Source organism: Pseudoalteromonas sp. ND6B, from assembly GCF_000764215.1.
GTDB lineage: Bacteria > Pseudomonadota > Gammaproteobacteria > Enterobacterales > Alteromonadaceae > Pseudoalteromonas > Pseudoalteromonas tetraodonis.
This window is the reverse complement of the sequence record NZ_JQFL01000008.1, coordinates 1-57,671: the sequence shown is the minus strand read 5'-3', so window position 1 is coordinate 57,671 and position 57,671 is coordinate 1. Positions and strand designations below refer to the sequence as shown.

44 protein-coding genes and 1 other annotated feature (1 of these 45 running past the window's edge) are annotated in these 57,671 nt (G+C 40.5%); of the genes, 32 read left to right on the top strand and 12 right to left on the bottom strand.

What is annotated here, in order from left to right; translation table 11 throughout:
• From ND6B_RS16560 to ccoG, 9 genes are all read left to right on the top strand, one after another.
• On the top strand, window positions 1–912 hold the 3' portion of the coding sequence (locus ND6B_RS16560) for a M14 family metallopeptidase (RefSeq protein WP_033102673.1). The gene continues 216 nt to the left of window position 1, outside the view; the window shows 912 of its 1,128 coding nt (coding positions 217–1,128); its start codon lies off the left edge, out of view; the stop codon is at window positions 910–912.
• A 374-nt stretch (window positions 913–1,286) separates the two neighbouring features.
• Entirely contained in the window at window positions 1,287–2,789 is a 1,503-nt protein-coding gene (locus ND6B_RS16565; RefSeq protein WP_033102672.1) for an alanine/glycine:cation symporter family protein, read from the top strand.
• A gap of 123 nt (window positions 2,790–2,912) precedes the next feature.
• Window positions 2,913–3,239 (top strand): hypothetical protein, encoded by a 327-nt coding sequence (locus ND6B_RS16570; protein ID WP_013464606.1) that lies wholly within the window; start codon window positions 2,913–2,915, stop codon window positions 3,237–3,239.
• Between the two features lies 1 nt (window position 3,240).
• Window positions 3,241–3,522, top strand: a complete 282-nt coding sequence (locus tag ND6B_RS16575) for a YeaC family protein (protein WP_013464607.1) — start codon at window positions 3,241–3,243, stop codon at window positions 3,520–3,522.
• Window positions 3,512–6,196 carry a DUF349 domain-containing protein gene (locus ND6B_RS16580; RefSeq protein WP_033102671.1) on the top strand — a complete coding sequence of 895 codons (2,685 nt, stop codon included), beginning with the start codon at window positions 3,512–3,514 and terminating at the stop codon, window positions 6,194–6,196. Before ND6B_RS16575 ends, ND6B_RS16580 begins: the two co-directional genes overlap by 11 nt.
• Window positions 6,197–6,295: 99 nt before the next feature.
• Entirely contained in the window at window positions 6,296–6,850 is a 555-nt protein-coding gene (locus ND6B_RS16585) for a DUF1439 domain-containing protein (RefSeq protein WP_033102670.1), read from the top strand.
• A 64-nt stretch (window positions 6,851–6,914) separates the two neighbouring features.
• The gene (locus ND6B_RS16590; protein WP_033102669.1) at window positions 6,915–8,216 is read left to right on the top strand and encodes an ABC1 kinase family protein; all 1,302 of its coding nucleotides are present in this window, start codon (window positions 6,915–6,917) and stop codon (window positions 8,214–8,216) included.
• A 55-nt stretch (window positions 8,217–8,271) separates the two neighbouring features.
• Window positions 8,272–9,690 (top strand): sigma-54 interaction domain-containing protein, encoded by a 1,419-nt coding sequence (locus ND6B_RS16595; protein ID WP_033102668.1) that lies wholly within the window; start codon window positions 8,272–8,274, stop codon window positions 9,688–9,690.
• A 153-nt stretch (window positions 9,691–9,843) separates the two neighbouring features.
• Window positions 9,844–11,226 (top strand): cytochrome c oxidase accessory protein CcoG, encoded by a 1,383-nt coding sequence (gene ccoG / locus ND6B_RS16600; protein WP_033102667.1) that lies wholly within the window; start codon window positions 9,844–9,846, stop codon window positions 11,224–11,226.
• Between the two features lie 44 nt (window positions 11,227–11,270).
• Here ccoG and ND6B_RS16605 read toward each other — a convergent pair whose 3' ends face one another.
• On the bottom strand, window positions 11,271–11,678 hold the full coding sequence (locus ND6B_RS16605; RefSeq protein ID WP_033102666.1) for a hypothetical protein: 408 nt from the start codon (window positions 11,676–11,678) through the stop codon (window positions 11,271–11,273).
• Window positions 11,679–11,729: 51 nt separating this feature from the next.
• The gene (locus ND6B_RS16610) at window positions 11,730–12,644 is read right to left on the bottom strand and encodes a M14 family metallopeptidase (protein WP_024601173.1); all 915 of its coding nucleotides are present in this window, start codon (window positions 12,642–12,644) and stop codon (window positions 11,730–11,732) included.
• A gap of 331 nt (window positions 12,645–12,975) precedes the next feature.
• Between ND6B_RS16610 and ND6B_RS16615 the strand changes: the two genes are divergently transcribed.
• The 12 genes from ND6B_RS16615 to ND6B_RS16665 all read left to right on the top strand — a co-directional run bounded on the left by ND6B_RS16615 (window position 12,976) and on the right by ND6B_RS16665 (window position 30,138).
• A complete protein-coding gene (locus ND6B_RS16615; protein WP_235420433.1) occupies window positions 12,976–13,215 on the top strand; it encodes an SHOCT domain-containing protein in 240 nt (79 codons plus the stop codon).
• A gap of 55 nt (window positions 13,216–13,270) precedes the next feature.
• Window positions 13,271–14,713, top strand: coding sequence for a F0F1 ATP synthase subunit beta (atpD, locus tag ND6B_RS16620; RefSeq protein WP_081844630.1), 1,443 nt, complete (start codon window positions 13,271–13,273; stop codon window positions 14,711–14,713).
• Window positions 14,714–14,730: 17 nt separating this feature from the next.
• Entirely contained in the window at window positions 14,731–15,135 is a 405-nt protein-coding gene (locus tag ND6B_RS16625) for a F0F1 ATP synthase subunit epsilon (RefSeq protein ID WP_028835814.1), read from the top strand.
• A 9-nt stretch (window positions 15,136–15,144) separates the two neighbouring features.
• Window positions 15,145–15,474 carry an AtpZ/AtpI family protein gene (locus ND6B_RS16630; protein ID WP_033102664.1) on the top strand — a complete coding sequence of 110 codons (330 nt, stop codon included), beginning with the start codon at window positions 15,145–15,147 and terminating at the stop codon, window positions 15,472–15,474.
• 4 nt (window positions 15,475–15,478) lie between these two features.
• Window positions 15,479–15,802, top strand: a complete 324-nt coding sequence (locus ND6B_RS0118955; RefSeq protein WP_051686703.1) for an ATP synthase subunit I — start codon at window positions 15,479–15,481, stop codon at window positions 15,800–15,802.
• Window positions 15,792–16,487, top strand: coding sequence for a F0F1 ATP synthase subunit A (locus tag ND6B_RS16635; RefSeq protein WP_033102663.1), 696 nt, complete (start codon window positions 15,792–15,794; stop codon window positions 16,485–16,487). Before ND6B_RS0118955 ends, ND6B_RS16635 begins: the two co-directional genes overlap by 11 nt.
• Before the next feature lie 44 nt (window positions 16,488–16,531).
• On the top strand, window positions 16,532–16,813 hold the full coding sequence (locus ND6B_RS16640; protein WP_033102680.1) for a F0F1 ATP synthase subunit C: 282 nt from the start codon (window positions 16,532–16,534) through the stop codon (window positions 16,811–16,813).
• 3 nt (window positions 16,814–16,816) lie between these two features.
• Window positions 16,817–17,638: a F0F1 ATP synthase subunit delta gene (locus ND6B_RS16645; protein ID WP_033102662.1), complete on the top strand. Its 822-nt coding sequence runs from the start codon at window positions 16,817–16,819 to the stop codon at window positions 17,636–17,638.
• Window positions 17,622–19,175: an alternate F1F0 ATPase, F1 subunit alpha gene (locus tag ND6B_RS16650; protein ID WP_033102661.1), complete on the top strand. Its 1,554-nt coding sequence runs from the start codon at window positions 17,622–17,624 to the stop codon at window positions 19,173–19,175. The genes ND6B_RS16645 and ND6B_RS16650 overlap by 17 nt, the downstream gene beginning before the upstream one ends.
• Window positions 19,176–19,180: 5 nt before the next feature.
• Window positions 19,181–20,068 (top strand): F0F1 ATP synthase subunit gamma, encoded by an 888-nt coding sequence (locus ND6B_RS16655; protein WP_033102660.1) that lies wholly within the window; start codon window positions 19,181–19,183, stop codon window positions 20,066–20,068.
• Window positions 20,069–20,359: 291 nt separating this feature from the next.
• Window positions 20,360–21,091, top strand: a complete 732-nt coding sequence (locus ND6B_RS16660) for a Crp/Fnr family transcriptional regulator (RefSeq protein WP_028835806.1) — start codon at window positions 20,360–20,362, stop codon at window positions 21,089–21,091.
• 278 nt (window positions 21,092–21,369) lie between these two features.
• Window positions 21,370–30,138, top strand: a complete 8,769-nt coding sequence (locus ND6B_RS16665; protein WP_033102659.1) for a GH36-type glycosyl hydrolase domain-containing protein — start codon at window positions 21,370–21,372, stop codon at window positions 30,136–30,138.
• 159 nt (window positions 30,139–30,297) lie between these two features.
• Here ND6B_RS16665 and ND6B_RS16670 read toward each other — a convergent pair whose 3' ends face one another.
• Together ND6B_RS16670 and ND6B_RS16675 are read right to left on the bottom strand one after the other, a co-directional pair.
• The gene (locus tag ND6B_RS16670; protein ID WP_235420432.1) at window positions 30,298–30,528 is read right to left on the bottom strand and encodes a CsbD family protein; all 231 of its coding nucleotides are present in this window, start codon (window positions 30,526–30,528) and stop codon (window positions 30,298–30,300) included.
• 126 nt (window positions 30,529–30,654) lie between these two features.
• Window positions 30,655–31,182, bottom strand: a complete 528-nt coding sequence (locus ND6B_RS16675; RefSeq protein ID WP_033102658.1) for a helix-turn-helix transcriptional regulator — start codon at window positions 31,180–31,182, stop codon at window positions 30,655–30,657.
• A gap of 183 nt (window positions 31,183–31,365) precedes the next feature.
• On the opposite strand from ND6B_RS16675, the gene ND6B_RS16680 reads away from it, so the two are divergent.
• From ND6B_RS16680 to ND6B_RS19820, 4 genes are all read left to right on the top strand, one after another.
• Window positions 31,366–32,418 carry a hypothetical protein gene (locus ND6B_RS16680; protein WP_235420431.1) on the top strand — a complete coding sequence of 351 codons (1,053 nt, stop codon included), beginning with the start codon at window positions 31,366–31,368 and terminating at the stop codon, window positions 32,416–32,418.
• Window positions 32,419–35,493 carry an efflux RND transporter permease subunit gene (locus ND6B_RS16685; RefSeq protein ID WP_033102656.1) on the top strand — a complete coding sequence of 1,025 codons (3,075 nt, stop codon included), beginning with the start codon at window positions 32,419–32,421 and terminating at the stop codon, window positions 35,491–35,493.
• Window positions 35,486–35,791, top strand: a complete 306-nt coding sequence (locus tag ND6B_RS16690; protein ID WP_013464618.1) for a DUF3240 family protein — start codon at window positions 35,486–35,488, stop codon at window positions 35,789–35,791. Before ND6B_RS16685 ends, ND6B_RS16690 begins: the two co-directional genes overlap by 8 nt.
• A gap of 120 nt (window positions 35,792–35,911) precedes the next feature.
• Window positions 35,912–38,185 carry an EAL domain-containing protein gene (locus tag ND6B_RS19820; protein WP_081844634.1) on the top strand — a complete coding sequence of 758 codons (2,274 nt, stop codon included), beginning with the start codon at window positions 35,912–35,914 and terminating at the stop codon, window positions 38,183–38,185.
• A 117-nt stretch (window positions 38,186–38,302) separates the two neighbouring features.
• On the opposite strand, the gene iadA is transcribed toward ND6B_RS19820, so the two are convergent.
• The 3 genes from iadA to ND6B_RS16705 form a co-directional block, all read right to left on the bottom strand.
• Window positions 38,303–39,469, bottom strand: coding sequence for a beta-aspartyl-peptidase (gene iadA / locus ND6B_RS16695; RefSeq protein WP_013464620.1), 1,167 nt, complete (start codon window positions 39,467–39,469; stop codon window positions 38,303–38,305).
• 12 nt (window positions 39,470–39,481) lie between these two features.
• On the bottom strand, window positions 39,482–40,885 hold the full coding sequence (gene yfcC / locus ND6B_RS16700; protein ID WP_033102655.1) for a putative basic amino acid antiporter YfcC: 1,404 nt from the start codon (window positions 40,883–40,885) through the stop codon (window positions 39,482–39,484).
• A 141-nt stretch (window positions 40,886–41,026) separates the two neighbouring features.
• The gene (locus ND6B_RS16705) at window positions 41,027–43,954 is read right to left on the bottom strand and encodes a TonB-dependent receptor domain-containing protein (RefSeq protein ID WP_033102654.1); all 2,928 of its coding nucleotides are present in this window, start codon (window positions 43,952–43,954) and stop codon (window positions 41,027–41,029) included.
• 350 nt (window positions 43,955–44,304) lie between these two features.
• Between ND6B_RS16705 and ND6B_RS16710 the strand changes: the two genes are divergently transcribed.
• The gene (locus tag ND6B_RS16710; protein ID WP_033102653.1) at window positions 44,305–46,005 is read left to right on the top strand and encodes a cyanophycinase; all 1,701 of its coding nucleotides are present in this window, start codon (window positions 44,305–44,307) and stop codon (window positions 46,003–46,005) included.
• Window positions 46,006–46,095: 90 nt separating this feature from the next.
• On the top strand, window positions 46,096–46,647 hold the full coding sequence (locus ND6B_RS16715; protein WP_024601163.1) for a flavodoxin family protein: 552 nt from the start codon (window positions 46,096–46,098) through the stop codon (window positions 46,645–46,647).
• Window positions 46,648–46,705: 58 nt separating this feature from the next.
• Here the strand turns inward: ND6B_RS16715 and ND6B_RS16720 are convergent, their stop codons facing one another.
• Window positions 46,706–47,299, bottom strand: coding sequence for a hypothetical protein (locus ND6B_RS16720; RefSeq protein WP_033102652.1), 594 nt, complete (start codon window positions 47,297–47,299; stop codon window positions 46,706–46,708).
• A 388-nt stretch (window positions 47,300–47,687) separates the two neighbouring features.
• Between ND6B_RS16720 and ND6B_RS16725 the strand changes: the two genes are divergently transcribed.
• The 3 genes from ND6B_RS16725 (at window position 47,688) to ND6B_RS16735 (ending at window position 50,323) form a co-directional block, all read left to right on the top strand.
• Window positions 47,688–49,181, top strand: coding sequence for an acetyl-CoA hydrolase/transferase family protein (locus ND6B_RS16725; protein WP_013464626.1), 1,494 nt, complete (start codon window positions 47,688–47,690; stop codon window positions 49,179–49,181).
• Window positions 49,182–49,350: 169 nt separating this feature from the next.
• A complete protein-coding gene (locus tag ND6B_RS16730; RefSeq protein ID WP_008114111.1) occupies window positions 49,351–49,599 on the top strand; it encodes a hypothetical protein in 249 nt (82 codons plus the stop codon).
• A 181-nt stretch (window positions 49,600–49,780) separates the two neighbouring features.
• Window positions 49,781–50,323, top strand: coding sequence for a methyltransferase (locus tag ND6B_RS16735; protein WP_033102651.1), 543 nt, complete (start codon window positions 49,781–49,783; stop codon window positions 50,321–50,323).
• Between the two features lie 17 nt (window positions 50,324–50,340).
• Here the strand turns inward: ND6B_RS16735 and ND6B_RS16740 are convergent, their stop codons facing one another.
• Genes ND6B_RS16740 through ND6B_RS16750 form a run of 3 tightly spaced genes read right to left on the bottom strand, consistent with a single transcriptional unit; the run spans window position 50,341 to window position 53,987 of the window.
• Window positions 50,341–52,062 (bottom strand): GGDEF domain-containing response regulator, encoded by a 1,722-nt coding sequence (locus ND6B_RS16740; RefSeq protein WP_235420430.1) that lies wholly within the window; start codon window positions 52,060–52,062, stop codon window positions 50,341–50,343.
• A gap of 24 nt (window positions 52,063–52,086) precedes the next feature.
• Window positions 52,087–52,509 (bottom strand): response regulator, encoded by a 423-nt coding sequence (locus tag ND6B_RS16745; protein ID WP_033102649.1) that lies wholly within the window; start codon window positions 52,507–52,509, stop codon window positions 52,087–52,089.
• Window positions 52,506–53,987, bottom strand: coding sequence for a PAS domain-containing sensor histidine kinase (locus tag ND6B_RS16750; protein ID WP_033102648.1), 1,482 nt, complete (start codon window positions 53,985–53,987; stop codon window positions 52,506–52,508). Before ND6B_RS16750 ends, ND6B_RS16745 begins: the two co-directional genes overlap by 4 nt.
• Before the next feature lie 176 nt (window positions 53,988–54,163).
• Between ND6B_RS16750 and ND6B_RS0118945 the strand changes: the two genes are divergently transcribed.
• On the top strand, window positions 54,164–54,529 hold the full coding sequence (locus tag ND6B_RS0118945; protein WP_235420429.1) for a hypothetical protein: 366 nt from the start codon (window positions 54,164–54,166) through the stop codon (window positions 54,527–54,529).
• A 557-nt stretch (window positions 54,530–55,086) separates the two neighbouring features.
• Window positions 55,087–56,400 (top strand): antiviral reverse transcriptase Drt3a, encoded by a 1,314-nt coding sequence (gene drt3a, locus ND6B_RS16755; protein WP_033102647.1) that lies wholly within the window; start codon window positions 55,087–55,089, stop codon window positions 56,398–56,400.
• A gap of 1 nt (window position 56,401) precedes the next feature.
• Here drt3a and ND6B_RS16760 read toward each other — a convergent pair.
• Window positions 56,402–57,621 (bottom strand): IS3 family transposase gene (locus ND6B_RS16760; protein WP_089368775.1). Its coding sequence is split into 2 segments (ribosomal slippage): window positions 56,402–57,342 and window positions 57,342–57,621, totalling 1,221 coding nucleotides; the frame shifts between segments, so codons are not numbered across the junction.
• Window positions 57,227–57,343 (bottom strand) — a sequence feature (AL1L pseudoknot). Its footprint overlaps the gene before it by 117 nt.
• Window positions 57,622–57,671 lie beyond the last annotated feature (50 nt).

Here is a 57,671-nt window from a genome sequence, read left to right as displayed (position 1 = left end):
GTCGCTTCATACGACCGTCAAACATGGTTCCGTGTACCGTCTTCGTATGAAAATGGCACATTAACATTTGAGCTTGAGCCTGAGTGCAGCAGCGTTTACTTCGCCTACTTTGCACCTTACAGCTACGATCGTCATTTAGACTTATTAGCATGGGCGCAAAGCCAAGAAATTTGCCAACTAGAAACACTAGGTCAAACGCTTGATGGGCGTGACATGAGCGTGCTTAAAATTGGTCAGCCAAGCGCCGATAAAAAAGTAATTTGGATCACTGCTCGTCAACACCCAGGTGAAACAATGGCAGAGTGGTTTGTAGAAGGCTTAGTACACAAGCTACTTAATGATGAAGACCCTCATGCAGCAGCGTTACTATCAAAAGCGGTATTTTATATCGTGCCAAACATGAATCCAGATGGCAGTGCACGCGGTCATCTACGCACTAACGCTAAAGGGGTTAACTTAAACCGTGAATGGCAAACACCCAGCATGGAAAACAGCCCAGAAGTTTACTTAGTGCTTAATAAAATGCGCGAAGCCGGCTTAGACATGCACCTAGACATTCATGGTGATGAAGCCATTCCATATAATTTTGTTGCCGGTAGCGAAGGCATACCAAGCTATGATGCACGCCTAAAAGGCTTAGAGGATAGCTTTAAGGCCGCGCTTTTAACTATTACTCCAGAGTTTCAAGATACGCATGGCTACGATAAAGACGAACCAGGTCAAGCTAACTTAACAGTAGGTTCATCGGCCACAGCAGAAGAATTTAAAGCGCTAACTTACACAGTTGAAATGCCATTTAAAGATAATAATGACTTACCCGATCCAGATTATGGTTGGTCAGATCGTCGTTCATATCAATTTGGACAAGATACTTTAGCAGCCATTGTTAATGTTGTAGACAACTTAAGATAAAACGTTTGTTTCAAAGGGTATCAATAATATTGATACCCTTGTTACTTTTAGCTAAACCAACCGTACCAAAAAATAAGAATCATTTACCCACCACAGCACTAAAACGTTTCAATACACCTTCTCGACAGATTTAATACCATATAGTCTAAATCAATTTGCACTTAGTTAAACGTTGCTCTGGAAGACTTAATATAAATCAACAATAAGTTGCTTTGAAAATTAACTGTTAACAATATTGGGTACTTAAGTTAATATCGATTGAACAATAAGAGAAACGGAAAAGATTAACCCCTTATTTCGTAAAGCTTATGACAGGTATTCTGAGTAGCAGAGTATGGTAATTAATAATAATAAATATAACTGTGAGGATGTTCATGGAAGCTTTTGTAAGCGCCGTTAATGATGTTGTTTGGAGTGATGCACTCATCTATTTATGCCTAGGCGCAGGCTTATTTTACTCCGTACTAACTCGATTTGCTCAAGTTAGACATTTTAAAGAAATGTGTAAGCTATTATTTAGCCCTAACACCTCAGAAAAAGGGATTTCATCTTTTCAAGCCCTTGCTGTCTCATTATCTGGGCGAGTAGGGGTTGGTAATATTGCCGGTGTTGCAGCCGCAATTGGTTTTGGTGGCCCTGGCGCTATTTTCTGGATGTGGGTTGTTGCTTTTTTAGGTGCAAGTACTGCATACGCGGAGTCAACATTAGGTCAAATTTATAAATTAGAAGAAGACGGCCAATACCGCGGTGGTCCAGCCTATTATTTTGACCGTTGCTTAGGGCAAAAATGGCTGGCTGTATTATTTGCTGTGTCGGCAATTATAGCGTGTGGGGTTTTCCTGCCGGGCGTGCAAGCAAATGCTGTGGGCAACGCATTCACTCAAGTATTTGGCGATGGCACTATGGTGTCTACAAGTTTTGGTGACGTAGGCAGTTTTAAACTGGTTGCGTTGGCCATTATTCTAATCGTTTTAGCGATTATTATCTTTGGTGGTATAAAGCGCATTGCTAATTTTACGCAAATTGTAGTGCCATTTATGGCGCTTGGTTACATCGTATTGGCCTTAATTATCGTATTTTTAAATATAGACAAAGTACCAGGCATTTTCTCGCTCATTATTGGTGATGCATTTACAGCCCAAGCAGGTTTTGGCGCTGCAATTGGCTGGGGTGTTAAGCGTGGTATCTATTCTAATGAAGCCGGTCAAGGTACAGGTCCTCATGCGGCGGCGGCGGCAGAAGTTGATCACCCTGCACAGCAAGGTTTAGTGCAAGCTTTTTCTGTTTATGTTGATACGCTTTTTGTATGTACAGCAACGGCATTAATGATTTTAATGACGCAGCAATACAATGTAGTCGGCACTTTGCCAGAAGGGCAATTCATTATACAAAATGTTGATGCGGCAACTGAAGTGGGGTCAGCAGCATTTACCCAAATGGCGTTGTTTAGTGTATTTGGTAGCTTTGGCGAAGCGTTTGTAGGTATCGCTTTATTCTTCTTTGCTTTTACCACCATACTGGCTTATTACTTCATTGCTGAGACGAATATCGCGTACTTAAATCGCTACTTTAAAGGAAGTATTCCGCTTGTAGTGGTAAAACTTATGATTATGTTTATGGTAGCCTACGGCATGGTTAACAGTTCCGGTTATATTTGGACTATTGGCGACATAGGCGTTGGCTTAATGGCGTGGATCAACATATTGGGTATATTAGCCATTTTCTTTGTCGCTAAACCGGCCTTAACATGTTTGAGTGATTATGAAGACCAGAAGAAAAAAGGTGGCCAAATCACATTTGATCCAGTTAAGTTAGGGATTAAAAACGCCACCTTCTGGGAAAAACGTCTTGAAAAGCAATCTAAAGACGCTGAATAAACAGATCCCAATAACCTAATATCATCTATTGGGTTAAATTCAAAAAAGACAAAGAGCAATAAAACAAGTACAATGAAAAGCGCCGAAAGGCGCTTTTTTTATGCGTAGTATGGAGAGAGATGTATGGCGATTATTCGTTGCCCCAAATGTGCAAAATCAATTTCAGATAAACATTCGCAGTGTCCACATTGCCAAAGTAACGTTGCTGAATTAAATGCCGAGCAAGTTCAACAACTTCAACGTGAGCAGCGAATTAAAAAGCAGCAAATGTTTATGAACCACTCCTTTTTAGCGCTGATCTTATTTTTAGGTGGCTTCTTTTGTTTGTACTTCCTACAACCTCAAGAAAAAACACTTCAGTGGTATGCGTATACCTCGGCCATTGGCATTGGCTGTATTTGGTACCTTATTAACCGTATTATTTTAGTGACTCTGAAAAAGAAAAAATGACATGAATATTGACAACCTAGTACAGAATATTACTCCAGAATTATTTGAGCGCTTACAGTATGGCGCGGCAACGGGAAAGTGGCCAGATGGCACGCCTTTATCAGATGAGCAAAAGCAACAAACAGTGCAACTAGTGATGTTGTACCAAGCAAAAGTAGCACAATCAAACGAGCAGTTTACCATTGGTGCAAATGGAGAAATGATCCAAAAAACCAAAGCGCAACTACAAAAAGAATTCAAATCAGATAACGAAATAGCTAGGTTCAGTGAAAATGATCTTTAAACACCTTTTTACACCAAAATGGAAACACCCAAAGCAACAAGTTCGTTTAGATGCGATTGAAAAACTTGATGTGGCACGTGACGTAACAATTTTAAGCACCTTAGCCCTTGAAGACTCATCGGCTGAAATTCGTCGTAAAGCACTGCAAAAAGTAAACGACTTACCACTGTGGTGGAAAGCTTACAAACAAGATCAGGCATTGAAAGATGTTGCTGAACAACAAATCTCATCGGCTGTATTAAACAGTGAAAGTAGCTTGTCGGCGCAGATTAAAAATGAGTACATTGAACGCTTTGCACCGGTTAAAACCCTTGAAAAACTAGCATTTGCTGAAAAAGAACTGCAAGTGAGAGTTAAGCTATTAAAACGCCTAGCTAACCCTAAACTTATTGAAAAAGCCTTTAAAGAAGCAAACGAAGAGCTGCAAAAACAGTTAGTTGATTTAGTCATTACTCAGCAGTTAACTAAAGCACTGTTAAAGCATGCTCAAGGTGAAGCCAAAGTTGCGCTAGAAAGTCATCTTGAAAACGAGCGTTTAGCGCTTGAAATGCCATCACAAGTTGAAAATGCAACCCGTGTTATTTTAGCAAAGCTTAATGCATTGCGTGATAAAAATGACTACGCTATTGTTGACCCACAAGCTGCAGAACTCATGGCGCAGTGGCAAGCACTAGAGTTGAAATGGCTAAGTGAAGAACATGTAAAAACCCTTGATGCTAAATATATATCAATTACCGATAAGCTCGATGCACACATTGCAACTTTAAAAGCGCAACATGAAATAGAGCAGCAACGTTTAGCGCAGCAACAGCGCCAAGTGTTAGCGTTAGCTACGTTAGAAGCATTAAGTGAAGAAATTGAAAATGCATTGCAACTTGGATTAGAAACCCCAGAGCAAATTCAGCAAGATTGGCTTAATGCAAAAGTAGCACAAGCAAAAGACACACTAGATAAAACGCAATTGATGGCTGATCAGCAATCAAAACAAGTGATTAATAAGCTTGAGCAACTATTTTTACAAGTAGCCAAGTTACCTGAGCTAACTACGGCGATCAAAGAATATAAAATTGCCTACAGTACGCTTATTGAAATAAAACCTGCAGAGCAACTTAGCGATTACGATCAACAGTTAACAGCGTTCAATGACACATTTAAAACTGCACGTAGTCACCTAAATGTACTTAGCACTGATTTACAAGCGTCATTCAAAACTCAGCTTAACAGCCATAAAAAGCAATTTTTAGCCGCAATGAGCGAACTCACTAAGCCGCTTGAAAAAACGCAAAGCCAAGCTAAACGCAAGGCACGTGATGTAAAACGTTTAATTGAAGAAGGGCGCTTTAACGTTGCATTTGGTGTATTTAAAGGCTTCGAAGAGTTATTTAATGCCCTAACTGAGAAATACCAACAGCCGCTGGTTAACTTAAAAGCAGACCTAGAAGCGCAATTAGCCGATGCTAAAGATTGGCAAAAATATGCGGCCGCACCAAAACGTGCAGCACTTTTAGAAGAAGTAACAGCGTTAGTTGATGAGCCGTGTAACGATCCACAACAGCGCGCTGATCAAGTTAAAGTACTTCGCAAGCGTTGGAACGAGCTAGGACGCCTTGATACAGAGCAAGAGAAACAACAGGGCAACGAGTTTGATGAAAAAATTGAGCTTTTATTTGCCCCTTGTCGCAGCTACTTCGCTGAGCAAGAAGTGCAACGTGAAGCAGCAAAAGCAGAGCGCGAGCAATTGATTGCTGATATGCATGCACTGCATTTACAAGCAACTGATACGGCTGATTTAGATTGGAAACAACTAGAAAGCAACTATAACCGTTTGCAAAAAGCATGGCGAAGTGTGGGTAAAGTTGATCCGAAAACATACCGCGTGTTGAACGAGCGTTATAAGGCAGAGCAGCAACAGGTTGTAGCGTCACTTAACGCGTTTCATAAAGGCAATGCCGCACTTAAAAATGAGCTCGTTGAGCAAGCACAGCAATTATCACAAAGCGATAATTTAGCAGACGCTTGCCAACAGCTAAAGCAGTTACAGCAACAGTGGCAAACCATAGGGTTTGCAGGCTTAAAAGCTGAAAACGCATTGTGGCAAAAATTCCGTCAGTTTAATGATGCAACTTTCACTAAACGAAGCGAAGAGTTTGAACAGCAAAAGCGCGAACAAAGCGAGTCAGATAAGCTGGCAACAACTGAGCTGAATGAGCTTGAAGCAGCATTAAATAGTGTAGAAGGTAAAGCCCAATTACTTGACTTGCAAACCAAAGTTAAAGGGTATACACAGTTTAAATCGTTAACCCCTAAAGTGTCTGCTTTGTTATCAGCCATAGATGAAAAACTGACAGGCTTAGCGGCTAAAAATGAGCAAGCTAATTTAGATGCTTTATTTGTTGCACTTGAGAACAACGAGCCACTCCCGAGCCAATTTAATGGTGCAGTTAAAACAGCATTGAGCTGTGAGCAGCTGTTAACGCGTATGGAAATACTTGCGAGCGTAAGTTCGCAAAACTCATCGCAAAGAATGGTAGAGCAAGTAGCCATGCTTGATGATAAGCACCGTGGCGAACACGCTGATTTAAATTATTATTTAAAGCAGTTATTAGCACTCAGCGAGGGTTCAGTCACAGCTGACACACTAGCAAGGTTAAAAGTTATTTTTGCTGTAAATTAAGCGCAATCACTTTTATCAACTAAAATGAAAAAGCCGCTATTAAAGCGGCTTTTTATTATGGTTACTTACTGCCTATACGATTAACCAATAGGGTTTTGCATGAAAATTTTTGTTTTTATTTCATTACTATTTTTAACTGCCTGTAACAGTACGCAGGGTATTTCGGTTTATTCATTTACAAATTCAGAGGTTGAGTCGTTACTAAATAAAGAGTTACCTAAATTAAGTGAAAAAGTTAGCCTGATGGGCTTACCTGTGCAGTTTGATGTGAATGATTTAAGCGTTAATATTGGCCCAGATAATAGTGACTATGTCCTACTAGGTGCTGATTCGAGCGCCGAGATTAATGCTTTTGCATTAAAGTACCCAGTGCGCTTAAAGCTGCAAATACAGGGCACCCCTTTTTATGACAGCGAGAAAAAAGCGGTATTTTTACGTAATGTTAAGTTACGCGACTCAAGCATTGATGCCGGTGGCTTTAAAGGTAATTTAGAAGTGCTGGATAACGAGGCCATGGGTGTAATGAATGCCTTTTTAGCCGTTAATCCTGTTTATAAGTTAAATATGAACGATCCTAAAATGGCATTATTAAGTAATTTACCTTTAGATTTAAAAGTAGTAGAAGGCGCTATTAAGCTAGTCCCTCGGTTATAATTTAGATCCAATAGGCGTAATAAAACGTATTAGTTGACCTTATTATTAATAGATTAGGTTAATTATGGCTAATGAGCGATCCGTTCCCACATCTCGACTTTCACGTTTTGCAAAGTTAGGCTCATTAGCCACTGGCGTCGCCACGAATATGTTAGTGGGCGGGGCTAAAAGTGCGCTTTCTGGTAAAGGCTGGGATAATAAAAGCTTATTGCTTCAGCCTAAAAATATTGAAAACCTAGCCACTCAACTCTCACACCTGCGCGGTGCGGCAATGAAGCTTGGGCAGCTGCTTTCAATGGATGCGGGCGACTTATTAACTCCCGAACTTGCTCAATTGCTGTCTTTACTGCGCTCCGATGCTAACCCGATGCCACATAAGCAACTGGTTAGTGTTTTAAAAGAGCAGTGGGGAGAGGATTGGTTATCGCGTTTTTCTCATATTGAGCTCAGGCCGTTTGCGGCGGCGTCCATTGGCCAGGTTCATTTAGCTTTTAAAGAAAATGGCGCGCAGCTGGCAGTTAAAATTCAATACCCTGGAATCGAAAAAAGTGTAGTGAGTGACGTAGATAACGTGATCACTTTACTTACCTTATCGCGGTTATTACCTAAAGAGCTGGATATTAAACCCTTAGTGGCAGAAGCCAAAGCACAGCTATTAGCCGAGGCCGACTACACTCGAGAAGCTGAGTATTTAGCACGTTACAAAAACCTGTTAGCAGATAACGCGCATTTCAAAGTCCCTAGCGTGTATCCCCAGCACAGTACTGCGCAAGTGCTAACTATGGAGTATGTAGATGCCAAGTCTATAGAGGGCATTACATATTTACCACAATCAGAGCGAAGTCGGGTTGCTGAGCAACTGATTGATTTATTTTTTAAAGAAATGTTTGTCTTTAATTTAATCCAAACCGACCCTAACTTTGCAAATTTTCATTACCAACCTGAATCACAAAAAATAGTATTATTTGACTTTGGTGCCACACGAGAAATTACCCCAGCACTAAGTAATGCCTATCTAGCTTTATTTAAAGCTGGTAGTAATAACGATCGTGAGGGGGTGCTCAATGCCGCCACCGATATTGGCTATTTTAAAGATTCGCTCAAAGACAATTACAAAGAAAAAGTGATTGATTTATTTTTAATGGCCTGCGAGCCACTGCGTTATCACGGCGAGTTTGATTTTAAAAACAGCGCGCTTGCTAGCAATATTAAAGATGCTGGCTTGCAGTTAAGTGCACAGTCGCAGCAATGGCATACGCCTCCTGTTGATGCGTTGTTTATTCACCGTAAGCTAGCGGGCTTGTATTTAATTGCAGCACGGCTAGAAGCAAAAATAGATATTAAGGCATTATTTAGCCATTACTAGGTGCTAAAGCAGGAGAGAGTTGGCATAATACTCGCGATATTTCGCGAGGTCTGCAATGATAAAAAACTTTTTAAACGATCCTACTTTATTACTTAATGCGGTAGGTGAGGGCATATACGGATTTGATTTATCTGGTAATGCGGTGTTTGTAAATCCAGCGGCAGAGCGAATGACGGGTTGGACAGCCGATGAATTGCTGGGTAAAAAAATACATCAATATCATCATCACAGTCATGCAGATGGCACGCCTTACCCTGCCGATGAATGCCAAATTTACTGCACCATGTTTGATGGTAAACGCCGCGAGGTTAAAAACGAAGTATTTTGGCGTAAAGATGGCAGCGCCTTTGCTGTTGAATATACCTCAACGCCCGTTTATAAAAATAGCCAGCTTATCGGAGCCGTAGCCGTTTTTCGCGATATATCAGCGCAGCAGCGAACCCAAACCGCGCTCCAAGATGCTTTAGCGCAAGTAAAGCATTTAAGCGAGCAGCTCAAAGATGAAAACGACTACCTTACTGCCGAGCTAAATCAAGATTGGCAAGACTCAGGGCTAGTAGGGCGCAGTGATGTATTTCAACGTATGTTGCAGCAAATACAGTTAGTGAGCGAAACCGACAGTACGGTGTTGATACTTGGTGAAAACGGTACTGGCAAAGAGCTGGTGGCACGTAACTTACATAGATTAAGCAAGCGCAATGAGCAGGCGTTTATAAAAGTTAATTGTGCGGCGTTTACCCCTAGCTTATTAGAATCGGAGTTGTTTGGACACGAACGAGGCTCGTTTACCGGCGCAAGTGAGCGACGTAAAGGGCGTTTTGAACTTGCTGATAAGGGCACTTTATTTTTAGATGAAGTGGCAGAGCTGCCGTTAGAGTCACAAAGTAAATTATTACGAGTATTACAAGAGCGCGAATTTGAGCGAGTAGGGGGCAGCCAAACCCTAAAAGTTGATATTCGTATCATTGCTGCAACCAATCGTAACTTGTGGGAAATGGTACAAGCAGGGCAGTTTAGAATGGACTTATATTATCGTTTAAACGTGTTTCCTATCAAAGTGCCAGCACTAAAAGAGCGAAAAGAAGATATACCTTATTTATGTCAAAACTTAATTGTGCAAATAAACAAGCGGCTAGGTAAGCAATTGCAGGGGTTAAGTAACAAAGCTATTAGGCAACTACAAGCCTATGACTGGCCCGGCAATATCAGAGAGCTGCAAAACGTGTTAGAGAGAGAAGCTATTTTATCTACACAACCCACACTGCAGTTAAGTCAGCCGCTAAAAGCCGGTGATGCGAGTGCTGTTAACCCAACGCTTACACTGGATGAGGCGCAAAGGCAGCATATTATCTCCGTACTGATGTTATGTAACTGGAAAATTGCAGGCGAACAAGGCGCGGCAAATAAGTTGGGCTTACCAGAGAGTACGCTTCGCTCAAAAATGCGAAAATTAGCAGTGCATCGTACTCGTTAACTCGCGATATATCGTGTATTTCGTTAAATATCGCGAATTTTCGCTTTGGTGTTATGTGTATAATCATTTAATATCAATAAGTTAAATTAACTTTCACTGTGGTCTGAAAGTTGCAAAATCGTACTTAATACCCGTCACTATTAAGTAAGTAACATGAAGTTTGATATTAAAGAAGAAGACATGATCATTAAGCCCTACAAAGAAGAAGGGCCAATTTATATACGCGAGCAAAAAGGGTTTTTTCAGCGTATACGCCGTAATTTAGGTTGGTTGCTAATGCTCAGCTTTATCGCCATTCCTTGGATTCAATATAACGGTCAGCAAGCGGTTTTATTGGATGTTGCCACCCAAAAGTTTACTATTTTTGGCCTAACCTTACTACCTCAAGACTTTATGATTCTCGCCATGCTATTTATGGTGGGGGCGTTTGCGTTATTTTTTGTGACCAATTGGCTTGGCCGTGTGTGGTGCGGCTATACTTGCCCGCAAACAATTTGGATGTTGATGTTCTCTTGGGTGGAACAACGTATTGAGGGGACGCGTAACCAGCGTATTAAGCTTGATAAAAGCCCATGGGATATTACCAAGTGGCGTAAAAAAATTACTAAGCACAGTGCATGGCTGGTTATTTCACTCTTAACTGCCACTTCTTTTTTAGCGTATTTTATTCCAGCTAAAACCTTATACCTAGAAATGGTTAATTTTGAATGGTCTGGGATCACCAGTTTTTGGGTGTTTTTATTTGCATTTTGTACCTATGGCAACGCAGGTTTTTTACGAGAAAAAATGTGTACAGTGGCGTGTCCGTATTCGCGCTTTCAATCAGTGATGTTTGATAAAGACACGCTGGTGGTTACTTACGATAGCGAACGAGGTGAAAACCGCGGTCCACGTAAACGTAAAGCCGATCCTAAAGCGCTTAATTTAGGTGACTGTGTAGACTGTAACTTATGTGTTGAAGTATGTCCTGCTGGGATTGATATTCGCAATGGACTGCAATATGAATGTATTAACTGTGGCTTATGTATTGATGCCTGTGACGATACCATGGATAAGTTTGGCTACGAAAAAGGCTTAATTAAATACGCCAGTGAAAAGCAAATGGCGGGGCAAAAAACTAATCCATTTAGGCTCAAGTTAGTGGGCTATGGCGCTTTAACTGCGCTGTTAATTATTTCTATGTTTGCTTGGATGCTACAACGTACGCCTATCGAAGCCTCAGTCCTAAGAGACAGAAACGCACTGTATCGGGTAAATTATGAAGGGTTAGTAGAAAACCCTTATACACTCACCATCATTAACAAAACGCAGCAACCTTTGCATTATTCTATTTCAATTAGTGGGTTAGAAGGTGCGAGCTTGCAAAGTCCTAACGCTGTGTTGGTAGAGCCAGGGTTGATGAAAAGTGTTCCTGTAACGGTTACTGCCGATGGATATGATATACCCACGAAGGTGAGTAAGCTGCAGTTTAAAATTACCGCACAAGAGGACAATAGCATTTCAATTACTAAAGAGAGTCAGTTTTATAAAAACTAGCCCATTTGGTTTTTCGTTGACTATACCTCGGTCGTGTAATTGATTTACTCGGCTGAGGTAAGCTGACTTTTTATAAATGCCTTAGCGCTTGGCAAGTCATCAAACAAGCATTCTTGCAAATGAGCGTCACGGCCTGAGCTGTGCATAATACGTTGTAGTTGCCTTATGGCTATGGGAGAGGTGAGTATAAAGGCACTCATTATGCAATTATTTATCCCCATTGTTTGGCTAACATCGATCATATTTTTTTCAGCGTCAGGGGTGGCGGCCACAACGTCGGGCGAGTGGCTAATATAGCCCCAAGGTTGATGTTTAAACGTTGCAATGGTGTCTAACAGAGCGGCTTTAAAGTGATTTAATAACTCAGGGTTTAAGTTGCCTTTAAATTGCGCAATAACAATATTACCCTCAACATAAAAACTGTAACTGCCGTAATTATTTTTAAATTCCAATAGCCGCTCCTTTGTCTGCACCTTACTATGTGCTGATGAATACCATAACTATTACTTATTAATAATGTAGTCCAACGCCCCCGAAATTGCCGCAACTTGCGCTAATATGCACTCTTCAGGGTTGGCCGTTGCACTATCTGGGTAAACTTCCGTGGTTGTAACGTAGGTTGCATCAGATAACCCCATGCATAAACCTAACTCTTTTGCTGCATAGTTTATTACCCCAAATTGTTCTTGAGGTACACCAATTAATTGTTTATTTTCATCGCTTGGAGCGATGTGTGTGACCTTTTCAACACATTCAATAATAGCTTTTTGAAAAGCAGGCTCTGGTTTGTTGCTGTCAGCGACTAAATAAAAACCGTCTGGAATATTCCAATTAGTATTTACTTTACCTTCGCGCGCTGCAAGTGCAGGGCGAAATTCACTGTTATCTGAATCAGTGGTTTCATGCAAATCGATATGCGCGATTAAATCAGTATTTAAAGATTGCACATAATTCATTACCAATGCAGATTCTTGCGCTGGGCTGCCTTCATAAAAAGAACGGTTTGGATCAATTGCCTCTGGATTCCAGCGGTTTATTGTTTCATAACCCCATGGGCTAATGCAGGGAGTAATCACCAGATTAAATTTCTCTGCGTATTGAGTTGCCAATGTTTTTGCAAACCTTAACGCACCGTGTACTCCGCTGGTTTCGTAGCCATGTACGCCACCAGTGATTAGCACTGTGTGTTTATTTTTATCAAAGTGTTGGGTTTTTAATGCAAACAAAGGGTAACTGTTTTGAGCATAATTAAGTTCACCATATTGCTCTACAATAAGCGTATCTTTTAGCTCATTAATTAGCGTTAATACTTCATCGTTATAGCTACGTTTAATTTTCTGGGCTTCAAGCCATTGGAGTTTATGATTGTTATTCCACTTTTCACCAGGGTTGCCAATAGGGTAGGTACTGTTATTCATAGTAAGCCTTTGCTCTGAATATATTTAATAACTCTAAATGTGCGTTTAAATATAATTGTTCTAATAAAGAAGCAGCTTAACGCTGACTAAAATAGTGCGCAAGTTAATCCGTTGAGTTACAAAATAAATTACTCTTTTCTAAAATCTTCAATCTGCTGTATTACCAGCACAAAAAGGCGAGTTGTTCGTCATTAGTCATCGCTATTTTTTAAAAAACCTCACAAACGTTCGCTAGCGAACAGACGCCGTATTTTTAAGAGCCTACATTATTTATCTATACACTATAGTACGTTGATTTTTATCGTGCTGCATTTCATCCAAGAGGTTACTTATGATGTCACATGGTTATTGGAATGATTGGTACTTTGGTTGGGGTTGGTTTTTATGGTTTGGGATCTTTTTTCTACTTATCTCAACTATTGGCCATTGGGGATATAGCTATCGCTCAAATAAACGCGCTGTTTTACAACAGCATAAAACCGCGTTAGAGATAGTTAAAGAACGCTATGCACAAGGCGATATTGACCATGATGAATACCTGCGTATTAAGGCGGAACTCAGTACCGATTAGCGATACGGTAAATTAGCACACGCAATCTGTTTTTATGTATATGGAGATCGACGCAATGACAGGCTCTTCTGTAAAACACACCGAGCAAAGTAGTACAGAGCTTGCTAATCACCTTGAACAGGGCACCGGTAAAATTGTGTCTGTGCGTGGCAGCGTGATTGATATTCATTTTGAATATCACTTGCCAGCAATTCGTACTCTTTTGCGCTGTGGTAAAGAGAATGAAATTGCCGTTGAGGTATTCTCGCAATTAACCGCTTGGCGAGTACGCGGTATTGCACTGACACCCACACAAGGCTTAGCCCGTGGCATGTCGGTATTAAATACGGGAAAAACACTCACAACACCCGTAGGAAAAAAAACCTTATCGCGGATGTTTGATGTATTTGGTAACCCTATTGATGGTGGCGCGGCTTTGCCAGATGACACCCAATGGCGCAGTGTGCATAACTTACCTCCCGCTTTAGCTGAGCGTTCAACTAAAACAGAAATATTTGAAACGGGTATTAAAATTATTGATGTTTTAATGCCTTTAGAGCGTGGCGGAAAAGCGGGCTTATTTGGTGGTGCTGGCGTTGGTAAAACCGTACTGCTGACTGAAATGATACACAATATGGTCGGTCAGTATAATGGTGTAAGCCTATTTTGTGGGATTGGCGAACGTTGCCGTGAAGGCGAAGAACTCTACCGTGAAATGAAAGAGGCTGGGGTTTTACAAAACATGATTATGGTATTTGGCCAAATGAATGAGCCGCCCGGAGCCCGATTTCGAGTAGGGCATGCGGCGTTAACCATGGCGGAGTACTTTCGTGATGATGAGCATCGCGATGTGTTATTGCTTATGGATAACATATTTAGGTTTATTCAAGCAGGGATGGAAGTTTCAGGACTATTAGGACAGATGCCAGCTCGATTAGGGTATCAACCCACAATGGGGACAGAGCTGTCGCAACTCGAAGAGCGAATAGCAAATACGGGGAGTGGGGCTATTACCTCAATTCAGGCTGTGTATGTCCCCGCAGATGACTTTACTGATCCGGCTGCCGTCCATACTTTTTCTCATTTATCCGCATCTATTGTGTTATCGCGCCAACGTGCAAGTGAAGGGCTGTTCCCCGCAATCGAGCCTTTGCAGTCGAGCTCTAAAATGGCGGCGGTAAGTACCATTGGCAAAAAGCATTATGGCATAGCGCAAAAAATACGGCAGACCTTAGCACAATACGCTGAACTTAAAGACATTATAGCTATGCTCGGAATAGAGCAGCTGTCTGTGGACGATCGCAATATAGTTGATCGTGCTCGTAAACTTGAACGCTTTTTAACCCAGCCTTTTTTTACAACAGAGCAATTTACAGGTGTACCTGGTAAGTCAGTTTCTCTTGACGATGCTCTAGATGGCTGTGAGCGTATTTTAAACGATGAATTTAAAGAGTATCCCGAGAGTGCGCTTTACATGATTGGCAAGATTGATGAAGCACTTAAAAAGGTAAAACACTAAAATTAGAGGTGATCAAAATGTTCTCATCAAGTATGTCATTGAAAATATTGTTGCCATACAAAGTCTTTGCGCAGCATGCTGAGGTTAAACATATTGTCGCCATGACCCGCTACGGTGCCTTTGGCATATTAGCCAACCGGCTTGATTGTGTGATGGCGTTATCGGCGAGCATATTAGAGTGTGAGCTTAATGATACGCAGCATATATACATTGCAATTGATGAAGGCATGTTGGTTAAAACAGGCAACCGTGTGTTTATTTCAGTTCGAAATGCTGTGACTGGTTTGGATTTACATCAGCTACGACGTGCTGTTAATAAACAGTTTTTACAGCAAAACGAACAAGAAAAAATATTAAGCAGGGTTTTGGCAAAAATGGAAAGCCGATTCATTCGCGGATTAACCACGTTTAATCAAAAATAAGGCGCTCGCGTGAACAACAAAAAATGTACCAAAAATAATCGCCCTACATCAACGTTCACTCGGCAAATCAGAAAAGTTGCTATACGTAAAATCAATGTCCAAGATTATGTGTCTAAAACCGTGTGGTCTGGTTTGGGCATGATGGGATTAATTGGTTGGTCGGTGGTTTTGCCTACTATGGTAGGCATTGCAATAGGGCTTTGGATTGATGAACGCTACCCCAGTGAACATTACTGGACACTTATTCTACTCGTGGTTGGCTTATGCATAGGCTGCTTTAATGCTTGGCGTTGGTTAGATAAAGAGAACAAACATATTCATGACCATAAGGATAGCTAACAGCATGATTTATTTAAGCAGTGTCTTGTTTGAATTATTAACGGCGCTTTTAAGTGGCGCATTATTAGGCATCGTTTTTTTTAGTGGATTATGGTGGACCTTAGTCAAATTACCGACAAGTAAATACCCCGTGTTACTTTTTGCATGTAGCTTTGCAATCAGATCAAGCACCGTTGTTTTAGGTATTTACTTAATGTTAGATAGTAGCTGGCTTAGATTAAGTGCACTGCTGCTGGGCTTTATTGCTATTCGAATCATTGCAACGGGTTTTATAGTGCATTTACAGTCTAGCCAACCGGCTAAAAATAATATTCGCTATGCGCCTTAGTCCGGATCAAATCATTTATTGGCAAATGGGCTTTATTAAGCTCAATGCAACGCTTGTGTTTACATGGGCGGTGATGCTGATTTTAGTTATGGGCTCGGTAATCATCACCCGAAAACTATCTATGGGAATGCAGCGCGCTCATTGGCAAAATATAGTAGAAATAGTGGTGCTCGTAATCATAAAACAAATAGAAGAGGTGGGGTTAAAAGATGCGCGTAAATATATCGGCTTTTTAGGCACCTTATTTTTATTTATTGCGATGTCTGCATTATGCACCATTATTCCTGGGTTTGAGCCACCAACTGGGTCTTTATCAAGTACAGTTGCTCTAGCCTTGTTTGTTTTTGTATCGGTGCCGTTTTTTGGGATCCGGCAACGCGGAATACGTAAATACTTTCGTAGTTATATCAAACCAACATTCATTATGCTGCCCTTTAATATTATTAGTGAGGTGTCGCGCACTTTGGCATTAGCCGTTCGTTTATTTGGCAATATGATGAGTGGCGCGATGATCGTTGCTATTTTACTTAGCGTTACGCCTTTGTTATTTCCCATTGTTATGACCGCCTTAGGGTTACTGATGGGCATAGTTCAAGCCTATATCTTTTTTATTTTAGCCAGTGTTTACATTAGTGCGGCAATACGTAAACAGCCTGCTAAAGCACAACCGCCACCCAAAACATGATGTTTAAAAGCGGTGTTTATTTATCAAATAATGAGGATTGTAATATGGATAGTTTAACTTTAATTGCCGTTGTTTCTATTGTAACAGCGGGCTTAACCATTGCCCTTGGGGTTTTAGGTCCTTCTCTTGGTGAAGGTAAAGCCGTTGCGGTTGCTCTTTCTGCACTGGCACAGCAACCTGACGCATCGCCAACAATAACGCGTACCTTATTTGTCGGGTTAGCTATGATTGAGTCAACCGCAATTTACTGTTTTGTGGTCGCGATGATTTTACTGTTTGCCAATCCGTTTTGGAGTTTTGCAATTACTCAAGTCGCTGGGCAATAAGCGATGTTAATTGACTGGTTCACGGTGACCGCACAAGTTATCAACTTTTTGATTCTCATTGCATTACTAAAACGCTTTTTATATCAACCGATCCTCAACGCGCTTGATGCCAGAGAGCAGCATATTGCTAAAGAGCTCAATAATGCCAGTAATAAAAAACAACAAGCAGAAGACATTTTTGATGATTACGTTAATAAAAACACGCTGTTTGAGCAACAACGCACAGAGCGTTTAGCGCAGTTAACGCAAGAGATAAACACGCAGCGCACTGAGCTGTTAACTAAAATGCAAGCGCAAGTTAAAGCGCAGCGTGATAGGCAAACTAACGCGCTTAAAAATGAACAAGCTAACTTAAAGCAAACACTTGTTTTGCGCACTCAACATGAAGTATTTGCTATTGCTCGTAAGGTACTGGCTGAAATAGCCAATGACACATTGGAAACACAAATAACGCGTTTGTTTATTGAGCATTTAATATCATCAGATGAACCTCTATTCGATACTTTCACTGCTTTAGAGCAGCCAATGGTGATTAAAACCGCTTTTGTACTGCCAGCAGAGCAAAAATCACGATTAACTAAAGCACTGAAAGCGCGCTTTAATAATAACTCTCTTGTCATACAATTCGTGGACGACTCTGAGTTACTGTGCGGTATTGAGCTGGCCGCTCAGGGTTATAAAATTGCATGGAGCATAGAAGAGTATCTTAATGCGATGGTTAAAAATATCGAGCAAGGCTTATCCCAAACGACGAGTCATCATAAGCCATCAAATAACGCTGATGTTTCTGCCTCTGAGAAAAAATCAAATGAACCCCATACATAATTGGCTAAATGGCTCGTTTGATGAGGCTTTTGCTGCACTAAAACATGTGCGCCACTCATCCTCTCAAGCACTGCAAATTAATGAAATTGGCACCATTGTGAGTATTGCAACCGGCGTTGCAAAAATTTCAGGCCTACCGAATGTCGGTTTTGAAGAAGTATTACTGTTTCCCAAAGGGATTGTAGGTATTGCTTTTAACATTGACGAGCATAGTGTTGATGCCGTGCTATTAGGCGATTACTGGCACTTAAAAGCCGGTGATGAAGTTAATCGTGCAATGCGTGTGGTTGATGTACCAGTAGGTGAGAGCTTAATTGGTCGTATTATTAATCCTCTTGGTGAGGTTTTAGATGGTAAAGAAAGTTTAGCTGCTGAGCAGCGTTACCCAATAGAGCATCCATCTGCGGCGATTATGGAGCGTGCGCCGGTAACCATGCCATTGCAAACAGGGATTAAAGTAATTGATGCACTTATTCCTATTGGCTTGGGCCAAAGAGAGCTTATTTTAGGAGACCGACAAACCGGTAAAACAGCGATTGCACTCGATACTATTTTGAATCAAAAAGGCCAAAATGTTATTTGCGTTTATTGTGCAATCGGTCAACGAGCGTCGGGGGTTGCCAAAGTGATTGCTCAGCTCAAAAAGCACGATGCGTTAGCGTATACCATCGTCATGGTTACCCAAGGCAATGCACCGCCAGGCCTGGCTTATATTGCCCCATATGCAGCTACGAGTGTGGCTGAGTATTTTATGAATCAAGGACGAGATGTATTAATTGTTTATGATGATTTAACTCATCATGCCCGAGCTTACCGAGAGCTGTCTTTATTATTAGGGCGCCCCCCCGGGCGAGAAGCTTTTCCGGGTGATATTTTTTACATACATTCACGTTTATTAGAGCGCTCTACACATTTGTGTGCCTCTTTAGGAGGGGGGTCATTAACGGCTTTGCCGATCATAGAAACTCAAGAGCAGGATATTTCCGCCTATATCCCTACTAACTTAATATCGATTACGGATGGGCAAATATATTTATCGCCCACGTTATTTGAACTAGGGGTATTGCCCGCCATTGATGTTTCTAAGTCAGTCTCTCGTGTAGGGGCCAAAGCACAAAAAAAAGTATACCAACGTGTGGCGGGCGAGCTAAAACTTGCTTATGCCCAGTTTGAAGAGCTTGAGAACTTTGCGCGTTTTGGCGCTCGTCTTGATGATGATACGCAAAAAATTATTGAACATGGGTTACGCATTCGAGCCTGTTTAATACAAAGTGAATTTACTCATGTGAGCATGCTTGCGCAAGTTGCCATTTTACTGGCATTAAAAAATAATTTATTTGATGCTATTTCTTTAGTGCAGATGGCCAAAGCGCAAATGTTAGTCGCGAACGCGGTCGTGGATTTACCCCATGAGGTGGCTGCTCGCCTAAGCAGTACTGAGTCTATAAAAGACACTGATCTGGCCTTAATAGTAAGCCTTGCCAAAGAGGTGCTGAGTGATTTCAGCGCTACTAAATCTTCACACGAGGATGGGTAACCATTATGAGTGAGAACATGGTTAGTCTTCGCCATAAAATAACCAATGCGGATGACTTAGGTGGAGTTGTTCGCAGCATGAAAACCATGGCGTCATCAAATATTAGTCAGTACGAAAATGCCGTTGCCGCATTAGATGATTATTACCGTACGGTCCTACTGGGTTTAACAGCATGTTTACTAAAACAGCCAAATAATACGACCGACAATAAAGTCCCATGTTTATTAACGGGTGTTATTGTGTTTGGTTCAGATCAAGGGTTGGTTGGCCAATTTAACGATATAATGAGTGAGTTTGTAGTTAAAAAGCTCAAAACGATTCACGGTGAAAAAATACTCTTTACTGTAGGCGAGCGTGTTCAAGCGCGGTTAATTCAGGCAAAGCTTAATGTGAAAAGTAACTTTAGCTTACCAAATACCATTGATACTGTTAGTGTGCTGGTGGGGCAAATATTGATGCAAATAGATGCATTACGCGAACAGGGCGAATTGGGGCATGTTTATGTGTGCCATCATCACCCACAAAAGGGCGCACTTTATCAGCCTGTGTGCGAACAGCTGTTACCCATACAGCAAAGTTGGCAAACAAATTTAGCCAACGTGCACTGGCCAACAAATAACTTACCGCAAACTTTACCTAATCACCAATACACGTTTCGTTGCCTAATTAGAGAGTATCTATTTGTAAGTTTGTACCGCGCCTGCGCTGAATCATTAGCAAGCGAAAACAGTAGCCGGTTAGCCGCAATGCAACGAGCACAAACCAACATAGAAGAATTAAAAGAAAGATTAAGTCAAACCTATAATCGCTTACGTCAATCGAGTATTGATGAAGAGCTATTTGATATTGTCGCCAGTTTTTTAGCACTAAAAAAATCAAATCCTAATGGATAGCCAACGACTAGCTACTTATTAAATATAAAAAGCTTGCAATGTGGTTAAAAAGCGAGCAGCGTTAAAGGAGGGCAATAATGGTTATAAAAGCACTGCTTAATTGACTCGTTTTATTAAACCGAGAAAAGCAGTAAATAGTTTTATGCTGCAATCATAAAGCGAAGATAATACAGCAACTGTGTTGTTACTCGTTTTAAACAAAATTTAAGTGAGCTGTATAACGGTTATTTTACATAACAATACAGTTTGCCCTTAAAGGAGATGCGTTTTGATCTCAAGGAATATAAGATCATGCATGAGCTACCCCATACAACCGACACGTATTTAAAAAATCATTTATTGGCTGCCTTGCCACAAGATGTGCAAGAGAGGATCTTTCCATACATAGAAATAGTCCCGTTACCTTTGGGCAAGGTGTTATACGAGCCTGGAAATAAGCTCGCCCATGTGTATTTTCCTATCGATGCAATTGTATCTTTGTTGTACGTGATGGAAAACGGCTCCTCAGCAGAGATATCCGTAGTGGGTAATGAAGGTGTTATCGGCATTGCATTATTTATGGGAGGCGGGAGTACTTCTAGTCGAGCCATCGTACAAAGTGCTGGCAGTGCTTATCGGCTTAAAGGGTGTCGATTAACTGAAGAATTTAACCGCCATGGTAAATTACTCGATCTTATGCTGCGTTATACTCAATCACTGATCACTCAAATGGCGCAAACAGCAGTATGTAATCGCCATCATTCAATTGATCAGCAGCTTTGTCGTTGGCTGTTACTCTCTTTAGATCGCTTACCTGATAATCACCTAACCATGACCCAAGAACTTATTGCTAACATGTTAGGTGTGCGTCGCGAAGGGGTAACCGAAGCAGCAGGAAAATTACAAAAACTAGGCGTAATTCATTATCAGCGAGGTCATATCACGGTACTTAATAGGAAAAGGCTAGAAGAGCTAAGCTGCGAATGCTATGAAGTAGTAAAAACAGAGACCGACCGTTTACTGCCTTATATGAAAAACCCCTAACTCTCCTTTTTTAAATTCTAATTTATTTAAAGGCCTAACTTTAGTTTAGGCCTTTCGCCGTCTTGGCATCACTCTCCTTAATTTGCATGACTATGTATGCTATCGAACAGACTGTTTGTCACTCAAACCGATAGGATGGAATACGTAAGCTAGCATCTTACTCCTCGATTTACGCTGCTAATCACTCATCAAGCAAGACTGTTTATATGAGCCGATTTTTTTGGCGTAACACATTGTTTTTATAAAAATATCATAAATGCACTCAGGGTAAGAGTATTATGCAATCTATATTGGATTTAATATTTAGGCGTAAAAAGTGTGACCCTCTTTGGAGCAGCACAGATCCAGTTCGAGAAGAATTATTTGGGGTAGAGCGTCTTGAAAAACACGCAACCAGTTTGGCAAAAGCACAGCAAGTTGCCAAGCATGCTCCTAGGGTCATGTGTTTGCGCAAACGGGTTGATGAAAACGCGACTGCTCTATTAAATGCGTATCAAGATAGCGCCGCAGAGATAGCACGAGGCAGTGTTGTCGTGCCTGCTGCAGAATGGTTATTGGATAATTACCACCTTGTAGAGCAGCAAATACGCGAAGTTCGCGACGACTTACCCGCGCATTACTACCGCCAACTTCCTAAACTATTGAACGGCCCATTTAAGGGCTACCCACGTGTGTTTGGTTTAGCTTGGGCTTATGTAGCCCATACCGATAGCTTAGTTGAACAAGAGAGTCTGATCCGCTTTATTCGTGCCTATCAAAAGGTGCAACCATTAACCATTGGTGAATTATGGGCTGTGGCAATCACCCTGCGGATTGTTTTAATTGAAAACCTGCGTAGATTAGCCGATCAAATTTCATTCGGTAGAGCGCAACGAGAAGAAGCTGATCGGCTAACACAAACATTATTAGAGACGCAAAGTACACAAGCAACGTTTCAAGCCGAAATACAAAACCGCTCAACCCAACCCCTCTCATTAGTATTTGCATCACAACTTGCAAAACGGTTACGAGATCAAGACCCAAAAACAACCCCTGCACTTGAATGGTTAACACTGCGTTTGTCAAAGCAGCAGCTAACAATAGACAAAATTGTTAAGCTTGAACAGCAGCGCCAAGGTGCTTCTAACGTCAGTATACGCAATGTGATCACCAGTATGCGTTTGATCTCTGATATTGATTGGGCGGATTTATTTGAAGCGGTGAGTTTAGTTGATCAACAGTTGAATCAAAATACGCTATTTAGTGCCATGGATTTTGCTACGCGCAGCCTTTATCGAAGTGCCGTTGAACAACTTGCACGTGGATGCAACTATGATGAAGTTGAAATTGCTAAACGAGTCATTGAAATGGCTAAACAAAGTGCAGCTACCCCTAGCGATTGTTTAGGCGAAGAGCAACAAATAGAACGTACGCGTATACAAGAGCCCGGTAACTATTTAATCGGAGAAGGCCGGCTAAGCTTTGAAAAATCAATAGACTATAAGCCAACCATACGCTTGTTTATGCGCCGCCTACATCTTCGATTAGGAGTAACCGGTTATATCGCATCAGTGGCAGGGCTTGCACTGGTAATCCTCTCTAGCGTATTTTTATATGCTGAATTTTTAACGCTTAGCACAACACAATTGATTTTATGGTTTGTCATTGGGTTTATTCCGGCAACCGAGGCCGCCACTACCATTGTTAATCGCTTAGTCACGTGGCAATTTGGCTCAATGACACTACCTGCGTTAGCGCTTAAATCGGGTGTGCCAAGCTCACTGCGCACATTAATAGTGATCCCCACCTTGCTAACCAACAAAGCGCAATTACTTGAACAAATAGAGCGCTTAGAAGTGCATTATTTAAGCGGTATTGAGGGTGATGTGAGTTTTGCATTACTCACCGATGGCTTAGATGCCGAGCAACAAAGCCTAGCTAGCGATGAGGTTTTACTCACCTTAGTAAGCAATAAAATAAAGGCGTTAAATGAGCAATACACCAAGGGAGAAAACAGTGCGCGGTTTTTACTGTTACATCGCAAGCGTTTATTTAATGCGCAAGAAAATACATGGATGGGGTGGGAGCGAAAACGTGGCAAGCTTCAAGAGCTAAACCGCTTATTACGCGGGGCAACCGATACTAGTTATATTGCGGTTAATGGCGTACAGCCAAATGTCCCCGAAGGAGTGCGCTATGTGATCACACTCGATGGGGATACCCGATTACCTCGCGAAAGTGCATTAAGGCTAATTGGTAAAATGGCTCACCCATTAAACCGCCCTCGGTTTGATAGCAATAAGCAACGTGTAGTGGCCGGTTACGGTATTTTACAGCCACGGGTGACTCCTTCACTCTCAATTGGTAGCGAAGGGTCTATTTATCAGCGTACATTTTCAGCCCCCGGTGGCATTGACCCATATACGGCGGCGGTATCCGATGTGTATCAAGATTTATTTGGCGAGGGGTCATTTACCGGTAAAGGCATTTACGATGTCGATACCTTTAATGCCACACAGGGTAACCGCGTGGCTGAAAATACCATGCTTAGCCATGATTTATTTGAGGGCATTTTTGCGCGAGCAGGGTTGGTTTCTGATATTGAAGTTGTTGAGGAGTTTCCTGCCCGTTACGATGAAGCGCAAAAACGTCAGCACCGGTGGATACGTGGCGATTGGCAATTATTGCCTTGGATTTTTAGTAAATTTTCCGATAAAAGAGCGGTTAATTATTTAGGACGATTAAAACTTGTTGATAACCTACGTCGCTCACTCGTCGCACCCGCAACGATACTCGCATTTGGATTATGTTGGCTGCTGCCATTCCCTTTAGCTATGATAAGTACCATGTTATTACTTAGCAGTATTGCAATTCCATCATTTATTTTTTGTTTATTTTCAATTATTCCCCATCATTCAGGTATTGATCCACAAAGCCATTTACGCCGATGGTTAGAAGATTTACAACTGGCATTAAACCAAACACTTTTATCTATAGTATTTTTAGCCGATCAGAGTTGGCGAACCATTGATGCAATTATGCGTAGCTTATCGCGTTTATTAATCACCCACAAAAATTGCCTTGAGTGGACCACCGCTGCACATTGCAGCAGTGAGTCACGGCTAGGATTTTGGGGGTTTTATCGCACCATGTTGCCCAGCCTATTAATGGTAACGGTAATTTTGAGTGGAGTACTGATACTTAATCCTGCAATTTGGGTGATAGCGCTGCCTTTTGCTATTACATGGTTTTTGGCGCCTGCAATTGCTTATTGGGTAAGTCGAGCTCCAGCGTTAATACACATTAAAAAATTAAGCGAAAATGAAACCCTATTGCGCCATACCGCGCGACGAACATGGCGTTATTTTGAAACCTTCGTGAGCGTCTCTGACAACATGCTGCCGCCCGATAACTTTCAAGAACAACCAAAAGCGGTTATTGCTCATAGAACCTCGCCGACCAATATTGGGCTTTATTTATTATCGTGTATTGCCGCGCGTGATTTTGGCTGGGCAGGGCTAGTAGAGACAATCGAGCGACTAGAAGCGACCTTTATCACACTGCATAAACTGATTAAACACAAAGGCCATTTGTTTAATTGGTACGATACGCAAACATTAATGCCGCTTTTACCAGAGTATGTTTCATCAGTAGACAGTGGTAATTTGGCTGGGCACTTAATCACCTTGGCCAATAGTTGCGATGAACTAAAAGTAACGCCTGCAAGTGACTATATACGTGCTGGATTACTCGATAATATTCAACTGGCACGCCAAGCACTTATCTCTAATAAACTAATAATGCCAACAGAGCCGCAGGCTTCGCAGGTTGGCGCATTAGCAGACCCTGATCTTAAAACGCAGTTAATGACATTGATTGATGATATAGAAAACGCCATAGTGAGCGCGCAAACCCTCGAGTCAGAGTTACCATCATTAATCACCTTAACTCATCAAGCCACTCATTTAGCCGTTGAGTTATCAGGGCAAATTAAACAGGAAAAACATCACAAAGCTGCAGCTGAAGCACCCATAGATTTATTTTATTGGCTTAACGCTTTAAGTAATCTACTGATGCAGCAACAAATTGATAATGCACTTTGTGAGCAACAAACGAATGAGCTTAATACACGAATAACAACCCTCAGTAATGCAGCCAGAACAATGGCCATGGCCATGGACTTTAGCTTTTTGGTTGACCCGCAGCGAAAGCTACTAGCGATTGGTTTTTCGTTAACTGAAAACTCACTAGAAACCAGCTGTTATGATTTATTAGCCTCAGAAGCACGTTTAGCGAGTTTATTCGCTATTGCCAAAGGCGATATTGCCACCAAACACTGGTTTAGACTGGGGCGTACATCCACGCCAATGGGCAAAGGCTCCGCGCTTATTTCGTGGTCTGGCTCTATGTTTGAATATTTAATGCCTTCGTTAATTATGCGTGCACCAGCGGGTAGTTTATTAGCGCAAACAAACCAATTAATTGTAAAATGCCAGCAAGAGTATGCAGATAAGTTAGGCATTCCTTGGGGTATCTCTGAGTCGGGGTATAACGCACGAGATATTGAATTTACCTATCAATATTCAAATTTTGGCGTACCAGGGCTGGGTTTAAAACGGGGCTTGGCAGATAACACCGTGATTGCACCTTATGCAACCGGGTTAGCTGCCATGGTCAATCCACAAGCGGCAGTTGATAATTTTAAGCGTTTAAATGAGATGGGCGCCTGTGCGCGTTTTGGTTTTTATGAAGCGCTAGATTTTACCCCCTCAAGGTTGCCGTTAGAAAGTACATTCGCGCTAGTTAAAAGCTATATGGCTCATCATCAAGGCATGACCATAGTGTCTATCGCTAATACCTTAAATAACAGCCAATTTAGACAGCGTTTTCATCAAGAGCCAATGATCAAAGCCTGTGAGTTATTATTGCAAGAGCGGGTGCCAAGGGACGTATCAACCAGTCATCCGCGCGCTGAAAAAGTAAACGTATCGTCTTCATTACTTAACTCAAACACGCCCAAAGTGCGGTATTTAAATACTGCAGAACAGGGGCCACCTATGACGCATATTTTATCTAATGGTCATTATAGTGTGATGTTAACGCCAACCGGTGCAGGGTATAGTCATTGGCGCGATACTGCCATTACGCGCTGGCAAGAGGATGTGACTTGTAATAATTACGGCAGTTTTATTTTTTTAAAAGATATTAACAGCGGTAAGTTATGGACGAATGGCGCTCAACCGCTTGGCTGTGAAGGGCATCATACTAGTGCAGAATTTGCAGAAGACCACGCACAATTTATACATCATGATGCATCTTTTACCACCATCACCGACATTTTAGTCTCTGGTGAAGATGACAGCGAAGTGCGGCGTGTATCATTAAATAATAATGGCCATAATGAACGTGATATAGAGTTAACCTCCTATTTTGAATTAGTACTAAGTAGCGCTAAAGCAGATAATGCACACCCGGCATTTAACAAAATGTTTGTGCAAACCGAATATCTAGAACAATACAATGCGTTAATTGCCACCCGACGTACACGCGAAGAACACGAACCTGAAATTTGGGTGGCACATTTTGCTGTTGTTGAGGGCGAAGTGTGTGAGCCAGTGCAATATGAAACCGACAGAGCACTATTTATTGGTCGAGGTAATACATTGGCCGACGCCACGGCACTTACACATCATGGCGCACGGCAAACAGCAAAAAACAGCGCTATAAATGAGTATGAATACGCCAGTAAAGCGTTGTCTAATTCAGTGGGCACTGTGCTTGATCCTATTTTTTCACTGCGTTGTCGCGTACATGTTAAAAGTGGAGACGTTGTTCGCGTTGCATTTTGGACGATGGTCGCTTCTTCTAAAGCGCAGTTAATTGATTTAATTGACCGTCATCATGATCGAAATGCATATGAACGTGCAAAAACGTTAGCCTGGACTCAAGCGCAAGTTCAACTGAGGCATTTTGCTATTAGTGCATCGGAGGCGGCAGATTTTCAGCATTTATCGGCACCGATTTTATATGCAGATTTACGTTTTAGAGCGCCCGAGGCTGTTATTCAGCGAGGGGTCGAGAGTCAATCAATGCTCTGGACTTATTCCGTTTCCGGTGATTTACCAATTGTATTGATGCATATTGATGATGTGCAAGATATCCCGCAGGTTAAACAATTACTGCGTGCTCAAGAATACTGGCGGATGAAATGCCTTCATGTTGATATTGTAATTATTAACGAACATGTAGGTTCCTACAGACAAGAACTACAAACAGTATTAGAAACCGCAGTACGAAGTATTCAGCCCAGTGATAATTTTAACGCAGGCTTTGATACTCAATCAGTACAAGGCACGGTCCATATTTTACGTGCGGATTTAATTACAGTGCAGGCCGCTGAGTTATTAAAATCAATTGCCAGAGTGGTGCTAATTGCGCATCGAGGAACAATCGCCGAACAACTGGCTTTTATTCCCAAGCCTCATGTATGGAATAGGCAAGCTCATCCAGGGTTAAAACTCGCCTCTTCAAGCACTAATGTATCGGGGGAAGTATTACTGACATTATTAAAAAATAGTTTGGAATTTTTTAATGGGATTGGTGGTTTTTCGGATGATGGTCGCCAATATACCATTATTTTAAAATCAGGGTTATCGACCCCTGCGCCGTGGATAAATGTGATTGCTAATGCTCAGTTTGGTTTTCATGTAGCAGCTGAAGGGGGTGGGTATACTTGGTCTGAAAACAGTCGCGAAAACAAATTAACCCCGTGGAGTAACGATCCTGTGTCAAACCCTTCAGGGGAAGCCATATACATTCGTGATGAAGACACCTTTGAGTTATTTACCGCGACAGCATCGCCTTTAAAGCATCATGCTACTAATCAAGACGCTTTTATTACTCACCATGGGTTTGGTTATAGTCGGTTTGAACACCAAGCCGATAAACTGTCCTTATCATTATTACAGTATGTGCCACTGGATGATCCAATAAAAATTTCGCGCTTAACCTTGCACAATAAATCATCGTCGCGACGACGTTTACGTATTACACATTATACCGAATGGGTGCTGGGTATTAACCGAAGTGAGTCTGCGGCATCGATCACCTGTGAGCTTGATGCTAAAACGAACGCTATTTTTATACAAAATCGGTGGAATACAGCGTTTGGCAATCGCGTGGCCTTTACCGATTTAAACGCTATGCAAACCCAGTGGACAAGCGATCGTACTGAGTTTTTAGGGTGTAATGGCAACATGAGTTCGCCTGCGGCACTTCTGTGTAATACGCCGCTATCTAAAAAGTTAGGGGCGGGTCACGACCCCTGTACAGCGCAGCAGTGCGTGATTGAATTAGCACCTGGAGAGTCAAAAGAAATTGTTGCTTTTATTGGTCAATGCGCATCAGCTCAAGAAGCAAGCGAATTGATCAGTCGATATCGCAAAATAGACTTAAATAGCGTATTTGATGAAGTCACCTCACACTGGCATAAAACGTTACACGCTGTGCAAGTTAAAACACCCGATAGAGCAATGGATATCATGCTTAATGGCTGGCTGTTGTATCAAACAATTGCCTGTAGGATGTGGGCGCGGTCTGCTTTTTATCAATCAAGTGGCGCGTATGGATTTCGCGATCAATTACAAGATTCACTGGCACTTACTTTTGCATCGCCCGCACTGAGTCGGGCGCATATTATCCGTGCAGCAGGGCGTCAGTTTATTCAAGGTGATGTACAACATTGGTGGTTACCGCATTCTGGGCAAGGTGTGCGCACGCGTATTAGTGACGATAAAATATGGCTTGCGTATACAACCGCAAAATATGTATTAACCAGTGGCGATAACAGTATTTTAGATGAAAAAATTGCATTTATAGATGGCCCAATACTAACGGATGAACAACATGAAACGTATTTTCAAGCAAAAACATCTGATAGCGCAGCAAGTTTATTTGAGCATTGTATGCGCTCAATCGAGCACGGGATAGCGCAAACAGGTGAGCATGGTTTACCGCTTATTGGCACTGGCGATTGGAATGATGGCATGAACCGAGTGGGGGCAAAAGGCAAAGGCGAAAGCGTGTGGTTAGGCTGGTTCTTGATAAGTACCATTGAGCTATTTTTACCTTTATTAAAAGCGCGAGCGGATGAACCGACAACGTCGCAAAGTTCAACCGCTAATGAATCATCCCCTGTAATCACCAATATGCAGCGTGCAGCTAATTTAGAAGATTATGTTGATACTTTAAAACACAATATTGAAGTACACGCCTGGGATGGGCAATGGTATCGACGAGCTAGTTTTGACGATGGTAGCTGGATTGGGGCAAAACCAAACAAAGAATGCAAAATTGATTCTATTGCGCAGTCATGGGCGGTGTTATCTAAAGCGGCGAATAGTAAGCGTAGCAAAACCGCGATGGCCGCGGTTGATAAGCATTTAACCTTGGATAAAGAGCCGCTGGTTTTATTATTTACACCGCCATTTATAAATAGCCAACCAGACCCTGGCTACATTAAAAGCTACCCTGCGGGGCTTCGTGAAAACGGGGGCCAATATAGCCATGCTGCAATGTGGTTAATATTGGCACATACCCAACTAGGGTATGGCAATAAAGCGCACGATTTGTTTTGTATGCTCAACCCAATTAATTATTCATCTAATAAAGAAAAAGCATACAAATACAAAGTTGAGCCCTACGTGCTTGCAGCCGATGTGTATTCTGTTGCTCCTCATTGTGGGCGAGGCGGGTGGACATGGTATACCGGTGCCGCATCTTGGATGTACAGAGCCGCCATGGAGGGGATTTTAGGAATTTACCGAGAAGGCAGCATTTTGATTGTTAATCCGTGTATTCCAAGTGATTGGAGCGATTTTGAGGCCAAGGTTAATGTTGAAAATACCCAGTATGCAATAACCGTTCATCAAAGTGGGGGGGCTGCTAAAAAAGTTATTAGTGGTGAACTAGATGGCAAATTACTCGCGTTATGCGATGGCCTCATACGCGCGCCGTTAGATCAAAAAGCACATGCGCTAAACGTTGTTATTAAATTGGAAAAAACATAAACGATGGCAAAACTTACATACAGGTTATAAGTGTGGGTTAAATAGCAGGGGAAATGTATGAATAATACCTCTAGCTACTTCATTTAGAGGTATTATAAAAAATATATAGGCTTGTTAAGCAAGATGTTTAACACGTTGTAATGATTAATAATTATTAAATTAATAGTTATCAAAAAAGTACTGCACCTGTTTTTGCGCTTTTTCGCTAGAAATCTGATACCGCTGTTGAATTAAAGCCGCGAGCTTATGATGATGACCATTAATTTTTAAGAGTTCATTTTCAGTGAGTAAACCCCAAGCAAATTTTGCAGTAGCCACTTGATCCTTCCAGCTTTTTTTGTGTTTCAGTGGTGTATGACTAACATGCGTTTGTGGTTGATGTAGCTTCATTGTTATCTTCCCTTAATAATAGCAATTAGCTTGATGTTTAAATCGTGCTAAAGAGCTACTTTTTGTTTGTAAGAGTTTAACAATAAGCACTGCGATATTTATTGTCAGTGCGCTAACGTACGTTGTTTAATTTATGGCCGTACTTTGTGGTTGATAATGGTTTTGTTGCATAAAATCTTCTAAAAACCATGCAGCAAATTCATGTCGGCCTTCTACATCGGCTTTGCTGTAAATGTCGGACGCTTGTTGGCGAACGGTTTTTTCTTTTGTGTTTCTTAGTGCGCTTATTTCTTTAAAGCTTAAGCCTTTAAGTAATAACATCGCGACTTCTTGCTCACTGCGAGTCAATGTCCATTGTGAAAATTGGGTTTGAATAACACCACTGTATTCATGACGCGCATCCATCATTGCCTGTGATATGTTTTTAAGTTCTTTTTTTGAATGCACTAATTCTTGTTTCAGCGCATTAATATTGGCAGTACGCGCACGAATATCGCTAATTAAGTAAATAGCACAGGCTGCAGAAATGACAACGATTAAGCCCTCAGAAAAAATATGCCACTGCGGCACGCCTAAATGTATATCCGTTAGTACATCAAAAAAGTTTAGCACCATTATTATTAACAAGGTGGCTGCTATTAACTTGTCTCTCATTAAAACCTCTATTATCAATGCTTTATAAATACAATGGACAAATGTACCATAGCGTAATTTTCGCTATTTTTGGGTACGTTAAGGCGTTTGCCTGATGATTTAACCGTCTAAAAAAGTCATGGTTGATTCTATAAAATTAATCAAATGTGAACAAACTAAATGCTGTTAAATTTTACAAAAAAAATGCGTCATTTTTTGCGTATTCAATATACGTTATTTTTCTTCTTTACTGTGACTTTATTAACATTTAATCCTGTGTTTGCTTCGCAAAATTTAGCACCTGTAGGGCTTTCTTCACTCAGTGGTTTTGATGTTGAATTTGCGCCGATTCAAAAAACAGAGTTTATTAACGGGCAAAGTTTAATTGGTGAAGTCAATTTCAAACCCGGGGTCAATTATACGGTGCTGTTTGCGTTTGATGTACAGCAGGTTCGTTACTTATACCCTAACGGCAGTATGGTGGAAAAAGGCGCCACTATCGCAAGCGTTGAGGGCAGTGATGTACACCATTTTTTAGATGCCTATCAATCAGCAAAAGATATGCTCGCTATTGCTAAAAGCCATTACGACATAAACCAACAACACTTAAAAAACAAAATAATAAGAAGTTCTGAATGGGTTGAAATCACAAAAAGCTATTTTGAAGCCAAGCTAAATTTTGAACATATGCAACATCAAATGGCATTTTTAAACATTGATGATAATGAAAACGTGACCTTAGTGAGTCCAAAAACGGGCATTTTAAAACTCACTAATGAGTCGGGAAACCGTGTGATGGGTGACACCGCGTTTGATATTATCGATGCAAGTAGTATTCGCGTTAAGATTAAAGTCCCTCTTAGTTTTACCAACACGTTAGCGCATTTCAAGCTGTCAAAGAGTTGCAGCTTAAATATTGAGAGCTATGACAGTATTGCAGATAAATACCATCAAATTGTGTGGGCGTTGCCAAGCTCAAATGAGTGCCAGCTGACACTGGGGCAAACTATCAAAGTCACACCGGTAAATAAATTAACGGGCTTTAAAATAGCAAAGTCAGCGGTGTTTGAATTTGAAGATGTTAATTACATTGCTTTAAAGTCTGGCGATAACCTTGAGTTACTGCCGATTGAGCTCAAAGGTACACAAGGAAAAGACTATGTATTTACTGCTAATAAAAACCTAGATGATCAGCAGGTACTAATAAGCTCGGTAAGTGCGCTACAAGGTATGTTGCTTCACTTAGGGAGAGAGTAAATGTTAAACCAGCTTATTAAGTTTTCACTTACTCAGCGTTTGTTTGTTAGTATTTTTGTTATTGTTGCTATGGCCATTGGTGCTAAATCTTGGTTAAGTATTCCAGTGGATGCTTTTCCAGAAATATCGCCCACCCAAGTTAAAATAGTTTACAAATTACCCGGCATGAACGCCCTTGAAATAGAATCGCAAGTAACACGGGTGATTGAAACCGAATTACTGGGTATTCCGTCACAGCAAATGCTGCGCTCTACCACTAAGTATTCTATTACCGATATTACTATTGACTTTGAAGAGGGCACCGACATTTATTGGGCCCGTCAGCAAGTTAATGAGCGTTTATTAAATATTTTGCCCACCTTGCCCAGTAATATTAGTGGCGGCATGGCGCCAATGAGCACGCCTTTGAGCGAGGTGTTCATGTTTACTATAGAAAGTACTCACTTATCGTTGATTGAAAAAAGAGAGCTTTTAGATTGGCAAATTCGTCCATTACTGCGCACTGTAACCGGCGTTGCAGATGTAAATAGCCTTGGCGGCTTTTCAAAAACCTATGAAATACTTCCCAATACTTTATTGATGCAACAGCATCAAGTCAGCTTTGATGAAATGAAGTTGGCAATCACGCAAACGAATCAAAACGGTGGCATAGGGCGCTTAGAAAAAGGCAACGACACCTTAATTCTGCGCACTGAGGGCAAATACACCGATATAACCGCCATTGAAAATACCGTGATTAAGTCCACTCAAAATAAGGTTATTCGGTTAAGTGATATTGCCACAGTACACGTTGGCAGTTTAACCCGTTATGGCGCAGTCACTAAAAACAGTGAAGAGGCGGTACAAGGGCTTATAATTGCGCTTAAAAATAGTAATACAGCGCAAGTTGTTGCAGATGTAAAAGATAAACTTCGCACCATTGAAGCTTCATTACCGCAAGGCTCAAAAATTAATGTGTTTTACGACCGCTCTAACTTAATAAATACCGCAATTAGCACCATTACCAGCGCACTAGGCCAAGCAATTATTCTAGTAATAGTGTTACTTGCCTTGTTTTTAGGTGATATTCGCTCTTCATTGGTGGTGTCTTTGTCTTTACCTATGTCGGCATTGCTGACGTTTATAATGATGAAGCAGTTTGATTTATCGGCTAATTTAATGAGTTTAGGCGGCTTAGTGATTGCCATTGGTATGCTGGTGGACTCATCGGTAGTTATTGTTGAAAACATAGTGAATCGGCTGGCTAACAATCAGCACCTCCCTCGGCTGCATGTTATTTATCGCGCATGTAAAGAGGTCGCGGCGCCAGTGTTCTCAGGCACAATTATTATAATTATCGTGTTTTCACCGCTATTAATGTTAACAGGGTTAGAAGGCAAGTTATTTACCCCAGTGGCGCTCACTATCGTGTTTGCCATGCTAAGTGCGCTGTTGTTGTCGTTAACGGTTATTCCAATTTTAGCCTCATTGTTATTAAAAAATGAACCCGTAACCCAGCCTAAAATGGTCACGCTATTACAAGGTTTTTATACTAAAACACTTGCCCAAGCAATTAAAAAGCCGGTGGCTATTAGTGTTATATCGGTCGCTGTTTTAGTGCTCAGTGGGGTGTTATTTCAGGGGCTTGGTAAAAGCTTTATGCCCGTTTTAGATGAAGGCGACATTATTGTGCAACTGGAAAAATCGCCGAGTATTTCCTTGCAAGCCTCGCTGGATATCGATAAACAAATTGAAGCCACACTGCTAAAAAACATCCCAGAAATCGTACAAATTGTTGCCCGTACCGGCTCCGATGAACTCGGGCTTGATCCTATGGGGTTAAACGAAACCGATGTGTTTATGGAATTAGCGCCAAAAGATACGTGGCGTTTTGACTCCAAAGCGCGGCTAATCGAGGATATTCGACAAACACTTACGCAATTTCCAGGGGTAAATATTGGCTTTACTCAGCCAATACAAATGCGGGTATCAGAAATGCTCACCGGTGGCACCGGTGATATTTCGATTAAAGTATTCGGTAATGACATTGCGACACTTGCCTCATTAGCTGAAAAAATAACGGCACTTGCCACTAATATTGACGGCGCAAGTGATGTGCAAATGGCGCTTATCGAAGGGGGTAAATATGTAAATATTAAACTTATTCCTGAGGTTGCTAGTCAGTTTGGTTTAACCACCGAAGGATTAAGCGATTATTTAAAGTCGCAATTAGAAGGCTTACAGGTATCGGCACTGCAAGAAGGAAACCGCGTGATCCCAATTGTGTTTAATGCACAAAAAGGCGAAAGTGCAGCACACTTTGAGTTATCGTCAATGAGCGCATTAAAGCAAAAGCTAATTTTAATGCCCGACAACAGCCTACTACCACTTGAAGAGGTGGCTAATATTAGTTTTAAAACGGGGCCATTGTTAATAGAGCGAGAAAAAGCAAAGCGCTTTGCTTCTGTAAGCGTTAATGTGGATAACCGCGATGTGGTTAGTTATGTGAATGAACTGGAAGCTAAAATTAATAGCAGCATAAAATTACCCAGTGGTTTTACCTTGTCGTTTGGTGGCGAATTTGAAAGCCAGCAACGTGCAACACAAAACTTGCTGGTGCTTATTCCGGTGGCATTAATACTGATTTTCATTATTTTATTTACCACGTTTAAATCCTTATCTAAATCAACGCTGATAATTGCTAATATTCCGTTTGCATTAATGGGGGGAGTGATTGCCCTATTCATTAGTAATGAATACCTCTCGGTGCCTGCATCGGTTGGTTTTGTTGCTTTACTTGGCGTAGCGGTACTCAATGGTATTGTGATGATCAGCTACTTTGAGCAAATGAAAATGTTTTCTGCCAATGTAACGCAGCGCATTTTAGATGGGGCAAGCAGACGCCTTCGCCCAGTGTTAATGACAGCCACAACCGCAATGTTTGGTTTACTGCCACTGGTATTTGCCACCGGCCCCGGCGCTGAGATTCAAAAGCCATTGGCGATTGTGGTTATTGGCGGGTTAATTACCTCAACAATTACAACACTTTATTTATTACCTATCTTTTATGGTTGGTTGGAGAAAAAACATGGCTGAACAGTTACTTTTTACCCTAAATGTACCCACAAACATAAAAGATGACGTGGTTGATATATTAATTGGCATAGACTGCATTACCGGCTTTAACTTAAAAAACATTGAAGGCTATAGCAAAGAGCACAGTGAATTTGACATTGCCGAGCAAGTAGAAGGGCATCGCAGCTTTTATCAGTTTGAGGTGCATATATTATTACCTGAACTTGCCATAGTAAAAACGGCGTTAAGCCCTGTTTGTAAGTACACGCCGTTAAAATATTGGGTTACGCCTATAGTTGAAAGCGGGCATATTGTTTAGCTTTTTGTATTAGGTTTATTTTATAAGCTACTTCAATTGGATTGATATTTGAGCTTATTTAATTGATCTTAACAACTTATCAATGTTTAATGAGGCGATATGTCTTAACTGATTTTTATTATGCACTTTCTCAATAAGTACTTCTTACTTAACGATCATCATACTGCCCATGATGAAGTCGCACACTGGCGGGTGAGTGCACTACGGATAATTTTAACTCTCGTTACTTTGCTCTGTTTTTTGGTCGTTTGTTATACATACACCCGCGCAATTGAATTTAACCTAATTTATATTGCAGTTATTACTATTAGTTTTTTCACCATTGCTTTTAGTCTTTTATTAGCAAGTAAGCGATTTTACACATTTAGTGCAAATGCACTTCTATTAACTATCGTTGCCGGTAGTTTATCAATGAATTTATTTTTAACTGACTTAGAGCTTGCCAAGGTGGGTTCTATGTTTATGTATTCATGTCCCATCATTGCTCTTATGCTACTCGGTTACAGAACGGCTTTGGCCTACGGTATTTTAAACATCATACCTTTTTACATGATTATTAATAATGTTGATTTATCCGGCTATTCAGGAATAGCAAGCCAATTACCAGAAGCTGACTTATATATTACAGGCCTGATATTTTTATTTTTTAATATTTGTATCCCACTTGCCACTGCGCGAACAATTGTTGCTGCCAAACGTTTAAACAAAACCATGTTAAATGCTAATAGCTTCCTTAAAGATAAAAACGAGCTTTATCGCACCTTATTTACTGAATCTAATAAAGCTAAAATTATTGTCGACGAAAATTTAGTAATTACAGATTTAAATCAACATGCTATTGAAATGTTTGGATTAAAAAACAGCTTGAAAGAAAAGGCTGTAAGAATTGATGGGTTATTCCCTGCACTTAATAGCAAAGAGTTAAATATAAAAAATCAAATCATAGAATATAAGAGTCGCTACTATAAGAGTAATTATCAGCAAATAGCAATGAGTACAAATTACCGAGTGTATGACTTTTATGATTGCACGCAAGAGCAGCTAATTAAACAAAACTTGTCTATGATGGAGCAAGAGAACAAACGTCTAAGGTTTAGAGACTCGCAAACGAAATTGCCTAATCGAGAGTGGTTTGAAATGCAATGCGATAGGTTAACGTCTAAATACCAAAAAGGGTTTTATATTGTCGTTACACAAAGCGCAAATAGTGAATATTTAAATTTAAAACTTAACAAAGCTGACTCGCAATCATTGCTAATTACTGCTTATAAGCGCTTAAAAGCAATGTCAGAGGGGCCTTTGCTTTGTGCGTATATAGAAGGTGGCAAACTTGGCTTTATTATTGGTTCAAGCTCAAGTGAACAGCAAAACAAGTTATTAATACAAATTAAAAGCACCTTAGATCAAGCTTATGATGTGTTTGGTACTAATTACCAACAATCATTTTTATTTGGTTTTGCTAAGTGTCCTGAGCATGGTGAAAATAGTGCGATTGTTCTTAGTAATGCGTGTGAGGCGCTCAAACTCGCAGACTATAACTCGCCATTTAATGGTTACAATCAAAAACAATCACAGGCCTTTATGGAAAAGTATGAAATTTCCATGTTACTTGATGAAGCTTTGCAACAAAATGATCTGTCAGTAAATTATCAACCTAAAGTGAATGCAAAAGGTGAATGTATAGGGCTTGAAGCATTAGCTCGTTGGCATAGCTCTGTACTTGGCAGTGTATCGCCCGCTGTATTTATTCCTATTGCAGAAGAGTATAGAATGATTAGCCGATTAACGGACTTAATTATTCAAAAAGTCTGCGCTCAAATTGCCCAATGGAGTAAAGTTGGTTTGCCACTTTTACCCGTAGCAATAAACATATCTTTACTCGATTTTAGCCAAGCTGATTTTATGTCAAAGTTGGTAAAATATTTGGCGGATTTTAATGTAAAACCGAATCAAATAGAATTAGAGCTTACTGAAACGTCACTTGAGGCTAACCAAGTTCACTCTCTAAAACTTATGCAAACTCTGCAAGATTGGGGGTTCACTATTACAGTGGATGATTTTGGTGTTGGATACTCGAATATTGCACGACTTGCTGATTATCCCATTGATAAACTTAAATTGGATCGCTCTTTAATAAGTAAGGTTACAAGCTCTACACGCCAAAAAAGCTTAGTTAAAGCCGTGCATGTGATGTGTGATGAACTTAATATTAAGTGTGTAGCCGAGGGAGTAGAAACCGAAGAACAGGTCCTAATAATGTCCGAAATGGGATGTAAAGAGTTTCAAGGCTATTACTTTTCTAAACCTATGAGTGCTCAGGTTTATGCTGAATATATAAATCAAAATGGTCTGCTTTTTACGACAAAAAACTTAGCTACGGCGAAAAGTAGCTGAATTTAACAACTAGGTTCTAGTGACCTTGTTGGATTGATATTTGTTTAAACTAGGGCAATAAACTCTTTGGTGTTAAATGCTGCTGAAATATCTCAGCAGCATTTTAGCTGTACTAGCTTATTCAAACACTCCTTTTATAACTGCATGGGTGTTTTGTACCATTAATGTGCCGTTAGCCCATACATACTCAGGGGTTAGGGTCTCTTTATCGAGAAGGACAACATCCGCGTCGCTCGCTGCTTTAAGACGGCCTTTATCAACTCCTAAAATATCGGCAGGATTACTGGTTATGCTCATTAAAGCGTGCTCAATAGGGACGTTATATTCTTTTACTGCTTGCTGAAACGAGGTTAATAAAGATGCCTCTTTGCCCACCTCAAGCCCTAATAAATTAAAGTCTTTATCAAAAATAGGTAAACTGGCATGGCCATCTGAGCTCATAGTGAGTTGATTTGGTGCTACGCCTTGTTCTAAGCAGTAGGCAAGGGCATGGGCTGCTGCATATTCACCATGGGCTAAATCATAGTCGGTTGTGCTGGTGGTAAAGTCGATAGTACCGCCCTGATCACAAAAGTGAATACCGGCATCAAGAAGTGCTTTATTGCGGTTCATATGCGTAGGGTAAAACTGTTTAAGCTTAATATCACTTTGCTCAGCCACCTGATGTAAAATAGTTAAATGGCTATCAACAGGGCCAACATGAATACTCACAGTGCCTTTTTTACCACTGAGCATACCGGCTACTTTGGCCTCTGCTGCCAATTCTGCTAATTGCTGTACCGTAGGTTGGCTACTACGATGATCAGAAATCGCCACTTCGCCAACACCTATAAACTCCTCTATATACATGATGTCGTCAGTAATTGAGTGGGTGAGTGTTTTCGCGGGTAAATGATACGAACCGGTATGGCAAAATACATTCAGCCCTTGCTCTTTAAGGCCTTTTGCTTTGGCAACCAAATTGGTCAGCGTACGTGAGCTTGAATCGGTACCCAGTGCGGCCACCACCGTGGTGGTGCCCGATAAGGTTGCATCGGTTAGGTTCATTTCAGGGGTGCGGCTGGCAAATCCAGCCTCGCCACCGCCACCGGTAATATGCACTAACGAATCAACAAACCCTGGAGCAACCAGCTTATTTTTACCGGCAATCCGTTTGACGAGTACACTGCTGTCGAGGGTTATATTTTCGTCAATAGCAATGATTTTACCACCGCCAATTAAAACATCTTGTGTGCCTAGGAAGGTGGGTGCATAAACGGTTGCACCTTGAATTAAAGTTAACATAACAAATTCTTTTTATTGATAATTAATAAAGTAAGCAAGAAATATAAAGCCGCTTGCTAATACAAAAAGTGCTAGGGCAAAGCGCCAAATAAACGCAGCCCATTCTCCCCAATCTAATTTCACGACCCCTAAACAACCAATTAAACTAGCTGAGGTGGGAATTAAAATGTTGGTTAATCCATCGCCTAATTGAAAGGCCAATACCACAATTTGCCTTGATACATTGAGCAAATCGCCAAGTGGAGACATCAGTGGCATAGTGATGGCAGCTTGCCCTGAACCCGATGAAACAAAAAAGTTAAATACACTTTGAAACACCAGCATTCCCCAAGCCGCAATGTAATCTGGCACACTGGCTATGCTGCTTGCACAGTAATAAAGCAGGGTGTTAAGGGTTGAGGGAGTGGTTAAATCACTACCCCCTAATAGCAATACAATGCCCTTAGCCAGTGCGACCAATAACGCCGCTGGCAATAATTCTTGTGCACCGTGTTTAAACGCATCCGCGCACTCATTCGCGGTTAGCTTTTTAAACACGATGGCAATTATTGCACTGATAAGGCCAATGCAAAAAAACTGTGCAGCAAGCTCAGGAATATAATATTGGCGCGCCATCACCCCCCATACAACCCAAGCTATGCCCAATACAAACACTAATAATGTGAGTGCATCGGCTAGGCTAAGTTTAATTGTTGGTTGATCACCCGTTTTTTGGGGTTGTGTTTTTATCCGTTTTGCATAGCGCATAGTAAACACAAGGCCTACAAGGGTAAAACAAGCCCATGCTAACATACGAAAGCCCGCACCTGAAAACACTGGGATTTCAGCTATCGATTGCGCTATAGCAATGCTAAAAGGGTTCATCCATGAGGTGGCAAAGCCTATTTGCGTGGCCACATAAGTTGTAAGTACAGTGACTTTAGCGTCGTAGCCAAGTTGTTGCATAATAGGAAGCAGCACAATACAAAAGGCAATAGCCTCTTCGCCCATACCAAATACCGCGCCGCCTAACGAAAATAGTAAAAACAGTAAGGGAATAAACAGCCATTCAACCCGCTGGGTCTTATTAATAAGTGCCATAATACCGTTATTAATCGCACCGGTTTTCATAATAATGCCAAAGGCACCGCCAGTGATTAAAATAAACGCCATTACGCCAATCGCTGCACCATATTTATCACCCGACACGAGGCCTTCAAACAATACATTAGCTAAACCAATCTCGCCACCTTGTGCAAAAACAGGTGGTGATTGTTGGTCGTTAACGGCTTGATATTGTGAAAGCTGCACAGTATGGCTGTCAGGCTCTGCATTAAATACCCCTGGGGTAATAAATACCGTGGCCATATAGGCAATCACTGCCACGCAAAGCAAAATGATGCTTGCATCGGGCATAGAAAATTGTTTTTGTTTCATAATTTCACTTTAATAAAAGGTCATTGTGTTGATGCGTAAATAAACGCTTAAACGTACTTTAGCACTTAATAGGCAGTGTCACTGTAGCCATGACCTGTAATAAAAGGAATGCCGCAAAGCGTTTGCTTTGCGGCTAAGCGGTTAAAAACGGTAGCTAATACTTAATTTGTAATTAGCACCTAGGGCATTATGGTTGATTGAATCAAAGCCACGGCTTGAACCATAAAGTGTGGGTGGCTCTTTATCAAAAATATTATTGATGCGCGCGCGCAAAGTCAGCGATTTATTAACATAGTAACCCGCTGATAAATCCCAAACGAGCCAGTCATCAACCTGATGCTCACCTTTTGAGTCTAATACGCCAAGTGAATCTAGCTCATCAATTTCACGGCTACGCAGGCCTTCTATATCATCTTCGTAGCTGCTGGTGTAGTTTGCACCTAAGTTAAGGTAGTAACTTTGCGCTTCCCAATCTATTGACATACGCGCAATATTTTCAGGATAACGATAAGTTCCCACCAGCTTCTCTAACGAGTCAGACCCCGGTTTATTACGTTCAAACTCAAGGTAATGAGTGCCATCAAAGGCAAAGGTTAAATCGCCGCTTGGTAATACAAACCTATGGTCAAACTTAAAGTCTATGCCAGCTAATGTTTGTGTACCAGTGTTTTCAAGTGGGATTGCATGATCGCGAAACAGCGGTAAAAATAGCTCGTCATCACGTGGGTTAAATTCACCTATATAATTGCTTAAAATCTCAGTTAAATTAGCGCCGTCTTGCTCTATGTTTAAACCACTGTTGTCGGTGACATCACATAATGCTTCATCGTACGATATGCCTTGCTCGCCCGGTGGAACAATGCCACAGTGACGAAGTGATGCATCGGTTATGGCGCGATCTAACACAGCGGTCATGTTGGTATCGATTACTTCTTCATGATCAAACTGCCAATAATCAATGGTTAAATTAGTATTAGCCGAGGGACTCCATGCAAAACCAACACTAATAGCCTCAGATTCTTCTGCATTTAGATTTGGGTTACCTAACTCTAACGAATTAACACTCACTTGGGTGCCATCACCCATACAGTATAAATCGGCTACAGCTTGGTTTGCACCACAGTCAAAAGTAGATTGTGTGGTTCTTAATTTAACGCCAGCCTGTGTTAATGATGGTGCTCTAAACGAGGTTGACCATGAACCACGCACAACTAACGAATCAGTTGGGCGATAGCTCAAACCTATTTTAGGATTAAAGGTGCCACCAAAATCATCGTAATGATCGTATCGACCTGCTGCTTGCAGCTCTATTTGCTCTGTGAGTGAAATACTTAATTCAGCAAACGCTGCATATTGAGTGCGATCGGCTTCTGATAAACTAGAGCCAAAGCCAAATACATCAACAAGATAGTCTTTATCTGCTTGAGCTTGTGAATCAAGCGAAGGAATGTCGCTTAGCTCTTCACGGCGTGCTTCTACCCCAAATGAGGCATAGGCAGGTAGGTCGTTAAAGGTAAATAGCTCACCATTAAAATTAGCATCCCAGCCGTAAACTGTACTTTCTCCGCTGCGTGTTGGGCGAGCTTGCGCTGTTGCCAAAACGGCATCATTAGCGGCGTCGCCTTGAAGGAAAGGGTTGTAAAAAGGCAGCAGTTCTCCCGATGCACAGTTTAAGTCACTACCGTCAAAACTTGCCAGCGTACCGTCTGAACATAGCTCGCCGGTGATAGCGCCATGGAACTGGTAACGATTATAAACTCCTGCAATCGCTTCTTGCTCTGAACGTGAGCGAGAAAATGTTACCCCAGATTCCCAACCCCAATCACCAATTTCACCACTTAGACTGCTTACCAAGCGAAAGTTTTTCGTTTCTACTTCCACCGTTCTTGGGGCATTAAAGCGCGCATCAAATGCAAAACCATACACTTCTCGACCACTTTGGGTATCAAATGGGTCAATGTAGAGTTGATCTAATAAATCATTACTACCATCGGCATTATCGTAAATAAATAAGGCGTCTTCTAAAACATACGGGCCATCGTCGTCATTAATTTGGTTAATAGGTGAGGGCGATGAGTACGCTTTTGCCTTGGTCTGACTGTAAAAAAAGTCAGTATGCCATTGCATACCACCAAGCTCACTATTAAACATAAAGCCGGTTGAAAGGCTTTCAAATGGCGTTTCTAGGTAATCATCTTGATTAGGGTAGTAAGCACAAATTTGTTCATCAAATTCAGTAGTAACTAATTCGGTTTTGCAGTTTGGTGATGGAAGTTCGTTACCATCTCGGCTGCTAAAATAATAAATATTAGGTGAGTTCTCCAGCTTAGGTAAATAGGAGTAACCATTCACTAAAGAGGGAGAGGCCGTGTAATTACGATCGGTCGCTTTAAAAGCGTTACGGTCATATATATCAGCAAATACCGTTAAGTTACTTTCGCCTATTTTTGTACCATAAACTAAGTTTAATTGTTTTTTACTTTCGTCATGCTGATCAAAGCTATCGGCAAACGAAGTATTGATTTCAGCGCCTTCAAAATCATCTTTTAAAATATAGTTAATAACACCTGCTACCGCATCGGCACCATAGACGGCTGATGCACCTGTGGCTAAAATATCAATGCGCTCAATGGCGGCTAGTGGAATAGAGTTTACATCTACAAAGTTTTCAGTACCTGCAGCAAATGAGCTAGGCGCAACTCGGCGGCCATTTATTAATGTCAGCGTTGCTGATGGCCCCATGCCTCTTAAGCTCGCAGCTGATTGACCCGCTGGTGTTGAGGTAGACGTACCGCCACTTTCAGAGGTTGAAAATGTGCCGCTTCCGCCCTTAAAAACAGATAAATCTTTGAGTAATTCATGAATGGTATTAGCGCCAGAGCGTTTGATTGCATCTTGGTCTAGTACGGTTAATGGGATAGTTCCTTCAAGATCAACGCCTTTTAAGCGAGATCCTGTTACTTCTACTCGTTCAATGTTGGTGTCGGTGTTGGTTTCTTGTGCATGTGCAAAAGTGATCGGGTTCAGTAATGCGCTTACTGTGGCCGCAATTGTTAGTTGACGAAACATCTTAAATACCTTTTGTCTTTTTAAGCGCACAAAAACATACAAACAGATCTGTGGCTTTTAATTGTTATATTTTTAGACAGGGCAGTGGTGAAATGACACGCTAAGCCCCTCACTGTGAAAAAGTGAGGTGGTGGGCTACTCGTCAAACCACTCCGAAAGGTAGTGTGGTGAGTAGAAATATGTTGTAAGCAAACGTGCTTTTTTAAACATAATTCTCATTCCAAAAGGTTTTTGACAAAGCCAGCAAAGGGGTGCTAGCTTACTCGCGTTTTAAAGTTCCTTTTTTTTATAGCAAGTGAGAGACGCTCTCGCAAGTTATTTCTTATAATTTTTTACATGAGTATAACATAATGGAACGAATATATTTACCAAACAAACGGTTAGCTAAATCGCGCATAATAACGGCTGTTTTTTCGTTTTTTATTGCTTTTTCGCTGCAGTTAAGCGCAAAAGAATCTGAAAAAACGTTAGTATTAGTCGGCGGTGCACTCACAACGTGTGCTAGTTTAAGCCCTAAAAATTGTGAAAAAAACACACAAATTCCGGGTAAAATACATAATGTATTTGCGCTCTCCCACGCTAAAATTAGTCAAATAAAGCAACAATGGCCAAGTAAAAATACGCAAGCTAAAAACAAAACTATTAAAAATTTAGCAACAATGCAGGCTAAATCATCACCCACATTGTCAAAAAAAGAGCTGTTATGGTTATGGCGCGATATTGATAGTAAACAGCTCAATAGTTTAACGGATCAAGAATACAATTTTGTAATAGATATGCTTGAAGTAGCGCAGCTGCAGGGCGACAATACGCGACTAAAAGAGCAGGTCAATACCGCGCTTAATAGCGAATCCGCCGCGACAGATATTTTGCAATTTATATCGGGCAGTTTAAAAGTAAAAAGTACTAACCCGAGCATACTAGCGATTACCGCCTCAAGCAGAGACCCTTATGAATCTGCTGATTTTTACGAAGGATTACTTCGTTTTCCCAATGTAAATTCACAATGGCTTGCATTAACCCCTGCGCTTGCTAAAGCAATAACCACTAATAAATGTGATGATTTAAACACGCTTAGGCACTCTGAAATGGGGCTATATCAACGTGAACATATTTACCCTGATCGCACTCAAGCAGAATATTTGCTGTGTAAAAGTGGCACAGACGCTCTAGTGCAGCTAATCAAAAATAGTACCGGTGTTATGTTTAATGGCGGCGATCAAAGCTTAACGCGCAAGGTATTGTTTGATGAAAATAATCAGCCATATCCATGGACAAAAGCGTTACAGTCTCGCCCTGTTGTTGTAGGTACAAGTGCAGGCACCGCAGTGCAAAGTGGCGGGCAAGCGCACGGTGGTAATGTGGTTATGATCACTAATGGCACAAGTTTATCGGCATTGAAAGAAGGCGCGCAAGCCATTGATGCGCCCAGTGAGCGCTCAAACAGCGATAGTTTAACTTACAACCGCTTTGGGGGTTTAGGCACATTTAGTTACGGTGTACTCGATACACACTTTAGCGAGCGAAACCGTACATTAAGACTAGGCACTTTGCTCGACAGCCTTGGTGCAAATCAAGCTCAACCCGCATTTGGTTTTGGTGTAGACGAAACCACCGCCTTAGTGGTTATTAAATCTGAATCAGGAAATTTAATGACCGTAATTGGTAAAAATGGTGTGGTGATGGTTAAATCAACAGGGCAGGCTCAGGCTGAAACTAAAACCTACAGTTACTCGTACTGGCCTGCTGGCAGTGTGATTGATATTAAAAATAATGATTTTACCTTAAGTCAGCGCAGTATTAGCCAAGCATTGCCAGCAATTAAAATACCGCCTTTGCCGGTTCAGCGTTTCGGCAGTATTTTAACGGATGCCAAATTGCGCTCTTTAACGCAAGCCATGTGCTTGAGCCAAGAACAAACAGCTGTTGGTCAGCAAGATGCGTTTATTATTAGTCTATCAACTAAGCCTGAGTCGGCTTATCACCGTATTAGTGCTGAGCAGTATGGCTGTGCGGTGAGTAATTTAGAAATTTCAGTGAGTACCTTTTAATTTAATTAAACACGCTGCTTAGTTGATTTTAGATTAAGCGGCCATACTATATTTAAAGTGTGTTATTAAATCACAACAAAAGGAAGGTTCATGAGTAAAGTAGCGGTTATTTATTTTTCTGGATATGGCCATACCAAAAAAGTGGCGGAATTTGTGGCTGATGGAGCAAACGCTCAGCTTATTGCAATCGATGAAAATGGTGATATTAAAGACACCGATTGGGATGCATTAAACAATGCAGACGCCATTATTTTTGGCGCACCTACCTATATGGGCTCATACCCTTGGCAGTTTAAAAAGTTTGTTGATGCCACCTCTAAAGTGTGGTTTACCATGGGTTGGAAAGATAAAGTGTTTGGCGGTTTTACTAATAGCGGCAGCCTAAATGGCGACAAACAAGTCACCCTAATTAGTATGCAAACGTTAGCTTCACAGCATGGTGGAATTTGGGTAAGCCTAGGGTTACCACCCGCCAATAAATTGGAATCAACCCGTCAAGACATCAATAACTTAGGCGGTTCGGTTGGCGTATTAGTACAATCACCTACTGATGCTGACGAAACGGCTATTCCATCAGGCGATTTAGAAACGGCTCGTTTATACGGTGAGCGCGTTGCTGAAATAGCAAAACGATTAAAGTAAAAATGACCTAAATTAAGTTTATTTAATCCGTAAAGCCACACTTAATTAGTGTGGCTTTTTAGTTTGATAGCCCCAGTTCTTGCTTATGCTCAAGTTGATATAAGCTTGAATATTCACGTTTATGCACTTCAAATAAATACGCTCTTAACTGCTCTTTACCATGGTGAATATGCTTTATTTTAGCTGCTATGCCACACTCACTGTGCCTAACGGGTTCTATGTCTAATGATATAGCCGCTTCATTGGGTAAAATAAATTGCATATTTTGTAACTCATCAAGTTCACTGTTTATTGATGTGGGTTTTAAAAATATTCCTGTGCTTGAGATAGATTCAATGCAAAAACCTTGGCTTTGAATATTTAATTCACTTAATCGCCAGCTACGTTGAGTGCCTTTAGTATCAATCACTTCTGGGGCTGCTAACACTGTACTGAAATGGCCTAATTCATTAGTTTTAAATTGAAGTGGAAACCACAGTTGGTAATGAGCTACTTCTGCTAATAGGGTTAATTTAGCCTGACCAAGTAAATGCGCAATACCATCTGGTATTGATGTTTGTACTGTTAGTTTTGTTTCATTAATTAATGCTGTACTTTGACTAGGTTCAAACAACCCAGATAAAAAGTTAATTTCTTCGTCAGACAAATCCATGTATTTTCCTTAATACGTAAACTGTAGATTCTATTCCTTACAAGGTTACTGCCCAATGAATGACCAGTTTATTATTTTGTAAGATTTGGCCTGTACGGCTTTATTTTTATACAATTTATAATCTCAGCTTTCCTGGCTGAATTTATAAGTAATTGATTTAAATTAACTATATTTCATTTTAAGCTTGTTTAGTTAAATCACTGAATAAATCTTTTGGTATTCTAACCCCAATAACAGCAATAAGTTAAATAATAAAGTGTACAAAATTAAAGCGCTCTGCAACGTTTTTATACCAACTATGCGTAAATGAGACTTAGGTCTAGCTTACGAAGCATAAGGAAATACTTAGAATAGCGCCCAAATAATAATGGGGTTTAAGGGGTTCCAAATGCAATTAGAACGAATTCGTCGTAGTGACTTACACAACAAAGTGATGTCTGCAGAGCAGGCCAGTTTATTTATTAAAGACGGCATGACCGTGGGCATGAGTGGCTTTACTCGTGCTGGTGAAGCGAAAGCTGTACCACGTGCACTTGCCGAGCGTGTACGTGAAAACCCAATGAAAATTAACCTAATGACGGGCGCGTCATTAGGTAACGACTTAGATAAGCTACTTACTGAATCAGGTGCGTTAGCGCGTCGTATGCCATTTCAGGTAGACAGCACATTACGTAAAGCAATTAACAACGGTGAGGTCATGTTTATTGACCAGCATTTATCTGAAACTGTTGAACAGTTACGTAATCATCAGTTAACTATGCCAGATGTAGCGGTCATTGAAGCCGTAGCTATTACAGAAGAAGGCCACATAGTACCTACAACGTCAGTGGGCAACTCAGCAAGCTTTGCTATTTTTGCTAAAGAAGTAATTGTAGAAATTAATATGTTACACCAGCCAGAGCTTGAAGGGCTGCACGACATATACATTCCATCGTACCGTCCAACGCGTACACCCGTGCCACTAGTGAAAGTAGATGACCGTATCGGTAGTACTGCTATTCCAATCGATCCGGCTAAAATTGTGGGTATTGTATTTACCAATCAAAGTGACTCATTTTCAACAGTAACCGACCCAGATGCCGATACCGCCTCTATTGCCCGCCATTTAGTTAACTTTTTTAAAGAAGAAGTAGCGCAACAGCGCATGCCTGCAAACTTAGGCCCATTACAAGCGGGTATTGGTAACATAGCCAACGCAGTCATGATGGGTTTACTAGACTCAGATTTTAAAGACCTCACTATGTACTCAGAGGTACTACAAGATTCTACCTTTGATTTAATTGATGCGGGTAAACTTAATTTTGCCTCTGGGTGTTCAATTATTTTATCAGAGCGTTGTAACGCACAAGTATTTAATAACCTTGAAAAGTACCGCGATAAGCTAGTACTTCGCCCACAAGAAATGTCGAATCACCCTGAAATTGTGCGTCGTTTAGGTATTATTGCAATTAACACGGCACTTGAGTTTGATATATATGGCAACGTTAACTCAACTCATGTGTGTGGTACTAAAATGATGAACGGTATTGGTGGTTCAGGCGACTTTGCACGTAATGCGCATGTATCGGTGTTTGTAACTAAATCAATTGCTAAAGGCGGCGCTATTTCAAGCGTGGTACCTATGGTAAGCCACGTCGATCATACCGAGCACGATGTTGATATTTTAGTGACCGAGCAAGGCCTTGCTGATTTACGTGGATTAGCGCCACGCGAACGGGCTGTTGAAGTAATTAAACACTGTGTACACCCAGATTATCGCAACGCTATGCTTGATTACTACGAGCGTGCTTGTGTACGTGGCGGCCATACGCCTCATATTTTAGAAGAAGCATTCAGCTGGCATACCCGCCTTGAACAACAAGGCACAATGAAGCAAAGCTAATACTTAAAACCCCGCATTTGCGGGGTTTTTACAAATACTTTTAATTTTGCTTTACAGAATGTTGTTATGACTTTGCCTATAAGGTGGTTTAAGTTTTTACTGTGTGCTGTAAAATAACCGCATATTATTGACAGACTCGCTATGGCGAGCAACACATAGAGCAACCACAATGGAAAACAAACTAACTGCAATCGACACCCTCGCTGAACTTGAAAGCTTTTTACTGCAAGTTGAAAACGGCGGCTTAGGTTTAACCGGCGTAGCAGGCGTGGGCATGGCAACTAACAATGCTGACGGCAGCCGTTTTGTTGCGGTGTTTGATGACAAGCAACAACTTTTATTAGCACGCGAAATTACCGAAGAGATTTTCCAAAGCGGCCAAGACATGGTGCGCAACGGTGTAGGGCGTAAGCACTAATACCTTACTACTAATTTAAAAAGCGCCAAATGGCGCTTTTTTTGTGGTTTATTTTAAACAGGTGTTAAATATAAAATAAATTTATACTAACGGTGCTCTTTGTAATGGTTTTACTATATAGAAACAAATAATCGATAAGGTGAGATTATGATGATTCAACCGTTATCAGGTGTTAGTTAGTATGGACTTTATTGCTATTGGACTTTTCTTTTTAGTCCTTCTAATCGCTTTATCTATTGTTTGGGGCACGCTAAAAACGGGAATTTCACCGATGATGAGCTCAAGCAAAGCGCGCCAAACTATGCTTGCTGCAATAAGCATGGATGAAAAAGGCGCATTAATTGATTTAGGTTCAGGTTGGGGAACGCTTGTTATACCGGTTGCCAAAAAGCATCCTAATAAACAGGTTATTGGCTATGAGTTATCGTGGTTTCCTTGGATGGTTTCAGTGCTTTTTAAATATAGTTTGGGTTTAAATAATCTTACCCTCTATCGTAAAGACTTTAAAAATGCCGATTTTAGTACAGTGTCTACTCTGGTGTGTTACTTGTTTCCTGGTGGTATGGTAGCGCTTGAAGAAAAGTTAAAACATGACGTAGTTAATAATAAAATCACTATTGTGAGTAACACCTTCGCTTTGCCATCATATAAACCAACTAACGTTATCAAGCTTAAAGATTTTTACCAAACACCAATTTATGTGTATCACTGGCAACCCAAATAGATGAGTATTATTTAGGGTCAGTGCTTAGTTGATGTCATATTTTTTATCCATAAGTTCATCTTCTCTGCAGACATTGGTTTGGCAATATAATAACCTTGCCCATGATAGCAACCCATGCCTATAAGTACTTTTTCGAGTTCTTGTGACTCTATCCCCTCTGCTACTAGGTTATACCCAAATGCTTTACTTAGCGCCACGATACACGTAACGATGGACTTGTCTTCATGGTCTGATAGGAGCTTTTTAACAAAGCTTTGATCTATTTTTAATGTATCTAAAGGTAATTTTTTTAAGTAACTCAACGAAGCGTAACCTGTACCAAAGTCGTCTAGCGCAATACTTACCCCTAAATTTCGACAACCATTGAGAACGTCGACTGCTTGGTCAACGTTTCCAATTGTAGTGCTCTCTAAAATTTCCAATTCGAGGGTTTTTGGTTTTATATTATTAGTGCTGATGAGTAACTCTCTGAGGTTTTCAACAAAGCCCTCACTAAGTAAATGAGCTGGAGAGATGTTTACACTCATAGAAAGATGATTTCTTGTCCAAATTTTATGCTGTTTTAAGGCCTCAGCAAGTACCCATTCACCAATTAAAATACCAATGTGTGGATGCTCTAATGCCTCTGAAAAGTGACCAGGATAAAGTAAACCCAAAGTAGGGTGATTCCAGCGTATTAAGGCTTCAACGCCAATCAACTGGTGATCCATCAAATTTACCTTTGGTTGATAATGTAAAATAAACTCTTTGCGGGCAATGCCTTTCTCTGCAGCCAATAATAAATCATGTTTTGCATGCCTTAGGCTTTCTTCTTCTGGATCAAAAAACAGAATTCGGTTTGTTCCTGATCTTTTTGCTTGGTACATTGTTTGATCGGCTCTGCGTAAAATGTCATCACAAGTTAAGCCATCATCACTGGGAAGTGCAACGCCGATGCTGACTGAAATTTGAACGGAGCACGAAAACGCTGCTAATTTTATTGGGTCGTTTACCTCAATCAGCACCTCTTGTAACAGAGTCTCATATTCTTGTATCGTGTGCGCAGCCCCTCTTAATAAAAAGATAAACTCATCTCCGCCAATACGCGCGAGTGTATCTTCTTTGCGTAATGTGCTTTTTAGTCTTTGGGCAATAGTTTTCAAAACGAAGTCACCGGTTTCGTGACCGTATTTGTCATTAATGGGTTTAAAATTATCTAAATCTAAATAGGCAACGGCGAGCTTTTGCTCAGATGTAATGGCTTGTTGGAGTTGATCAATTAAAATAGGGCGGCTTGCTAAGCCTGTTAGGCTATCGTAGTGTGCCATGTCATGAAGTTTTTTTTCTAAGTTTGCGCGTTGAATGGAGCTAGATATAGAGTGTATCAACTGATCGCTTTTTAATTGATTTTTAAGTAAATAATCGCTTGCTCCTAGCCGCATAGCTTCTGCTGCTATTTTTTCATCTCCTAAGCCCGTGATCATAATCACAGCACAGTGGTTATTTTCAGTCTTTCTAATATTATTTAGCAGGGTAAGCCCCGATCCGATACCTAATCGGTAATCAACAATGACACAATCAAACTCACCATGCTCAAGGTAAGACATCGAACTTTCAATAGAGGATGCCTCTGAAATTTTCGCCTGTATATTTGAGCGAGATATCATACGACGTATTTGTTCTCTATCAACCGCATCGTCATCAACAATGAGTAGGTTAATACTGTCGCAGATTTCAAAATTATCTATTGAAGTAATCATATCCATATCTCTTGCTAAGATGGCTTATTCAAGCTCAACGGCATGTATATAAGCATCCATAAGTGTCGTTAATTTGGCAAACTGCGGGCCAATTGCATGTTTAACCATGTAACCTGCTACGTTGTTATGGTACGCGCGAGTACGATCGTTATCCTCATTGGAGGTCGTGAGTATAAATACAACAGTATCGTTTAATTTTTTATCTTTACGAATATGCTCTAAAAATTCAAACCCATTCATCACTGGCATATTCAGGTCTAGCAATACTAAGTAGGGCTCTGATATTACTTTTTGTTGTGCTTTTTCTCGTAACGCATCTAACGCAAGTTTTCCATTTTGTTTCCAAATTATTTTAATTTTAGGATCCACTTTTTTTAGGCTTCTTGTTACGGCTTCCGCGGCAACATCATCGTCTTCAACAAGCAGTATAGATAGATTTTTGATCATAAATTCTCTTTCCTTGCAAAGCGCGGCCACCAAACATGAAATGTAGACCCTTTTTGCGGTTCATTTGAGCTAACGGAAATGCGCCCACCATGAGCTTGTGCCAAACGCCGACTAATAGACAGCCCAATACCTGAGCCCGACTTATCGTCAGAGGTTGTTTGAAATAAGCTAAAAATACGCTCGTAAGCCTCTGGTGGTATACCGGGGCCATCATCAGTAACGGTTATATGGCAAAGCGTATTTTCTGCTACACAACGAATTTTTATACTTCCTTCTTCACTGTCGTGATGTTTAATGGCATTACTTAACAAATTGCGAACAACGGTTTCAAGCGGCGTCCATGCAGTGACGATAGTATTTAATTGAATGTCTTTATGAAGCTTCATTCCAGCCGGTAAATCTAACAGTTCGGTAACGTTAGAAATTAATTTATGCATATCGATTACTTGAGTATCTAGGGTAGCTTTGCCAGCTCTTGCATAGGCCAATAAATTATCAATTAACGTCTCCATTTTATGAATTCGATCATCAATACGCGTTAAGTTGTACTCTACTTCAGGCTTGGTAGTGCCTAAATCTTCTTTTATCCATTCAATTAAGTTTGAAATGCCACGCAATGGAGAGCGTAAATCATGAGAGGCCACATAGGTAAACTCTTTCAGGCTAGTGTTATTTTCTTTTAGCTCAGTTTCCATTCGTTTTCGTTCTGTTATATCTAACAACGAGACAAACACCATGTCTTCATCATTGGTGTTTATAAAAGGACTCAAGCCTACTTCAACCGGGAATTCTTTACCGTCTTTGTGTAACGCGGTTAAATCTCTGCCTACTCCCATACTTCTTACACTGGGTTCACGATGAAATGAATGACGAAGTGCTGAATGATGTCCTTGGTAGCGCTGGGGCAATAGCATTTCCATGTTTTTATCGAGTAGTTCTATTTCACTGTAGCCAAAAGATTTGCATAACGATTGATTTACCGCTTGTATAATGCCTGCTTGGTCAACGATTAACACACCATGTGGCGCAGCCTGAATAGATCGTTGAAACATATTATTTGCGCGCAGCCTTTGCGATATATCAACCAATGTAGCTAAAACTAATTCTTGTTGTCCGTGTATTGGGTTTAAACCTATTTCAATTGGGATTTGCTTACCACTTTTTTGACTCGCAAATAACTCACGGCCTTCACCCATTAAGCGTTTTCGAGGGTTAGCAAAAAACTGACTCATCAAGTGGGTATGATTGGCTTTAAATTGAGCTGGAAGTAAACTATCTATGTTCATACCTATGAGTTCTGAATCCTCATAGCCTAGTATTTCAGACAGTTGATTATTGGCAAAAAGGATCTGAGCATCAGTATTAACTACCATTGCCCCCATGGGTAAACAATTAACTAGTTGAGTTAAAAATGCTTCATCCATATTTACAGTTAAACTTGGTGAGTTAGATTTTTTATTTACTTTTTTAAGGTCCATCAAGCATCCCGCAAGTAAATTTAGTTCCCATAATATAGTAATAGTCGAACAAGTAATGAACAGCAAATCTAGCGAAAGATCATGTTATTTAAATGCTCATTTTAATAGTTTTTTCTTATATTTTAGCGAGTCATCATGGTTGAAAAAGGTGCATTGATTTAGGATCGGGTTGGGGAATGTTGGTTATAGCGGTTGCCAAAAAGCATCCTAATAAACACGTTATTGATTATGAGTCTTGGCTTCCCCGTTTGATTTCCTGGATAGTTTCGATGCTTTTTAAATATAATTTGGTTTTAAATGACCTTACTCTTTATCGCAAAGACTTCAAAAATGCTGATCTCAGTACAGCGTCAACTATTGTGTGTTACTTGTTTCCAGGCGCTATGGTAGTGCTTGAAGAAAAGTTAAAACAAAACGTGCTTAAAAACATCACTATTGCGAGTAACACCTTCGCTTTGCCTTCATATAAACCAATTAAAGTGATCAAACTTAAAGATTTCTATCAAACGCCTATTTATGTGTATCACTGGCAACCAAAGTAAACTGTGGCATTGTGAAGTATTGATAACGATGGTAATAGCTTTGTCGCCGTGTTGTATTACAAACAAAGTTTTAGTCCGTGAAATTATCAAAGGATTTTTTAAGTGCTATTTTGTTATAGTTTGGAAGATAGTTAAGAGCGATGACTGATCAGTTATGGATTGTGATGTCTGAAGTCAAGATTTGACCCGTTTGCTGACCCGTTTGCTTTGACCCACTTCGCTTTCACTGTCACGATCCATCAGCCGTAAACTAGATAAATTAGGAGTGCCAAAATTTGTACCTCATGATTTACGAAGAACGGTTGCGACTCGGTTAGGTGATACCAATATTGGGACAGATCCTAGAGTGATTGAAAAATACTAAATCATCAATTGCAAGGAGTGCAAAGAGTGTATAACCTCCAAGAATACATGGAAAAACGGCTCTCGGCGTTAATTGCTTGGGAAAATAAAGTCTTATTTAAATTGAAATAACAACTGAAGCTACATAGCATTAACTTTGGACATTAGGTTCATCTTTATATGAAGGTTATGTTGGCTCAAGGAGGGTTACTTAGTTGTACTTTACATATGAAGAACAAATAAAAAATATCATATTCTCAGATTCTAAAAACCGAGGGACACTAGAGGAAAAATATTTTCCTAGACTTTTACTTTTAAAGAAAAGAAAAAAAATACTTAGAAAGTACTTCAAGGAACTTAATATACATGCTGTTAGGGATGATGATTATGAGCAAAAAAAAGCTAGGATTCTTTCTTTATTAACAAAAATAAACGAAAGCATTGTTTCTTTCATAAATCTACAGAGCGTAGATATTTCAAGAAAGATAATTCAAGATAACTATACTCCAACACTTTCTAAATTAGACCATAAAATAAAAGGTAAACCCATATTTACAACTAAAATTAAAGTTGTGGATTCTTTTATAGAGACTATAGAGAGCGACTTTATTCAACGTATCTCTAAAAGTGAAATTAATTATGCTTTTGAAGTTAGTGCTTCTGATAGAGATAAAACGATCTCATCCTTGATTCCATTACTAGATGATCAGTCTCCAAAATGTATATATAGGACAGATATTAAAAATTTTTATGAATCTGTTCCTCATGATAATTTGCTCACATTTATAAATTCCTCTAAAAAGTTAACTCAATCAACTAAAAACTTGATCAATAGTATTTTAACTCAGTACTCAAGAATTACAGGCTTGAATAAAGGCTTACCAAGAGGGGTTCCAATTAGCGCTACACTTGCTGAGTTATATATGAAAAAGGTAGATATAAAAATTATGGCGTTAGATTGCGTTAATTTTTATGCTAGGTACGTTGACGACATATTTATAATAATAAAAACAAGGAAAAGTGATTGTGAAAGTTATAAGCGAGAAATAGAGTCAGTCGAAAAAATAATAAAAGATCATTGCCTTAATAATAATAAAGAAAAAACAGATTCAACCTTTTTTGATAAGACTAGGTCTAACTTTAAATTTGATTTTTTAGGTTATAATTTTATTTTCAAGAATAAATCATTGGAAATAAAACTAAGCGATAAAAAATTCGAAAAATACCAAAGTAGAATCAATAAAATATTTTATAACTACCTTAAAAATAGAGATGAAAATGAAGGTATTGCTACTCAATTTTTAATTAATCAAATAAAGTACATCACATCGAATGTACAGCTAATGAATAGGAAATCTAATGTCTTCTCAGGTGTTTACTATTCAAATAAGTTTATAACTGATTGTTCTCAATTAGAAAGTCTCGATAGTTATTTGCACAGTAAAGCTGAGTTATATTGTAAAGAAAAATATAGCTTTAAAATAAAAAAACTGAATCGCCCCGAGTTCATCGGAGACCAGTTTGTTTAAGTCAGGCCACTTTACCTGACTCGTTTAAATTATCATAGTAGTCTGTTTCATATTGAGCTGGTGAAATATACCCAATTGAAGATAATAAGCGTTGATTATTAAACCAATTGACCCACTCTAACGTTGCGTATTCAACAGCATCAACATTCTTCCACGGGCCATTTCTGCGAATAATCTCTGTTTTAAATAATCCATTTATTGTTTCAGCCAATGCATTGTCATAAGAGTCACCCACACTGCCTACAGACGCTTGAATTCCAGCTTCAGCAAGTCGCTCAGTGTATCGTATAGACAAATATTGGCTGCCTCTGTCGCTGTGGTGAATTAACCCTTCGGGGTTGCCACGATGCCAAATAGCTTGCTCTAACGCATCAAGAATAAGCTCTGTGTGCATTGTCGTTGATACACGCCAACCTACAATGTATCGTGAAAAAACATCTATCACGAAAGCGACATAAACAAACCCACTCCATGTGGCAACATAGGTGATGTCAGCTACCCAAAGTTGATTTGGCTGCTCAGCAGTAAATTGACGATTAACTAAATCAAGTGGCTTATCTTGTTGCTCGTCAGGTATCGTTGTCTTATGTGCTTTACCCCGACGAACACCTTGAATTCCCATAACTCGCATCAATCGTTCGACTGTACAGCGGGCGACTTGATGGTCGTCAAGCTGTAGCTGCTTCCATATTTTTCTTGCACCATAAACTGACATATTATCCTCCCACACTTCGCGAATGAGTATTATCAGCTCAGCATCACGCTTTTTGCGGTTAGACAGTCGCTCAGGCTCTCTTTGTATCTGTTTATGAGAATAATACGTTGATGGTGCAATCGGCAATTCCTTGCAAATTGACTCGACACCGTAATGCTCTCTGCAAGCATCAATAAAATCCACTATTACTTCTGTTTGCGGTCGAGCTCCGCTTGGGCGAAAAAAGCGGCAGCTTGCCTCAGGATATCATTCGTTCGCTTGAGCTCTTTATTCTCGCGCTCTAAGACGGCAAGGCGTTCTTCAGTTGATTGCGTATTAGAAGAGGGTTTAGACGGTTGAGCTTGAGATTTCTTGACCCATGCTCTAAGTGTTTCTGGGGTACATCCCAGTTTATCTGAAATCGATACTAGCGCAGCCCAAAGAGAAGGGTATTCATGCTGTTGTGTGGTAACAAGCCTAATTGCACGTTCACGAAATTCTGATGTATAGCGATTTGATTTTTTCATAGTTCCAGTTTCTCAAGTTATTGAGTCTCTGGCAAACACGGGGCGATTCA

What these genes read in the sequence shown, in the direction of transcription:
- ND6B_RS19820 (WP_081844634.1), top strand. Translation starts at nt 35,912, where the DNA reads ATGCACTTTCTCAATAAGTACTTCTTACTTAACGATCATCATACTGCC.
- ND6B_RS0118945 (WP_235420429.1), top strand. Translation starts at nt 54,164, where the DNA reads ATGTTGGTTATAGCGGTTGCCAAAAAGCATCCTAATAAACACGTTATT.
- atpD (WP_081844630.1), top strand. Translation starts at nt 13,271, where the DNA reads ATGACAGGCTCTTCTGTAAAACACACCGAGCAAAGTAGTACAGAGCTT.
- ND6B_RS16570 (WP_013464606.1), top strand. Translation starts at nt 2,913, where the DNA reads ATGGCGATTATTCGTTGCCCCAAATGTGCAAAATCAATTTCAGATAAA.
- ND6B_RS16675 (WP_033102658.1), bottom strand. Translation starts at nt 31,182, where the DNA reads ATGAGAGACAAGTTAATAGCAGCCACCTTGTTAATAATAATGGTGCTA.
- ND6B_RS0118955 (WP_051686703.1), top strand. Translation starts at nt 15,479, where the DNA reads ATGATTTATTTAAGCAGTGTCTTGTTTGAATTATTAACGGCGCTTTTA.
- ND6B_RS16575 (WP_013464607.1), top strand. Translation starts at nt 3,241, where the DNA reads ATGAATATTGACAACCTAGTACAGAATATTACTCCAGAATTATTTGAG.
- ND6B_RS16590 (WP_033102669.1), top strand. Translation starts at nt 6,915, where the DNA reads ATGGCTAATGAGCGATCCGTTCCCACATCTCGACTTTCACGTTTTGCA.
- ND6B_RS16680 (WP_235420431.1), top strand. Translation starts at nt 31,366, where the DNA reads ATGCGTCATTTTTTGCGTATTCAATATACGTTATTTTTCTTCTTTACT.
- ND6B_RS16625 (WP_028835814.1), top strand. Translation starts at nt 14,731, where the DNA reads ATGTTCTCATCAAGTATGTCATTGAAAATATTGTTGCCATACAAAGTC.
- ND6B_RS16615 (WP_235420433.1), top strand. Translation starts at nt 12,976, where the DNA reads ATGATGTCACATGGTTATTGGAATGATTGGTACTTTGGTTGGGGTTGG.
- ND6B_RS16740 (WP_235420430.1), bottom strand. Translation starts at nt 52,062, where the DNA reads ATGATTACTTCAATAGATAATTTTGAAATCTGCGACAGTATTAACCTA.
- yfcC (WP_033102655.1), bottom strand. Translation starts at nt 40,885, where the DNA reads ATGAAACAAAAACAATTTTCTATGCCCGATGCAAGCATCATTTTGCTT.
- ND6B_RS16685 (WP_033102656.1), top strand. Translation starts at nt 32,419, where the DNA reads ATGTTAAACCAGCTTATTAAGTTTTCACTTACTCAGCGTTTGTTTGTT.
- ND6B_RS16585 (WP_033102670.1), top strand. Translation starts at nt 6,296, where the DNA reads ATGAAAATTTTTGTTTTTATTTCATTACTATTTTTAACTGCCTGTAAC.
- ND6B_RS16670 (WP_235420432.1), bottom strand. Translation starts at nt 30,528, where the DNA reads ATGAAGCTACATCAACCACAAACGCATGTTAGTCATACACCACTGAAA.
- ND6B_RS16635 (WP_033102663.1), top strand. Translation starts at nt 15,792, where the DNA reads ATGCGCCTTAGTCCGGATCAAATCATTTATTGGCAAATGGGCTTTATT.
- ND6B_RS16750 (WP_033102648.1), bottom strand. Translation starts at nt 53,987, where the DNA reads ATGGACCTTAAAAAAGTAAATAAAAAATCTAACTCACCAAGTTTAACT.
- ND6B_RS16580 (WP_033102671.1), top strand. Translation starts at nt 3,512, where the DNA reads ATGATCTTTAAACACCTTTTTACACCAAAATGGAAACACCCAAAGCAA.
- ND6B_RS16690 (WP_013464618.1), top strand. Translation starts at nt 35,486, where the DNA reads ATGGCTGAACAGTTACTTTTTACCCTAAATGTACCCACAAACATAAAA.
- ccoG (WP_033102667.1), top strand. Translation starts at nt 9,844, where the DNA reads ATGAAGTTTGATATTAAAGAAGAAGACATGATCATTAAGCCCTACAAA.
- ND6B_RS16735 (WP_033102651.1), top strand. Translation starts at nt 49,781, where the DNA reads ATGGACTTTATTGCTATTGGACTTTTCTTTTTAGTCCTTCTAATCGCT.
- ND6B_RS16650 (WP_033102661.1), top strand. Translation starts at nt 17,622, where the DNA reads ATGAACCCCATACATAATTGGCTAAATGGCTCGTTTGATGAGGCTTTT.
- ND6B_RS16720 (WP_033102652.1), bottom strand. Translation starts at nt 47,299, where the DNA reads ATGGATTTGTCTGACGAAGAAATTAACTTTTTATCTGGGTTGTTTGAA.
- ND6B_RS16705 (WP_033102654.1), bottom strand. Translation starts at nt 43,954, where the DNA reads ATGTTTCGTCAACTAACAATTGCGGCCACAGTAAGCGCATTACTGAAC.
- iadA (WP_013464620.1), bottom strand. Translation starts at nt 39,469, where the DNA reads ATGTTAACTTTAATTCAAGGTGCAACCGTTTATGCACCCACCTTCCTA.
- ND6B_RS16610 (WP_024601173.1), bottom strand. Translation starts at nt 12,644, where the DNA reads ATGAATAACAGTACCTACCCTATTGGCAACCCTGGTGAAAAGTGGAAT.
- ND6B_RS16725 (WP_013464626.1), top strand. Translation starts at nt 47,688, where the DNA reads ATGCAATTAGAACGAATTCGTCGTAGTGACTTACACAACAAAGTGATG.
- ND6B_RS16565 (WP_033102672.1), top strand. Translation starts at nt 1,287, where the DNA reads ATGGAAGCTTTTGTAAGCGCCGTTAATGATGTTGTTTGGAGTGATGCA.
- ND6B_RS16640 (WP_033102680.1), top strand. Translation starts at nt 16,532, where the DNA reads ATGGATAGTTTAACTTTAATTGCCGTTGTTTCTATTGTAACAGCGGGC.
- ND6B_RS16745 (WP_033102649.1), bottom strand. Translation starts at nt 52,509, where the DNA reads ATGATCAAAAATCTATCTATACTGCTTGTTGAAGACGATGATGTTGCC.
- ND6B_RS16715 (WP_024601163.1), top strand. Translation starts at nt 46,096, where the DNA reads ATGAGTAAAGTAGCGGTTATTTATTTTTCTGGATATGGCCATACCAAA.
- ND6B_RS16730 (WP_008114111.1), top strand. Translation starts at nt 49,351, where the DNA reads ATGGAAAACAAACTAACTGCAATCGACACCCTCGCTGAACTTGAAAGC.
- ND6B_RS16645 (WP_033102662.1), top strand. Translation starts at nt 16,817, where the DNA reads ATGTTAATTGACTGGTTCACGGTGACCGCACAAGTTATCAACTTTTTG.
- ND6B_RS16665 (WP_033102659.1), top strand. Translation starts at nt 21,370, where the DNA reads ATGCAATCTATATTGGATTTAATATTTAGGCGTAAAAAGTGTGACCCT.
- ND6B_RS16595 (WP_033102668.1), top strand. Translation starts at nt 8,272, where the DNA reads ATGATAAAAAACTTTTTAAACGATCCTACTTTATTACTTAATGCGGTA.
- ND6B_RS16710 (WP_033102653.1), top strand. Translation starts at nt 44,305, where the DNA reads ATGGAACGAATATATTTACCAAACAAACGGTTAGCTAAATCGCGCATA.
- ND6B_RS16660 (WP_028835806.1), top strand. Translation starts at nt 20,360, where the DNA reads ATGCATGAGCTACCCCATACAACCGACACGTATTTAAAAAATCATTTA.
- ND6B_RS16655 (WP_033102660.1), top strand. Translation starts at nt 19,181, where the DNA reads ATGAGTGAGAACATGGTTAGTCTTCGCCATAAAATAACCAATGCGGAT.